General features: G+C 59.6%; 54 protein-coding genes (2 of these 54 running past the window's edge). 26 read left to right on the top strand and 28 right to left on the bottom strand.

The window, feature by feature from the left end; genetic code table 11:
* Positions 1-174, top strand: the 3' portion of a protein-coding gene (gene dnaQ / locus ACR9ZQ_RS25950) for a DNA polymerase III subunit epsilon (RefSeq protein ID WP_310389794.1). Its footprint begins 543 nt before the window's first position; 174 of the gene's 717 nt are visible here — the last part of the coding sequence; its start codon lies beyond the left edge, outside the window; the stop codon is at positions 172-174.
* A gap of 58 nt (positions 175-232) precedes the next feature.
* Here dnaQ and secB read toward each other — a convergent pair whose 3' ends face one another.
* Complete coding sequence (gene secB / locus ACR9ZQ_RS25945; RefSeq protein ID WP_310389796.1) at positions 233-715, bottom strand: protein-export chaperone SecB; 483 nt, start codon at positions 713-715, stop codon at positions 233-235.
* Positions 716-813: 98 nt separating this feature from the next.
* A complete protein-coding gene (locus tag ACR9ZQ_RS25940) occupies positions 814-1332 on the bottom strand; it encodes an FxsA family protein (protein WP_310389798.1) in 519 nt (172 codons plus the stop codon).
* Positions 1333-1458: 126 nt separating this feature from the next.
* Here ACR9ZQ_RS25940 and ACR9ZQ_RS25935 point away from each other — a divergent pair, with 126 nt between their 5' ends.
* The 5 genes from ACR9ZQ_RS25935 (at position 1459) to gyrB (ending at position 6771) form a co-directional block, all read left to right on the top strand.
* A complete protein-coding gene (locus ACR9ZQ_RS25935) occupies positions 1459-2163 on the top strand; it encodes a Tim44/TimA family putative adaptor protein (RefSeq protein WP_310389800.1) in 705 nt (234 codons plus the stop codon).
* Positions 2156-3271, top strand: coding sequence for a murein transglycosylase A (gene mltA / locus ACR9ZQ_RS25930; RefSeq protein WP_481429025.1), 1116 nt, complete (start codon positions 2156-2158; stop codon positions 3269-3271). The genes ACR9ZQ_RS25935 and mltA overlap by 8 nt, the downstream gene beginning before the upstream one ends.
* On the top strand, positions 3271-3828 hold the full coding sequence (locus tag ACR9ZQ_RS25925; protein WP_310389805.1) for a Smr/MutS family protein: 558 nt from the start codon (positions 3271-3273) through the stop codon (positions 3826-3828). Before mltA ends, ACR9ZQ_RS25925 begins: the two co-directional genes overlap by 1 nt.
* The gene (locus tag ACR9ZQ_RS25920) at positions 3825-4202 is read left to right on the top strand and encodes a helix-turn-helix domain-containing protein (RefSeq protein WP_113322164.1); all 378 of its coding nucleotides are present in this window, start codon (positions 3825-3827) and stop codon (positions 4200-4202) included. The genes ACR9ZQ_RS25925 and ACR9ZQ_RS25920 overlap by 4 nt, the downstream gene beginning before the upstream one ends.
* A 133-nt stretch (positions 4203-4335) precedes the next feature.
* Positions 4336-6771 carry a DNA topoisomerase (ATP-hydrolyzing) subunit B gene (gyrB, locus tag ACR9ZQ_RS25915; protein WP_310389808.1) on the top strand — a complete coding sequence of 812 codons (2436 nt, stop codon included), beginning with the start codon at positions 4336-4338 and terminating at the stop codon, positions 6769-6771.
* A gap of 62 nt (positions 6772-6833) precedes the next feature.
* Here the strand turns inward: gyrB and ACR9ZQ_RS25910 are convergent, their stop codons facing one another.
* Positions 6834-7430 carry a nitroreductase family protein gene (locus ACR9ZQ_RS25910; protein WP_481429024.1) on the bottom strand — a complete coding sequence of 199 codons (597 nt, stop codon included), beginning with the start codon at positions 7428-7430 and terminating at the stop codon, positions 6834-6836.
* A gap of 194 nt (positions 7431-7624) precedes the next feature.
* Here ACR9ZQ_RS25910 and ACR9ZQ_RS25905 point away from each other — a divergent pair, with 194 nt between their 5' ends.
* The 10 genes from ACR9ZQ_RS25905 (at position 7625) to ACR9ZQ_RS25860 (ending at position 17558) form a co-directional block, all read left to right on the top strand.
* Positions 7625-8578 carry a glutathione S-transferase family protein gene (locus ACR9ZQ_RS25905; protein ID WP_481429023.1) on the top strand — a complete coding sequence of 318 codons (954 nt, stop codon included), beginning with the start codon at positions 7625-7627 and terminating at the stop codon, positions 8576-8578.
* A gap of 92 nt (positions 8579-8670) precedes the next feature.
* Entirely contained in the window at positions 8671-9513 is an 843-nt protein-coding gene (locus tag ACR9ZQ_RS25900; protein WP_037102235.1) for a fumarylacetoacetate hydrolase family protein, read from the top strand.
* A 207-nt stretch (positions 9514-9720) separates the two neighbouring features.
* Positions 9721-10995 (top strand): polyhydroxyalkanoate depolymerase, encoded by a 1275-nt coding sequence (locus tag ACR9ZQ_RS25895; RefSeq protein WP_310389894.1) that lies wholly within the window; start codon positions 9721-9723, stop codon positions 10993-10995.
* A gap of 144 nt (positions 10996-11139) precedes the next feature.
* Positions 11140-11574: a DUF2852 domain-containing protein gene (locus ACR9ZQ_RS25890; RefSeq protein WP_481429022.1), complete on the top strand. Its 435-nt coding sequence runs from the start codon at positions 11140-11142 to the stop codon at positions 11572-11574.
* A gap of 90 nt (positions 11575-11664) precedes the next feature.
* Complete coding sequence (locus tag ACR9ZQ_RS25885; protein WP_310389818.1) at positions 11665-12423, top strand: M48 family metallopeptidase; 759 nt, start codon at positions 11665-11667, stop codon at positions 12421-12423.
* Positions 12424-12495: 72 nt separating this feature from the next.
* The gene (locus tag ACR9ZQ_RS25880) at positions 12496-13164 is read left to right on the top strand and encodes a phosphoribosylanthranilate isomerase (RefSeq protein WP_310389820.1); all 669 of its coding nucleotides are present in this window, start codon (positions 12496-12498) and stop codon (positions 13162-13164) included.
* A gap of 2 nt (positions 13165-13166) precedes the next feature.
* On the top strand, positions 13167-14387 hold the full coding sequence (gene trpB / locus ACR9ZQ_RS25875; protein ID WP_113322156.1) for a tryptophan synthase subunit beta: 1221 nt from the start codon (positions 13167-13169) through the stop codon (positions 14385-14387).
* Positions 14388-14393: 6 nt separating this feature from the next.
* Complete coding sequence (gene trpA, locus ACR9ZQ_RS25870; protein WP_113322155.1) at positions 14394-15233, top strand: tryptophan synthase subunit alpha; 840 nt, start codon at positions 14394-14396, stop codon at positions 15231-15233.
* Positions 15234-15272: 39 nt separating this feature from the next.
* Positions 15273-16175, top strand: a complete 903-nt coding sequence (gene accD, locus ACR9ZQ_RS25865; RefSeq protein ID WP_310389823.1) for an acetyl-CoA carboxylase, carboxyltransferase subunit beta — start codon at positions 15273-15275, stop codon at positions 16173-16175.
* 30 nt (positions 16176-16205) lie between these two features.
* Positions 16206-17558: a bifunctional folylpolyglutamate synthase/dihydrofolate synthase gene (locus ACR9ZQ_RS25860; RefSeq protein ID WP_310389825.1), complete on the top strand. Its 1353-nt coding sequence runs from the start codon at positions 16206-16208 to the stop codon at positions 17556-17558.
* A gap of 47 nt (positions 17559-17605) precedes the next feature.
* Here ACR9ZQ_RS25860 and trxA read toward each other — a convergent pair whose 3' ends face one another.
* From trxA to ACR9ZQ_RS25800, 12 genes are all read right to left on the bottom strand, one after another.
* The gene (gene trxA, locus ACR9ZQ_RS25855) at positions 17606-17926 is read right to left on the bottom strand and encodes a thioredoxin (protein ID WP_310389827.1); all 321 of its coding nucleotides are present in this window, start codon (positions 17924-17926) and stop codon (positions 17606-17608) included.
* A 75-nt stretch (positions 17927-18001) separates the two neighbouring features.
* On the bottom strand, positions 18002-21547 hold the full coding sequence (addA, locus tag ACR9ZQ_RS25850; protein ID WP_481429021.1) for a double-strand break repair helicase AddA: 3546 nt from the start codon (positions 21545-21547) through the stop codon (positions 18002-18004).
* The gene (gene addB / locus ACR9ZQ_RS25845; protein ID WP_481429020.1) at positions 21540-24728 is read right to left on the bottom strand and encodes a double-strand break repair protein AddB; all 3189 of its coding nucleotides are present in this window, start codon (positions 24726-24728) and stop codon (positions 21540-21542) included. The genes addA and addB overlap by 8 nt, the downstream gene beginning before the upstream one ends.
* 3 nt (positions 24729-24731) lie before the next feature.
* Positions 24732-25463 carry a nucleotidyltransferase family protein gene (locus tag ACR9ZQ_RS25840; protein ID WP_481429019.1) on the bottom strand — a complete coding sequence of 244 codons (732 nt, stop codon included), beginning with the start codon at positions 25461-25463 and terminating at the stop codon, positions 24732-24734.
* Between the two features lie 12 nt (positions 25464-25475).
* Complete coding sequence (gene tsaE / locus ACR9ZQ_RS25835; RefSeq protein ID WP_481429018.1) at positions 25476-26987, bottom strand: tRNA (adenosine(37)-N6)-threonylcarbamoyltransferase complex ATPase subunit type 1 TsaE; 1512 nt, start codon at positions 26985-26987, stop codon at positions 25476-25478.
* Positions 26984-29569 carry a sensor histidine kinase gene (locus ACR9ZQ_RS25830; RefSeq protein WP_481429017.1) on the bottom strand — a complete coding sequence of 862 codons (2586 nt, stop codon included), beginning with the start codon at positions 29567-29569 and terminating at the stop codon, positions 26984-26986. The genes tsaE and ACR9ZQ_RS25830 overlap by 4 nt, the downstream gene beginning before the upstream one ends.
* A 202-nt stretch (positions 29570-29771) precedes the next feature.
* A complete protein-coding gene (gene ahcY / locus ACR9ZQ_RS25825; RefSeq protein WP_113322147.1) occupies positions 29772-31172 on the bottom strand; it encodes an adenosylhomocysteinase in 1401 nt (466 codons plus the stop codon).
* A 168-nt stretch (positions 31173-31340) separates the two neighbouring features.
* Positions 31341-31616 (bottom strand): HPr family phosphocarrier protein, encoded by a 276-nt coding sequence (locus ACR9ZQ_RS25820; protein ID WP_007813748.1) that lies wholly within the window; start codon positions 31614-31616, stop codon positions 31341-31343.
* A 9-nt stretch (positions 31617-31625) separates the two neighbouring features.
* Positions 31626-32027, bottom strand: a complete 402-nt coding sequence (locus ACR9ZQ_RS25815; RefSeq protein ID WP_007813746.1) for a PTS sugar transporter subunit IIA — start codon at positions 32025-32027, stop codon at positions 31626-31628.
* A gap of 153 nt (positions 32028-32180) precedes the next feature.
* A complete protein-coding gene (locus ACR9ZQ_RS25810) occupies positions 32181-32621 on the bottom strand; it encodes an HPr kinase/phosphorylase (RefSeq protein WP_310389846.1) in 441 nt (146 codons plus the stop codon).
* A complete protein-coding gene (locus tag ACR9ZQ_RS25805; RefSeq protein WP_113322145.1) occupies positions 32618-34408 on the bottom strand; it encodes a sensor histidine kinase in 1791 nt (596 codons plus the stop codon). The genes ACR9ZQ_RS25810 and ACR9ZQ_RS25805 overlap by 4 nt, the downstream gene beginning before the upstream one ends.
* 77 nt (positions 34409-34485) lie before the next feature.
* Complete coding sequence (locus ACR9ZQ_RS25800) at positions 34486-35223, bottom strand: response regulator transcription factor (protein ID WP_197067551.1); 738 nt, start codon at positions 35221-35223, stop codon at positions 34486-34488.
* Between the two features lie 337 nt (positions 35224-35560).
* Between ACR9ZQ_RS25800 and ACR9ZQ_RS25795 the strand changes: the two genes are divergently transcribed.
* From ACR9ZQ_RS25795 to ACR9ZQ_RS25785, 3 genes are all read left to right on the top strand, one after another.
* Entirely contained in the window at positions 35561-37171 is a 1611-nt protein-coding gene (locus ACR9ZQ_RS25795) for a phosphoenolpyruvate carboxykinase (protein WP_481429016.1), read from the top strand.
* Positions 37172-37292: 121 nt separating this feature from the next.
* Positions 37293-37730 carry an alternative ribosome rescue aminoacyl-tRNA hydrolase ArfB gene (arfB, locus tag ACR9ZQ_RS25790; protein WP_310389852.1) on the top strand — a complete coding sequence of 146 codons (438 nt, stop codon included), beginning with the start codon at positions 37293-37295 and terminating at the stop codon, positions 37728-37730.
* A 1-nt stretch (position 37731) separates the two neighbouring features.
* The gene (locus tag ACR9ZQ_RS25785; RefSeq protein ID WP_481429015.1) at positions 37732-38343 is read left to right on the top strand and encodes an alpha-ketoglutarate-dependent dioxygenase AlkB; all 612 of its coding nucleotides are present in this window, start codon (positions 37732-37734) and stop codon (positions 38341-38343) included.
* A 12-nt stretch (positions 38344-38355) separates the two neighbouring features.
* Here the strand turns inward: ACR9ZQ_RS25785 and coaA are convergent, their stop codons facing one another.
* From coaA to hisB, 9 genes are all read right to left on the bottom strand, one after another.
* Entirely contained in the window at positions 38356-39351 is a 996-nt protein-coding gene (coaA, locus tag ACR9ZQ_RS25780) for a type I pantothenate kinase (RefSeq protein WP_310389856.1), read from the bottom strand.
* Positions 39348-39671 (bottom strand): phosphoribosyl-ATP diphosphatase, encoded by a 324-nt coding sequence (locus ACR9ZQ_RS25775; protein WP_113322139.1) that lies wholly within the window; start codon positions 39669-39671, stop codon positions 39348-39350. The genes coaA and ACR9ZQ_RS25775 overlap by 4 nt, the downstream gene beginning before the upstream one ends.
* 16 nt (positions 39672-39687) lie before the next feature.
* Entirely contained in the window at positions 39688-40476 is a 789-nt protein-coding gene (hisF, locus tag ACR9ZQ_RS25770) for an imidazole glycerol phosphate synthase subunit HisF (RefSeq protein WP_113183711.1), read from the bottom strand.
* Complete coding sequence (hisA, locus tag ACR9ZQ_RS25765; protein WP_310389861.1) at positions 40476-41222, bottom strand: 1-(5-phosphoribosyl)-5-[(5-phosphoribosylamino)methylideneamino]imidazole-4-carboxamide isomerase; 747 nt, start codon at positions 41220-41222, stop codon at positions 40476-40478. Before hisA ends, hisF begins: the two co-directional genes overlap by 1 nt.
* A 5-nt stretch (positions 41223-41227) precedes the next feature.
* Positions 41228-41782 (bottom strand): hypothetical protein, encoded by a 555-nt coding sequence (locus ACR9ZQ_RS25760; protein ID WP_113322136.1) that lies wholly within the window; start codon positions 41780-41782, stop codon positions 41228-41230.
* Positions 41782-41964 (bottom strand): hypothetical protein, encoded by a 183-nt coding sequence (locus tag ACR9ZQ_RS25755; RefSeq protein ID WP_113322135.1) that lies wholly within the window; start codon positions 41962-41964, stop codon positions 41782-41784. Before ACR9ZQ_RS25755 ends, ACR9ZQ_RS25760 begins: the two co-directional genes overlap by 1 nt.
* Before the next feature lie 68 nt (positions 41965-42032).
* Positions 42033-42683 (bottom strand): imidazole glycerol phosphate synthase subunit HisH, encoded by a 651-nt coding sequence (gene hisH, locus ACR9ZQ_RS25750; RefSeq protein ID WP_310389863.1) that lies wholly within the window; start codon positions 42681-42683, stop codon positions 42033-42035.
* A complete protein-coding gene (locus ACR9ZQ_RS25745; RefSeq protein WP_310389865.1) occupies positions 42683-43153 on the bottom strand; it encodes a DUF2628 domain-containing protein in 471 nt (156 codons plus the stop codon). Before ACR9ZQ_RS25745 ends, hisH begins: the two co-directional genes overlap by 1 nt.
* 20 nt (positions 43154-43173) lie before the next feature.
* Positions 43174-43782, bottom strand: coding sequence for an imidazoleglycerol-phosphate dehydratase HisB (gene hisB / locus ACR9ZQ_RS25740; protein ID WP_310389867.1), 609 nt, complete (start codon positions 43780-43782; stop codon positions 43174-43176).
* 178 nt (positions 43783-43960) lie between these two features.
* On the opposite strand from hisB, the gene hslV reads away from it, so the two are divergent.
* From hslV to ACR9ZQ_RS25710, 6 genes are all read left to right on the top strand, one after another.
* A complete protein-coding gene (hslV, locus tag ACR9ZQ_RS25735) occupies positions 43961-44488 on the top strand; it encodes an ATP-dependent protease subunit HslV (protein WP_113322131.1) in 528 nt (175 codons plus the stop codon).
* Positions 44475-44999, top strand: coding sequence for a GNAT family N-acetyltransferase (locus tag ACR9ZQ_RS25730; protein WP_310389869.1), 525 nt, complete (start codon positions 44475-44477; stop codon positions 44997-44999). The genes hslV and ACR9ZQ_RS25730 overlap by 14 nt, the downstream gene beginning before the upstream one ends.
* Positions 44996-46303, top strand: a complete 1308-nt coding sequence (gene hslU, locus ACR9ZQ_RS25725) for an ATP-dependent protease ATPase subunit HslU (protein ID WP_113183717.1) — start codon at positions 44996-44998, stop codon at positions 46301-46303. The genes ACR9ZQ_RS25730 and hslU overlap by 4 nt, the downstream gene beginning before the upstream one ends.
* Positions 46304-46488: 185 nt before the next feature.
* Positions 46489-47436, top strand: a complete 948-nt coding sequence (locus ACR9ZQ_RS25720; protein ID WP_310389871.1) for a DUF1402 family protein — start codon at positions 46489-46491, stop codon at positions 47434-47436.
* A 48-nt stretch (positions 47437-47484) separates the two neighbouring features.
* The gene (locus ACR9ZQ_RS25715) at positions 47485-48897 is read left to right on the top strand and encodes a cytochrome P450 (protein ID WP_481429014.1); all 1413 of its coding nucleotides are present in this window, start codon (positions 47485-47487) and stop codon (positions 48895-48897) included.
* 89 nt (positions 48898-48986) lie between these two features.
* Positions 48987-51158 (top strand): malate synthase G, encoded by a 2172-nt coding sequence (locus ACR9ZQ_RS25710; RefSeq protein ID WP_481429013.1) that lies wholly within the window; start codon positions 48987-48989, stop codon positions 51156-51158.
* A gap of 79 nt (positions 51159-51237) precedes the next feature.
* Here the strand turns inward: ACR9ZQ_RS25710 and ACR9ZQ_RS25705 are convergent, their stop codons facing one another.
* On the bottom strand, positions 51238-51921 hold the full coding sequence (locus ACR9ZQ_RS25705) for a L,D-transpeptidase (RefSeq protein WP_310389877.1): 684 nt from the start codon (positions 51919-51921) through the stop codon (positions 51238-51240).
* A 182-nt stretch (positions 51922-52103) separates the two neighbouring features.
* Here ACR9ZQ_RS25705 and ACR9ZQ_RS25700 point away from each other — a divergent pair, with 182 nt between their 5' ends.
* Entirely contained in the window at positions 52104-52598 is a 495-nt protein-coding gene (locus ACR9ZQ_RS25700; protein WP_037070647.1) for an MmcB family DNA repair protein, read from the top strand.
* Here ACR9ZQ_RS25700 and ACR9ZQ_RS25695 read toward each other — a convergent pair whose 3' ends face one another.
* The 3 genes from ACR9ZQ_RS25695 to hrpB all read right to left on the bottom strand — a co-directional run.
* Positions 52599-53177: an ActR/PrrA/RegA family redox response regulator transcription factor gene (locus ACR9ZQ_RS25695; RefSeq protein ID WP_025670009.1), complete on the bottom strand. Its 579-nt coding sequence runs from the start codon at positions 53175-53177 to the stop codon at positions 52599-52601.
* Positions 53178-53244: 67 nt separating this feature from the next.
* On the bottom strand, positions 53245-54555 hold the full coding sequence (locus ACR9ZQ_RS25690) for an ActS/PrrB/RegB family redox-sensitive histidine kinase (RefSeq protein ID WP_113322126.1): 1311 nt from the start codon (positions 54553-54555) through the stop codon (positions 53245-53247).
* A 123-nt stretch (positions 54556-54678) separates the two neighbouring features.
* Positions 54679-56212, bottom strand: the 3' portion of a protein-coding gene (gene hrpB / locus ACR9ZQ_RS25685) for an ATP-dependent helicase HrpB (protein WP_481429012.1). 932 nt of this gene lie beyond the right edge of the window; only the last 1534 of its 2466 coding nucleotides appear in the window; its start codon lies off the right edge, out of view — the gene reads right to left on this strand; it ends in the stop codon at positions 54679-54681.

The following is a 56212-nucleotide window of genomic DNA, read 5'->3' as shown; positions in this document are numbered from 1 at the left end:
GCGAGCCAGAACAAGAGCGATGCCGAGGTGGAAGAAGTCGTTGTCGCTGCCATCATGGAGAGGCCGCGGCCGTTGGCGCCGCGATTGAGCGAAGCGGAAGTTGAGGCACATGACGCTCTCATCGCCAAGCTTGGTCAAAAGGCCGTCTGGTCGAAATACGACCAGCTCAACTGAAAATAAAAATGCCCGGGTTTTGCCCGGGCATTTGAGTTTGAGAACCTGTAAAACCGGCTTAGTTCGGAACGGCATGAACCTTGGAGCGGGCCTGTTCTTCGGCAACGCGCTGTGCGAACATCTGTGCGAAATCGATCGGGTCGATCATCAGCGGCGGGAAGCCGCCATTGCGCGTGACGTCGGCAATGATCTGGCGGGCAAACGGGAAGAGCATGCGCGGGCACTCGATGAAGAGAACCGGCAGCATGTGCTCCTGCGGGAAGCCGGCAACGCGGAAGACGCCGCCATAGACGAGCTCGGTGTGGAAGACGGTCTTATCGCCTTCCTTGGCTTCAGCGATCAGCGAAAGCACGACATCAAAATCCGTTTCGGACAGCGGATTGGCATTGACGTTTACATTGATGTTGATCGCCGGTGCCTTGTCGCGGGCCTGAAGCGAGCGCGGTGCGCCCGGGTTTTCGAAGGAAAGATCCTTGACGTACTGGGCAAGGATCGAAAGGGTCGGGCTCGCTGCGCCGTTGCTGCTGTTATCGTCTGCCATGGGATTTTCCTCGAGGGGCATTGAATGGTGCCGCCATCTAACATTTCGGGAATAGGCTTACAACCCTGGGCGTCCGGCGCAGTTAATGCGCCGCCATATCAGTCTCCGAGCCGTTTGCCGGACCAGGGCGACTTGCCGTTCGGTTCACGATGATAGTCCTCTTCATCGAGATCGACCACCTTTGAATCGCCCGGCTTGCCCGGCCGGCCTCGAAATTCCGAACGCGAAGAAGCCGAAAAACCGTCGCCGCTCGCGCCAACGACAACGAAACGCTTTGCGATCGACCGCCAGAGCAGATTGCGAACCTGTGGGATAAGAAGCAGGATCGCCAGTATATCGGACAGAAAGCCCGGGATGATGAAGAGCAGCGAGGCGATGACAGTCATCGCCGGATTGAGCAGTTCCCGCCCGGGCATGGTACCGCTACGCCCTTCGGCGGACATGCGGCGCAGGATGCCAATACCCTGCCGGCGCAAGAGGAAGGAGCCGACGACAAAGCCCAGTACGACAAGCGCCAGCGTCGCGGCAAGTCCGATTGCGCGGCCGACAATTACGAAGCCAGCGATCTCGGCAAGCGGCAGAAGCAGCGCGAAAACCGGCAGCATGGAAAAACGCATCTCTTTACCCCGAGTGGCTCGGGCTCCTCTTGGCACTGGCGAAGATACCAGCCATGATTTGAATCATTCGTATAGCCGGACTATATGGGGGTAGAAATCAGGGATGTTAACAGTGAACGGCGGGATATGAGTTCAAACGACTTCATCACATTATTTTTCTTGGTGGCGGCGGTGCTGATTTTCTTTCAGCTTCGATCCGTTCTCGGACGCCGCACGGGAAATGAGAAGCCGCCGCGTGATCTCTATACGCCACGGGATGCCGTGCAGAACGACAGTGCCGATGCCGGCAAGGTCGTAACCCTGCCGCGGCGCGATGTGAACGGGGAAGAGGAAGACCGCTTTTCCGCCATCGACGCTTTCGCACCGGCCGGCACGCCGCTGAACGAATCGCTGCGCGCGCTCAACAGAGCCGATCCCTCCTTCGACCCGAAGGAATTCTTGAATGGCGCCCGTATGGCCTACGAGATGATCGTGATGGCCTTTGCTGATGGTGACCGCAAATCGCTGAAGAACCTTCTCTCCCGAGAAGTCTATGACGGCTTCGACGCGGCGATCAGCGATCGCGAAAACAAGGGCGAGAAGATGAAGTCCACTTTCGTGGGCATCGACAAGGCTGAGATCACCCATGCCGAGACCAAAGGCAGCGAGGCGCAGATCACCGTTCGCATCATCAGTCAGCTGATCTCTGCCTCCTACGACAAGAACGACACGCTGATCGACGGCGATGCTGAGAATGTCGCGGAGGTCAACGATCTCTGGACGTTCGCTCGCGATACGCGATCGCGCGACCCCAACTGGAAACTCGTCGCGACTGAATCGGAACATGACTGACGCAGCCGGCTTTGCCCTTCAGGCAGTCAGTTTCGACGCAATGGAAGGCTGGAGGGATGACGATCCCTCCAGCCTTTTTGAAGTCATGGCTACCTGTCGCCGGCATATTTCCGAAACGAAACCTTATCGTACCGGTTCGCTGGGGCTGAGTTCAGCTGATCTCCTTCCATTGCTGGAGGAAGCAGAGACATTTCGCCCGTCTTCGCCGGAGGAAGCGCGTGGCTTTTTTGAAAAGCACTGCCAGCCATTCCGGATTGTCCGGGCTGACGGCGTCAGTGGTTTCGTCACCGCCTTCTACGAACCCGAAATTGAAGTTTCCGACAGACAGGATGCGACCTTCCGTTTTCCGATCTACCGGCGCCCGGATGATCTCATCGATCTCGATGATCAAAATCGCCCCGCGCAGTTTGATGGCTCCTACGCATTTGGACGCTTGCGTGATGGGCTGATCGATGCCTATCCGGATCGCCACGACATCGATCAGGGCTATCTTGAGGGCCGTGGTCTTGAGATCGCCTGGGCGAAATCGAAGGTCGATCTTTTCTTCGTCCATGTGCAGGGTGCTGCCCGTATGCGCTATCCGGATGGCAGGATCGGCCGCATCACCTACGCCGCCAAAGCCGGCCACCCATTTTCGGCGATCGGCAAGCTATTGATCGACCGTGGCGAGATCGAGCGGGCGAGAATTTCCATGCAGTCGGTCCGCGCATGGCTTGCCACCCATCTGGACCAAGTCGACGAAGTCCTCTGGCATAACCGATCCTATATTTTCTTCCGGGGAGCACCGGTGGACAACCCGAATGCCGGACCGATCGCAGCCGCGAAGGTGCCGCTGCTTGCGGGGCGTTCGCTCGCCGTCGACCGCCTGATCCATACTTTCGGTTTTCCATTCTTCATCCGCTCCGAAAGCCTGACGCATCTCGATGCCAGTAAGCCGTTTCAGCGGCTGATGCTGGCGCTGGACACTGGTTCGGCAATTGTCGGTCCCGCGCGCGGCGACATTTTCACCGGTTCGGGCCATGCTGCAGGCGAGTTGGCGGGAACGGTACGCAACGATGCCGATTTCGCAATTCTCATCCCCAATGCCGCTGCAGCGAGGTTCCTCTGATGGCGAAGGACCGCAAGCTCAGCTCAGACGAGAGAATCCTCTGGGGAAGGGTCGCCCGCAGTACCCGGCCCATGCCAGGCAAGACGGATGAACTGACTGCGCTCGACGCCTTCCTGGCGGAGGCCGAACAGGAAAAGGCGCAAAAGCAGAAGACGGCCGCCCCGGTTCCGCAGCAATCGGTAGCTCAGACGCCCGTAAAACAGCCCTCGGGCGTCCACCATCCACTGGAGCGGCCGGTCAAGCGCAGGATCGCCAAAGGCAAGCTGGCGCTGGAAGCACGGATCGATCTTCACGGTATGGTCCAGAGCGAAGCGCATTCCTTCCTGCTCGATTTCCTGATCCGCGCGCATGAACGCGGCATGCGGCACGTCCTCGTCATCACAGGCAAGGGCAGATCCATGGGCAGCGAAGGCGCCTTGAAGCGCGCGGTGCCGCTCTGGTTCTCCAAGCCGGAATTCCGTTTTCTGATTTCGTCCTATGAACCAGCGGCCCAACATCATGGCGGCGCGGGCGCCCTCTATATCCGCCTCTCGCGGCGGGCCGGGGAAACATCGTGACGCCGTTTGCAGAAGCAGTTCGCAAGCTGCGCGCCCGCAAGGGCGTGACGCAGAAACAGATGGCGGCGGCGCTCAATGTTTCGCCTGCCTATCTCTCGGCGCTCGAGCATGGAAAGCGCGGCGTGCCGAGCTTCGATCTGCTGCAGCGCATCGCCGGCTACTTCAACATCATCTGGGACGAGGCCGAAGAGCTCTTCCTCGTTGCCGGCTCTTCCGATCCGCGCGTGGTCGTCGATACATCGGGCCTGCCGCCCGAATATACCGAATTTGCCAATCGTCTGGCCAAGCGAATTCGCAGCCTTGACAGCGCCGATATCGCCCGGTTATCGGCGCTTCTTGAAAATGACGGCAAAGGGGACGGAAAAGCGTCATAATCCCCTGATTTATGCCTTGTTTTAGGGCCTTGCCATTGGGAACTCGCTGCAAAAAACCTATATTCGACATTGAAAAAGCCGGTGATTCGCAAGGCGCGCCGTTGCTTGTGACAACAGGGAAAACCTCGACAGAATGACCGATGCACCCGCGACGGAAAACGGCGTAAACACCGAATATGGCGCAGACTCCATCAAGGTCCTGAAGGGCCTCGATGCCGTGCGCAAGCGCCCCGGTATGTATATCGGCGATACCGACGACGGCTCGGGCCTCCACCACATGGTCTATGAAGTCGTCGATAACGCGATCGATGAAGCCTTGGCCGGCCATGCCGACATCGTCACCGTTACGCTCAATCCCGATGGCTCTGTGACCGTGACGGATAACGGCCGCGGCATCCCGACCGATATTCACAGCGGCGAAGGCGTGTCGGCAGCTGAGGTCATCATGACCCAGCTCCATGCCGGCGGTAAGTTCGACCAGAATTCCTATAAGGTTTCGGGTGGTCTGCACGGCGTCGGCGTTTCGGTCGTCAATGCACTGTCCGTCTGGCTGAAGCTGAAGATCCGTCGCCAGGGCAAGGTACATGAGATGAGCTTCACCCACGGCGTTGCGGATGCTCCGTTGAAGGTGACGGGCGAAGCGGGCAACGAGACCGGCACGGAAGTCAGCTTCATGCCGAGCACCGGAACCTTCACCATGACGGAGTTCGACTACGGCACACTTGAGCACCGCCTGCGCGAACTGGCCTTCCTCAACTCCGGCGTCCGCATTCTGCTGACGGACAAGCGCCATTCCGACATCAAGCAGGAAGAGATGATGTATGACGGCGGCCTCGAGGCCTTCGTTTCCTATCTCGACCGCGCCAAGAAGCCGCTCGTCGAAAAGCCCGTTGCGATCCGCGGCGAGAAGGATGGCATTACCGTCGAGGTGGCCATGTGGTGGAACGACAGCTATCACGAGAACGTGCTTTGCTTCACCAACAACATCCCCCAGCGCGATGGCGGCACGCATATGGCCGGCTTCCGCGCCGCACTGACGCGTCAGGTCGTTTCCTATGCCGATAATTCCGGCATTACGAAAAAGGAAAAGGTGACGCTGCAGGGCGAAGATTGTCGCGAAGGTCTGACCGCAGTTCTATCGGTAAAGGTACCGGATCCAAAATTCTCATCGCAGACGAAAGACAAACTAGTTTCGTCGGAAGTTCGCCCTGTCGTCGAAAGCCTCGTCAATGAGGCCTTGAATACCTGGTTCGAGGAACATCCGAGCGAAGCCAAGATTCTCGTCGGCAAGGTCGTTGAAGCCGCCGCCGCCCGTGAAGCCGCCCGCAAGGCGCGCGAACTGACGCGCCGCAAGGGTGCGCTCGATATCGCCTCGCTGCCCGGCAAGCTCGCCGACTGCTCGGAGCGCGATCCGGCCAAGTCTGAAGTCTTCCTCGTCGAGGGTGACTCGGCAGGCGGTTCTGCAAAGCAGGGGCGCTCGCGCGAAAATCAGGCGATCCTGCCGCTGCGCGGTAAGATCCTGAATGTCGAGCGTGCACGCTTTGACAAGATGCTGTCGAGCCAGGAAATCGGCACGCTTATCACTGCGCTCGGCACCGGAATCGGCAAGGACGAGTTCAATGTCGAAAAGCTGCGCTACCATAAGATCATCATCATGACGGATGCCGACGTCGACGGCGCCCACATTCGCACGCTGCTGCTCACCTTCTTCTTCCGCCAGATGCCGGAACTGATCGAGCGCGGCCACCTCTACATCGCCCAGCCGCCGCTCTATAAGGTGTCGCGTGGCAAGTCGGTCCAGTACGTCAAGAACGAAAAAGCGCTGGAAGATTATCTGATCGGCCAGGGTCTGGAAGATGCGGCGCTGAAGCTCGCCAGCGGCGAAGTCCGTGTCGGCCAGGATCTGAATGAGGTCATTCACGATGCCCTGCGCCTGCGCGCGCTACTCGACAACCTGCATTCGCGCTACAATCGTGCGGTCGTCGAACAGGCGGCAATCGCCGGCGCGCTCAATGCCGAAACCGTCAGCAATGCCGAACGTGCCCAGGAACTGGCAATCGAGGTGGCAAAGCGTCTCGACATCATCGCCGAGGAAACCGAGCGTGGTTGGGAAGGCAGCCTCACCAGCGAGGGCGGTATCCGCCTCGAGCGCATGGTTCGCGGCGTCAAGGAGGTCATCGTGCTCGATATGGCGCTGATCGGCTCCCAGGATGCCCGTTTTATCGACCAACTCACGCCGCGGATGAAGGAAATCTATCAGACGCCGCCGGCGCTGAGCCGACGGGATGGCGATGTCGAAATTTCCGGTCCACGCGCCCTTCTCGATGCAGTTTTCGCAAGCGGCCGGAAGGGCCTGACGATGCAGCGCTATAAGGGTCTCGGCGAAATGAACGCCGAACAGCTCTGGGAAACGACGCTCGATCCGAACGTTCGCTCGCTGCTGCAGGTCAAGGTCAACGATGCGACCGATGCCGACGGCCTTTTTGCGCGCCTGATGGGCGATGAAGTCGAGCCGCGGCGCGAATTCATCCAGGACAATGCGCTGAGCGTCGCAAACCTCGATATCTGACCAAAAATCAGTCGCGAAAAAGCCCCGCAGCCATCAGGCTTGCGGGGCTTTTTATTTTGCGATCAATCGTTGCCGATGAAATGGCCGTTGAAGGCGACCTCCGAGAGCGGCTTGCGCTGGCTCGGGAATTCGCGCTCCCGGTTGCGCTCGGAAAGGATGCCCTTGTCGGCGATGCGACCGACGGCAATGCCGGCTTCAACGCGGTAACCATCGGGGACTTCAAGCTTTTCCTTGATCTCGTCATGCTTGATGCCGCCCATGCCATGTGCATGGAAGCCGGAAATGCGGGCCTGCATGGCAAGATGGCCCCACGCCGTGCCAGCATCGAAAGAGTGCGTATAGCTTGACCGTCCCTCGCTGCGGGCGCCGTTGAAGCTGCGCGAGACCACGAAGATCAGCGCTGAAGCGTTCTGTGCCCATTCCTGGTTGGCTTCGTTGAGCAGGCTCACGAATTCTTCCCAGTGCTCGGAGCCTTTTAAGGCGTAGAGGAACCGCCAGGGCTGCATATTTGCCGAAGACGGCGCCCAGTGTGCGGCGTCGAGAAGCGTCAGAAGCTGGGCTTCCTCGATGATCTCGCCGGTAAAGGCGCGGGGCGACCAACGGTCGAGAAACATCGGATCGATTGGATATTCGGATTCGCGGCTATTGGCTTTCGTCATGCTGGCTTCCGGAAGTTGGCGATGGATGGGGGATTCCATTGCGGAGATCACTTAAGTGATATTTCGGCGCTCGCTTGCTTGGCAAGCAAAGTTTGGTCACAGCCAGTGCACAATCTGTTTCCAGAAACTGGCCTTACGCGCGCGAGGAACTCCCGGTAAAGCAGCGTCAAATCCGATCGATCTGGAGATACGGCATGCTGGTGAATGGGAAATGGACCGAAGACTGGCAGCCGGTCCAGGCGAAGGATGAGAAGGGTGGTTTCGTCCGTCAGATATCGAGATTCCGCAACTGGGTGACACCTGACGGCAGCGCAGGTCCGACGGGTGAGGGCGGTTTTGCTGAGGAAGCCGGACGCTATCATCTTTACGTCGCCTATATCTGCCCCTGGGCTTCTCGCACGCTGATCGGCCGCAAGCTCAAGCGGCTCGAAGACGTCATCTCGGTTTCGATCGTCGAGCCGACGCTCAGCAAGCAGGGCTGGCGTTTTGGCGATTATCCCGGCGCGACTTCGGATGAGCTGAACGGCGTCATCTACATGCACGAGATCTACACAAAAGCGGATCCCCATTTTACCGGGCGAGCAACGGTCCCCGTTCTATGGGACAAAAAGCGTGCAACGATCGTCAACAATGAATCCTCCGACATTCTGCGCATGCTGAACAGCGGCTTTGGCGATCTTGCCCGCGGCGGTCTCGATCTTTATCCGGTCGCTCGACGCGGTGAAATCGATGCCTTCAACGAGCGTATCTATTCGTCCTTGAACAATGGCGTTTATCGCACCGGATTCGCAACGACCCAGATTGCCTATGAAGAGGCCTTTGCCGAGGTTTTCGCTTGCCTCGACTGGATCGAACCGCAGCTCGAAGGACGCAGCTTCTTGTTTGCCGACCATCCGACGGAAGCCGATATCCGCCTGTTCGTCACGCTGGTGCGTTTCGATGTCGCCTATCACGGTCTCTTCAAATGCAATCTGCGGCGTCTCTCCGACTATACCAACCTTAGGTCCTTTTGCCGGCGGATGCTGGATTGGCCCGGTATTGCCGAGACCGTGAACCTCGATCACATCAAGCGCGGCTATTATTCGATCGAGAGCCTCAACCCCACGCGTATTGTTCCGGTTGGTCCATCACTGGCGGAAATTTTCTAAGCGGGCGTACCGCTTCCGTGGCAAGTCATAATGACACCGATGAATAATTCGTTCATAGGTGGCGCATCTACTTTCCATTGAGGAGGATATTCATGAAGCTGATGCGCGTTGGAGAAGCGGGCCGCGAAAAGCCGGCCCTGCTCGATGCCGATGGCAAGATCCGTGACCTTTCCGCGCACGTGGCCGATATCGGCGGCGAGGCGATCACGCCGGCAGGTCTTGCGAAAATCGCGGCCCTTGACCCTAAGAGCCTGCCGGAACTGGCGCCCGGCCGCATCGGCGCCTGTGTTGCCGGCACCGGCAAATTCATCTGCATCGGCCTGAACTACTCCGACCATGCGGCCGAGACCGGCGCGACCGTGCCGCCCGAACCCGTTATCTTCATGAAGGCGACTTCAGCGATCGTTGGTCCCAACGACAATGTGCTGATCCCGCGCGGTTCTGAAAAGACCGACTGGGAAGTCGAACTTGGCGTGGTTATCGGCAAAACCGCGAAATACGTGAGCGAGGCCGAAGCGCTGGATTACGTTGCCGGTTACTGCGTTTCCGACGACGTCTCCGAGCGCGCCTTCCAGACCGAGCGTTCGGGCCAGTGGACCAAGGGTAAATCCTGCGACACCTTCGGACCGATCGGCCCATGGCTCGTCACCAAAGACGAAGTTGCCGATCCGCAGAACCTCGGCATGTGGCTCAAGGTCAACGGCCAGACGATGCAGAACGGTTCCACGAAAACCATGGTCTATGGCGTGGCTTTCGTCGTGTCGTATCTCAGCCAGTTCATGTCCCTGCATCCGGGCGACGTTATCTCGACGGGTACGCCTCCAGGTGTCGGCATGGGCATGAAGCCGCCGCGTTACCTGAAGGACGGCGACGTCGTCGAACTCGGTATCGAAGGTCTCGGCACCCAGAAGCAGCTCTTCGTAGCAGACCGTTAACGACTTTTCTTGCTGAAAAGCTTAAACTTTGTGCGCCAAGATAATGCCGGAGATCAATTTTCCGGCATTTTTCTTTCAAACTGTAATGTTATGTTGCTGTGCAACAAAAACCTGTTAGCCTACGTTGATGTGCCAGCGTTAACGGAAAGAGTCCGGTGCCCTTCAATTGGCGTCGTCTTTGCCGGATAGAGAAAGGTGGCGCCCTCCATGTTCTACCAGCTTTATGAATTGAACCATGCAGCGTTGGCTCCTTTCCGCGCTGCAGCAGATATCATGCGTTTTGCCTATTCCAATCCGCTGAACCCCTTCTCACAGACCCCGCTAGGGCGCACCATTTCGGCCAGTCTCGAAATGTTCGAGCGCACGACGCGCCGTTACGGCAAGCCGGAATTCGGGCTCAATGAGACTGTCATCGACGGCAAGAAGGTTTCCGTGCGCGAGGAAGTCGTCTGGGCGCGCTCCTTCTGTAATCTCCTCCATTTCTCCCGCGATGTTCCGGCCGGCCACAGCGGCGACCCGCGCATCCTCATCGTCGCGCCGATGTCCGGCCATTATGCGACGCTGCTGCGTGGCACCGTCGAGGCCCTTCTGCCCAGCGCCGATATCTACATCACGGACTGGATCGATGCGCGCATGGTGCCGATGACCGAAGGCACCTTCGACCTTTCCGATTATATCGACTACGTCATCGAGATGCTGCATTTCCTCGGCCATGACACCCATGTTGTCGCCGTCTGTCAGCCCTCCGTGCCGGTGCTGGCCGCTGCCGCAATCATGGAAGAGGCCAAGGATCCGCTCGCCCCGTCGTCCATGACGCTGATGGGCGGTCCGATCGATACCCGCATTAATCCGACAGCCGTCAACAATCTTGCCAAGGAACGGCCGCTCGAATGGTTTGCCGATAATGTCGTCATGAACGTGCCCTGGCCGCAGCCGGGCTTCATGCGATCTGTCTATCCGGGTTTCCTGCAGCTTTCCGGCTTCATGTCGATGAACCTCGACCGGCATTTGATCGCCCACAAAGAATTCTTCATGCATCTGGTGAAGAACGACGGCGAACCGGAAAAGCACCGCGATTTCTATGACGAATATCTCGCCGTCATGGACCTCACCGCGGAATTTTATCTGCAGACCGTGGAGCAGGTCTTCATGAAGCATGCGCTGCCGAAAGGCGAGTTGATGCATCGCGGCAAGCTTGTTGATCCCTCGGCCATCCGCAACGTGGCCTTGCTCACCGTAGAAGGCGAGAACGACGATATCTCCGGTGTCGGCCAGACGCATGCAGCCCAGACCATCTGCGTAAACGTCCCTGAGCACATGCGCATGCATTACCTGCAGCCGGATGTCGGCCACTATGGCGTCTTCAACGGTTCCCGCTTCCGCCGCGAGATCGCGCCCCGCATCGTCAGCTTCACGCGCCAGCATTCCCGCGCCAAGAAGCCACCGGTCCAGCGCGTCATCAAGGGCGGCAAATCGGCGTGAGTTAGAAAACGCTGATTTAATGCCATCGATTCAAGGTCTTGTTCGATTTAACCTGAAATCGTCTTGAAGGCCGGTTCCGCGGTAACCATCTGTTTTTTCAGCACTCGGCATCCTGTCGGGTGCTGAACGCGAGGATACCGCACGATGAACCAGTCAGCATTGCTTCGCCCGGATTGGACTCCGGCTACCGTTGCCTTGATGATCCTCGGCTTCATGGTTTTCTGGCCTCTGGGGCTGGCCATGCTTGCCTATATCATCTTCGGCGAGCGGCTGCGTGGCTTCAAGCGTGACGTCAACCAGGCAACGGATGGCTTCTTTGCAGGCTGCCGCCGTTCGCACGGCCGTCACCGCCCGCATTTCTCGACGGGCAACGTCGCCTTCGACGATTGGCGCAAGGCCGAGCTCGATCGCATGGAAGAAGAGCGCCGCAAGCTTGATGAAATGCGTGAGGAATTCAATTCCTACCTGCGCGAGCTTCGTCGCGCCAAGGATCAGGAAGAATTCGATCGCTTCATGCGCGAGCGCAAGAACAACCGACGCGACGATAATGGCCCGGTCGCCGAATACCAGACGCCGTAAGGCGTGATCACAAAGAATCTACGGCCGGCATCGGATACGATGCCGGTTTTTCTTTGCCCGGATTTCTCCCGAATCGTATAGAAAACCCCTATGTTTCCGCTTCCGAAGATCCGCCGTACGACGAAAAAGCCGTCGCCGCCCGAAAAGCGGACGCTGGATGTCGCCGGCCGTCTGATGCCCTTGACGATCAAGCAGCATGATCGGGCAACCCGGATCACGCTCCGTATCGAGCCGGGCGGCCGTGCATTGAAGATGACGGTGCCGAAGGGGCTTGCCGCCCGCGAAGTCAACGCCTTCCTTGATCGGCATCAGGGCTGGCTGCTGACCAAGCTTGCGAAATTCTCGACGGATGCGGGCCTGCGCGACGGCGGCGAAATTCTCTTTCGCGGTGTCAGACATCGCATCGAGCACACAGGCAGCCTCCGTGGACTGACTGAGGCTGTCGTGATGGACGGCAAACCGGTACTTCGCGTCAGCGGCATGCCGGAACATATCGGCCGGCGCATCGCGACCTTCCTCAAGAAGGAGGCGCGCAGCGATCTTGAGAGATTGTCGCGGCTGCATGCCGGTTCCATCAAGGCGCCGATCCGCTCAATTTCGATGAAAGATACTCGCAGCCGCTGGGGTTCCTGCTCTTCGGAAGGAAATCTGAGCTTCTCCTGGCGCATCGTCATGGCGCCGCCTTTGGTGATTGATTATCTCGCCGCCCATGAGGTCGCGCATCTGAAGGAAATGAACCACGGTCCACACTTCTGGGCGCTCTGCAAGAAGCTCTGCCCGCACATGGAAGAGGCGAAGTCCTGGCTGAAGCGTCACGGCAGTCAGCTGCACGCCATAGAGTTCGATTAAGCCCCGCCGTTAAATGCGGCCGCCATTGCAAATTGGCTCGACTCTTCGCCCGTTTCGTGTCACTTCGCTGCCATGAGACCGGATATCAAGATCTGCGGTTTGAAGACGCCTGAGACTGTCGAGCGCGCATTGAAGCGCGGAGCGACGTATATCGGCTTCAATTTTTTCCAGAAAAGCCCGCGTTACGTCGAGCCGGACATTGCCGGCAAGCTCGCGGAACCTGCGCGAGGCAAGGCGAAGATCGTCGCTGTCGTGGTCGATCCGAGCAATGATGATCTTGATGAAATCGTTGCACTTTTGCGCCCGGATATGCTGCAGCTCCATGGTAGCGAGAGCCCTGAGCGCGTGCTGACCATCAAGGCGATGTATGGCATCCCCGTGATCAAGGCCTTGTCGGTCCGCAGCACCGACGACCTGAAGAGGGTCGAGGCCTATATTGGCATCGCCGACTGCTTCCTCTTCGATGCCAAGCCGCCAAAAGGATCTGAACTACCGGGTGGCAATGGCGTCTCCTTTGATTGGGGTCTGCTCACCTGGCTTGACGGCAATGTCGACTACATGCTTTCCGGTGGGCTCAACAAGGCCAATGTCGGACAGGCGCTTGCAATGACGAAGGCGCCAGGTGTCGATACTGCCTCTGGTGTCGAGAGTGCGCCGGGCGTGAAGAGCCTGGACATGATCGATGAATTTTTCGATGCGGTTGAACAGGCATGCCTGCCTGAAACGACCTCAGGGAGTTGAAAGTGAACGAGACGCCTAAACCGAATTCCTTCCGCGCCGGTCCGGACGAAGACGGACGCTTCGGCATTTATGGGGGCCGCTTCGTGGCCGAAACCCTGATGCCTTTGATCCTCGATTTGCAGGAGGAGTGGAACAAGGCGAAGGACGATCCGGAATTTCAGGCGGAACTGAAGCATCTCGGCACCCACTATATCGGCCGCCCGAGCCCCCTCTATTACGCCGAGCGCCTGACCCAGCATCTCGGCGGCGCCAAGATCTACTTCAAGCGTGAAGAGCTGAATCATACCGGCTCGCACAAGATCAACAATTGCATCGGCCAGATTCTGCTCGCCAAGCGCATGGGCAAGACGCGCATTATCGCCGAAACTGGTGCCGGCCAACACGGCGTGGCTTCCGCCACCGTCGCTGCCCGCTTCGGCTTTCCCTGTGTCGTCTACATGGGTGCCACCGACGTCGAGCGTCAGGCGCCGAACGTTTTCCGCATGAAGCTGCTGGGTGCCGAAGTAAAGCCTGTCACGGCCGGTAGCGGCACGCTGAAGGATGCGATGAATGAGGCGCTGCGTGACTGGGTCACCAACGTCGATGATACCTATTACCTGATCGGCACGGCCGCCGGCCCGCATCCCTATCCGGAGATGGTGCGGGATTTCCAGGCCGTTATCGGCACGGAAGCCAAGCAGCAGATCCTTGAGGCCGAAGGCCGCCTCCCAGATCTCGTCATAGCTGCGGTCGGCGGCGGTTCGAATGCGATCGGCATCTTCCATCCTTTCCTCGATGACAAGGACGTCAAGATCGTCGGCGTCGAAGCGGGCGGCAAGGGCTTGCAGGGCGATGAGCACTGCGCCTCGATCACAGCCGGCTCACCGGGCGTGCTGCACGGCAACCGCACCTATCTGCTGCAGGACAATGACGGTCAGATCAAGGAAGGCCATTCGATCTCGGCCGGCCTCGACTATCCTGGCATCGGCCCGGAACATTCGTGGCTCAACGATATCGGCCGCGCCGAATACGTGCCGATCATGGATCATGAGGCGCTCGAAGCCTTCCAGATACTGACTCGTCTCGAGGGCATCATTCCCGCGCTCGAGCCTTCGCATGCGCTTGCCGAAGTCATCAAGCGCGCGCCCAAGATGGGCAAGGACGAGATCATTCTGATGAACCTGTCCGGCCGTGGCGACAAGGACATCTTCACCGTCGGCAAGATCCTGGGAATGGGTGAGTAAAGAGACATGACCGCACGTATGGATAAACGCTTCGCCGATCTGAAGGCGGAAGGCCGCCCGGCGCTCGTAACCTATTTCATGGGTGGCGATCCCGATTACGAGACCTCGCTCGGCATCATGAAGGCGCTGCCGGAAGCCGGCTCCGATGTCATCGAACTCGGCATGCCCTTTTCCGATCCGATGGCCGATGGCCCGGCGATCCAGTTGGCCGGCCAGCGCGCCCTGAAGGGTGGTCAAACGCTGAAGAAGACGCTGCAGCTCGCTGCCGACTTCCGCAACACCAACGATGCAACGCCGATCGTCATGATGGGCTACTACAATCCGATCTATATCTACGGCGTCGAGAAGTTTCTCGACGATGCGCTGGCATCCGGCATCGACGGTCTGATCATCGTCGACCTGCCGCCGGAAATGGATGACGAGCTCTGCATCCCCGCGCTGAAGAAGGGCATCAATTTCATTCGTCTGGCAACACCGACGACGGATGAGAAGCGCCTGCCGACCGTGCTGAAGAACACGTCTGGCTTCGTCTATTACGTTTCTATGAACGGCATCACCGGTTCGGCTCTGCCGGATCCGTCGCTGATTTCGGGTGCGGTCAAGCGCATCAAGGACCATACCGATCTGCCCGTTTGCGTCGGCTTCGGCGTCAAGACGGCAGAGCACGCAAAGGTCATCGGTGCTTCGGCCGATGGTGTGGTTGTCGGTACCGCGATCGTCAATCAGGTAGCCAACACCCTGACGGCGGATGGAAAGGCGACGGCCGACACGGTTCAGGCCGTTGCGACACTCGTTCGCGGTCTTTCCACAGGAACGCGTTCGGCGCGCCTTGTTGCTGCCGAATAGTTTCCCCACATTGGCACTAGTCAATCAGGAGTATTCGAGTTGAACTGGATCACTAACTACGTTCGCCCGCGGATCAATTCCATGCTGGGCCGTCGCGAAGTGCCGGAGAACCTCTGGATCAAGTGCCCGGAAACGGGCGAGATGGTTTTTCACAAGGACCTGGAAAGCAACAAGTGGGTCATTCCCGCTTCCGGCTACCACATGAAGATGCCCGCAAAGGCGCGCCTTGCCGACCTGTTCGACAACGGCGAATACGAAGCTTTGCCGCAGCCGAAGGTCGCCCAGGATCCGCTAAAGTTCCGCGATTCCAAGAAGTATAGCGACCGTCTGCGCGACAGCCGCCTCAAGACCGAGCAGGAAGATACGATCCTCGCCGGTCTCGGCAGCGTGAAGGGCCTGAAGCTCGTCGCGGTCGTTCATGAATTCAATTTCATCGGTGGTTCGCTTGGCATGGCTGCCGGCGAAGCGATCGTCAAAGCCTTCGAACGCGCGATTGCGGAGAAGTGCCCGCTCGTCATGTTCCCGGCTTCGGGCGGCGCGCGTATGCAGGAAGGCATTCTATCCTTGATGCAGCTGCCGCGCACGACGGTGGCCGTCGACATGCTCAAGGAAGCAGGCCAGCCCTACATCGTGGTTCTGACAAACCCGACCACCGGCGGCGTAACGGCCTCTTACGCCATGCTTGGCGATATTCATCTGGCGGAACCGGGTGCCGAAATAGGCTTTGCCGGCAAGCGCGTCATCGAACAGACGCTGCGTGAAAAGCTCCCCGAGGGCTTCCAGACCTCGGAATATCTGCTGGAACACGGCGTGGTCGACATGGTCGTCAAGCGTCATGATATTCCAGAGACGCTGGCGCGTCTGTTGAAAATCCTGACCAAGAAGCCGGCTGCGGCGGCAAATGATGCCAATGGAGTGATTGCTCTGGCGGCGAGCGCCTGAGCAGCAGATCTCACAGAATAGGGCGGGCCGATGACAGACAGAGGCCAGATCGCGGTGAGTGAGGCGGCGCAGGAAATCGAAAAGCTCATGGGATTGCATCCCAAGGGCTACGATTTGTCATTAGCCCGCATCAAGCGCCTTCTGGAGGCGCTTGGCAATCCGGAGCGGAACCTTCCCCCCGTCATCCATATCGCCGGCACCAACGGCAAGGGCTCGACATCGGCTTTCTGCCGCGCGCTTCTGGAAGCGGGCGGCTACAGCGCCCATGTCCATACCTCTCCGCATCTCGTTAACTGGCATGAACGTTACCGTCTGGGTGTTCCAGGCGGGCGTGGTCAACTGGTTGATGATGCCGTTTTCGCAGAAGCTTTGCGACGCGTGGCGAAGGCCAATGGCGGGGAGAAGATCACCGTCTTTGAAGTACTCACGGCCGTCACTTTCATTCTTTTCTCTGAACATCCGGCCGATGCCGCAATCATCGAGGTCGGTCTCGGCGGTCGTTTCGACGCGACGAACGTCATCGAGGATCCTGCCGTTTCGGTCATCATGCCGATCTCACTCGATCATCAGCCCTATCTCGGAGACCGGGTGGAGCTGATCGCTGCGGAAAAGGCAGGCATCATGAAGCGCGGCCATTCCGTCGTCATTGGCCATCAGGAGTATGACGCAGCCCTTGACGTGCTAATGTCGACGGCCGAGCGGTTGCACTGCCCGAGCGCCGTTTTCGGCCAGGATTTCATCGCGCATGAGGAATATGGCCGGCTGATCTATCAGGATGATTTCGGCCTCGCGGATCTGCCTTTGCCGCGCCTTCCCGGTCGCCATCAATATGCCAATGCAGCCGCCGCCATCAGGGCTGTCAAGGCTGCAGGCTTTACCGTCACCGAACCGATGATGGAAAAGGCAATGGAAACGGTGGAGTGGCCCGGCCGCCTGCAGAAATTGACGGAAGGCAGGCTTCTGAGCCACGCGCCGGCACGGTCGGAAATCTGGGTTGATGGCGGCCATAATCCGGGTGCTGGTGAAGTTATTGCCGAAGCCATGGCAAATTTCGAAGAGCGCCAGTCCCGTCCGCTGTTCCTGATATCGGGTATGATCAACACCAAGGACCCGGTCGGCTATTTCAAGGCCTTTGCAGATCTGGCGGAGAAGATCTATTGCGTGCCGATCCGCGGCAGCGAGGCGATGATCGATCCGGTGATTCTGGCCCACGCCGCCTATGATGCCGGGCTTGTGGCCGAACCGATGTCATCAGTCACCGACGCCCTGGACGCCATCGCTTCGAGCGTCGACCCGGAGGCGGCGCCGCCACGTATCCTCATCGGCGGCTCTCTTTATCTCGTCGGCGACGTGCTGGCGGAAAACGGCACACCCCCTAAATGAAAAAGCCCGGCATTTGCCGGGCTTTTTGCATCGAACTATCGATATCATCAGGCTGCGCTGGAAATCCAATTGGAAAGCGCCGTCTTCGGCTTTGCACCGATGGAGATATCGGCAACTTCGCCGCCCTTGAAGATTGCAAGCGTCGGGATCGAGCGAACACCGAACTGGGCAGCCAGTTCCGGGTTTTCATCGATGTTGAGCTTGGCAACCTTGACCTTGCCGGCCATTTCCGTGGCGATTTCTTCGAGGCTCGGAGCAATCATTTTGCACGGACCGCACCATTCAGCCCAGAAATCGACGACGACTGGTTCTGCGGACTCCAGAACTTCCGACTGGAAGTTGTTGATATCGACCTTAACGGTAGCCATAGGCTGCTCCTTTACCGGAATTTGCTGTTGCGTAACATGTGAGGGTGCGGTGCCGGAATTTCAATGTCCGATATTTCACTTTGTGTTGAGTCCCGCAAGTGCCGAAGCCAAAGCCTGTTCGCCAAGAGTATGGATGGTCGCATTTTCCGTATAGACCAGCATGCAATCGATCCGTTTGGCAGGATAGAGCGGCTTCAATATTTCCCGATAGATCGCAAGCTGCGCCTTGTGCGCAAAAGGGATTTTGTCTTCGTTTGTCGGTGGAACGCGATTTGTCTTGTAGTCCAGAATGACGACGCTGTCTGGCAGGACAGCAAGCCGGTCAATCCGGCCGGAGACGGCATATTCCCGGCCTTCCAGCGTCAAGGTTCCCATGATCGAAATTTCCGCCTGGGCATGAACGTTGAAGATGGCTTGAAGTCTTTCATCTTGCAAAAGTTTCACAACCGAATCGACTAGAGCCTGACGCTCGATGGCCGGCCAGAATCGCGCTGCGCGTTCAGCATAACGCGTTGCTGCATCGGCCCGCTCCTCCGCTGGAATATCGGGAAGAGCCTGGAGCATCCGATGGATAAGACGGCCCTTTTCCAGGGAACGATCGCTGCCCTCTTGATCGCCGAAGAGCGGCGAGGTCACCAAGAGATCATCGGCCTCCTCATCGATGATCGTTCCGGCACCGGAAGGGCTAAGCGGCCGCGGCAGTTGTTTTTGCGGCGGCAAAGGGCGGAAAAGGTCCGGGGGGACCGTTTCGACAGTTGCCTGTTCAGGCGCACGGTCCATTCGCTCGAAGCTGCGCTCGACCTGCGGCACACGCCAGCGCATGCCGTCCCACTCGCCATCCGGGCCCGCGAAAGTCGCCTTTTCGACATGCGGATGCTCCGCGTCGAGCGCGGTGGAAATCATCATATGCCAGGTGTCGGTGTTCAGCCGCACGCCGCGATAGCCGCAGACGATCAGCCGGTCGGCGGCGCGTGTCATCGCCACGTAGAGCAGGCGCCGGTATTCCTCTTCGGCAAGAAGCTGGATGCGCGCTGCATCGGTCAACGTCAGCGAATTGCCGAGATCACTGACGGGAATCCACACCGGTATCGGCGGCTCGTCCGGCCCGGCATCAAGCAACCGGAGCTTTGGCAGGTGGGTGTGGGTAAAAGCCTTGGAGCCGCCATCGACCAGAAAGACGATTGGCGCTTCGAGACCTTTGGAGGCATGCACCGTCATGATGCGCACCTCGTTGCGGCCCTTGTCCTGTTCGCGCTTCACTTCCGGCGCTTCAAGCTCAAGCGTCGAGATGAAGGATTGCAGGCCGGGGAGACCCGATGTCTCGTGGTCGAGCGCAAAGGTCAGGAATTCGTCGAGGATATCGCTGACTTCGGTACCGAGCCGCGCCAGAAACTGCCGCCGGCCGCCATGACTGCCGAGGACACGGGCATAGAAATCATGGACCGAAAGGCTTCGGGACTGGGCAAGAAAGAGCTCCAGCCTTGCGACGGCCGCGCCGAGGCGCTCATTGCCGTCGGCGGCATATTTGCGAAGATGGTGCCAGACGCTTTCATGGTCGTCGCGCAGCGCCGCAACCGCAAAAATATCCTCTTCCGAAAGATTGAAGAGAGGGCTTTTCAGGAGAGCGGCGAGCGAAAGATCGTCTTCCGGCAGGAGCAGAAAACGGCCGAGCGCCAGCAGATCCTGTACGGCGATATGACTGGTCAGCACCAGCCGGTCCGCGCCGGCGACGGGGATGTCGCCACGCCGCTTCAGTTCACGCGTCAGCGCATTGACGAAGGCGTCGCGTTTGCGGACGAGAACGAGGATATCGCCGGCTTCTATGAAGCGTTCCTTGCCCTTTTCGACGATCGTTTCGCGTCCGACGAGATTACCGATCGTATGAGCGATGCGCCGTGCAAGAATGGCGGCCGGCGCGCTCTCGGGCGTCGCATCGAAGGGAGCGGTCCAGTCCTCCTCCTTTACCACGACATCGGGCACGACCATCTCCCAGAGATCGACGGCCCCAGGATGGCCGATACGGCTGGAGCGATGAACGACCGGCTCGGTGCCGAGGCCGCGTGCATTCTCCGGTGGGGTGAAGATGTGATCGACAGCGAGCAGAACGTCGGAGGTAGAGCGGAAGGACAGCGGCAGGCGAACGGTCGAGAAGGCGAGGCCGCTGTTCTGCACGCGACGCTGCGTTCGTTCCTTCTCCTCGGAAAACCGTTCCGGCCGCGCGCCCTGGAAGGAATAGATCGACTGTTTCTCGTCACCGACGGCAAACAGTGTCCGGACGAGAGGCCGCGAACTTTCTCCTGAGAAGAAATCCTCCGCCAGCGACTGGATGACGCTCCATTGAACAGGGCTGGTATCCTGCGCCTCGTCGACGAGGATATGGTCGATACCCTGATCGAGCTTGTAATGGATCCACGGACCGACGCCACTCTTGGTGAGCAGGTCCGCAGTGCGGGTGATCAGGTCCTCGAAGTCGAGATGGCTGCGCTGTTTTTTCAGCTCCTCATAATCCCGGTTCAGACGGTCCGCGAGCACGAGAGCGGCATGGGTTGCTGTGTGCATCCGCATCAATTTCAGCCGGTCGCGGCAATTGACGACATGCGCACGCGCAGAGGCGATAGCATCGCCAAGCTGCGGCGCTTCGGCAAGCATCACCTTGACAAAGAATTGCCCGTCCGTCTTCGGCTCACCTTTCGATGTCAGGAAAACTTTCTCCAGAATCTGCGCGCGCGCGGTAACATCCCGTTCGCGGGCGGCGCGACGCAAGCCCTCGGCGACGTCTTGAGCCTTCGCGCCACCCTTTGTAGCGGCGAGCGAAAGATAAAGTTCCAGCACCGCATCCGAGAGACCCGGCAAGGGCCAGTATCGCTCGGCCAGCCCCTCTTCCGTATCATCAGGTGAAAGCCCGAGTTTCTTTCGCAGCAACTTGTCGGCGCCGCCATGCTGTTCGGCAGTGGTTATGAAGCGGCGTATGGCGTTGCGGTTGGCAACGATCTCGCCGAGCAGATTTTCAAGCCCGGATTCATCACCGAGATTAAGCACATAGGTGAAGGCACCAGCGAGGTTCCGGTCGTTCTCCGGTGCCGTTGCCGTCAAAAGTGAACGCCGCGCATCGGCAAGCAGCGTCTCTGCCGCCCGGTCGTCGAGAACCGAGAAGTGCCCGGCGACGTTTGCTTCCAGCGGAAACTGGTGCAGCAGTGCTTCGCAGAAGGCGTGGATCGTCTGGATCTTCAGACCACCCGGTGTCTCCAGTGCCTTGGCAAACAGTCGTCTTGCTTCCGCAAGCTTCAGGGAATCCGGCTCACGACCTTCGATCTGGGTGATGCGCTTGGCAAGTTCCTCATCCGGAAAAATCGCCCATTCTGCCAGCCGCTCGAAAACGCGGTTCGACATTTCGGAGGCGGCAGCCTTCGTATAGGTGAGGCAGAGAATGGCGGAAGGCCGTGCCCCGGCAAGCAGCAGCCGGATCACCCGCTGGGTCAGAACATGCGTTTTGCCGGAGCCGGCATTGGCCGACACCCAGGCAGAACGGGCCGGATCAGAAGCGATCGCCTGCTGGATCGTCGTCCAGCCGATCCAGGTACCGGGATCGTCACCCTCCGGAAGCGCGGTCGGATCATTCATCGCCTCCTCCTTCCGGGTCAGCAGTTGCCCATTCCGCAACGCGGGCAAGATGATCGTAATCGCCGCCGAAATCGAATTGTTGGGCAGGGATCAGCCGCGAGGTAAAACCCTTCTCGCCGGACTGCAGCAGGGTGACGAATTTTACCAGCTGGTCGATCGATTCTTCGGCAAGCTGCATTGCCGATTTTGCCTTGTCGCTGTTGGCCTCCTCGTTATTGACCTTGTCCACCAGGAAGCGGCTGCCCGGCCGCAAGCGGACATAGAGGAGGTCGTTCGGTACAAGGCTGCCGGCATCACGGAAGGCGCCGGCCTGAAGGGCAGCGGCCTCAAGCGCGAGCTGCGGGTCGAGCAAGGCGCGGGCCTGTGTCGGAGAGGGGTTGTAGCCAGTCTTGTAGTCTATGATGTCGGCGCTGTTTGGCCCCTTGATATCGATACGGTCGGCAACGCCGGTGAGCCGGATATCGATCCCATCGAGTTCGACACCGCCCCTCACTTCCGTCAGCCTCTTTTGCACATCGGGCTGCCGCCCGGCCTCCCATTTCAGGAAAGCGCGCGCGACTTCGCGGAAGCGCGGCCGCCAGACGGCGTCGATATGCGGCGGCAACTGCTCCATGTCGAAGAGTTCGGTCAGGATGATTTCCATCGCCGCTGCCGCCTCCGGCGTTCCTGCTGTATGGTCTTCGCGAACAAAGCGATCGATAATCTTGTGGTAGAGAGTACCGCGTTCCGCTGCGCCCGGATCGCGATTGAATGGGTCGACGGGATCGAGCCGCAGCACGCGCCGCGCATAAATCGCATAGGGGTCGCGGCGCAGCCGACCGACTTCGCTGAAGGAATAGGATTTGGGCTGCAGTTCCCGTGGCGGCTTGGGAGAGGGCCTCTGCGCTGGCGCCTGATTGTCGCCGAGGTCTATCTGGTTTGCCCAGTGAACGAAGCGCGCGCCCCGCTTGCGCAATTGCTCTTCGAAATCTTCGCCGCCGAGCGCCAGCAGCCGTTGCAGCCACCGGGAGGCGACCGTTGGCGTCGAACCCTGGCGCAAGGCGCGTGAATAGATCAGATGGCGCGTCCCGTTCGCCATCTCGAAATCATGCGCCAGCTGGCCGATGCGCCGTTCCGGCGGCTCCAGCCCGATTTCTGTCTTCATCATACGGGAGACGAAGGGATTGTTGGCGGTCTGTCCTGGCCATGATCCTTCATTGAGGCTGCCGAGTATCAGCGTATCGACATTCTGCAGGCGCGCTTCCAGCGTCCCGAAAATAAAGAGGCGAGGGTGGCTGAGGGCACCGGGCTTGACGGCATGGCCGGCGGAGAGCGCCACCATGATATCGATCCATTGCGGCCCATCCGCTTCCATCTGGCCATCGGTATCGATGACTTCGCCAAGCAGGCTCGCCAGGGCATCGCCCGCTTCACCGGACCAGAGGCCTGCCAGATTGCCATGTTCGTCGGCAGCGATACCTTCCAGGGCGCGGCCCGTCCGTTCGGCCCATTGCGAGAGCGAGATGCCGGTCGTCAGGCCATCATCATCCCCACGATGCCGCACGAGCGCCGATACCAGTGGTTCCACGGCACGTTCAACTTTCTGGGCTAACCTGCGGGCCATCTCCGCTGCTTCAGATGGCAGCGATTTGCGCCACACCGGCACGTGCCTGTCGAGCGCTTGCTCCGAAAGCTGATGGTCGAGCAGCTGTTCGAGCGATCCGATATCAACCTCCGTCACGCCGCCGCGCAGCGCCAGCAACTCCAATGCCTCGACAGCCCCGGTCAGAAAGCCGCGCTCCAGCCCGAAGCGGGCAAGCGGATGTTTGAGCAGCGAAACGATGGCGACCGGATCGCCGGGACGCAGAGTTGATTCCAGGAGCAATTGCAGCAGCGTGCCCTGCGGCGTTGCCGAAAGTGGCGTACCGGCTGAATCGTCGGCGAGAATGCCGAAGCGGGAAAGCTCCGCCATAACACGGCGCGCCAGATTGCGGTCTGGCGTAATAAGCGCAGCTCTGCTTTCGCCATCGCTGCCCGGCTGTTCCAGTGCAAGCCGCAGAGCAACGGCAATCGCCGTCGCCTCCTCGCGCTCGTTGGCGGCTTCGATCATCGATACGTCCGCGAATGCCGCGGCAACGGTCCCTTCCGGCAGGTCTTTTTTCCAATCGCCCCAGCCGCTCGTCGCCTCTGATGGAGTAAGCGCCCGCGAGAGGACTTCCGCCCGAGAGCGCAGATCGGCTTCCGCTTCCTCGATCGGCTGAACGTCCTCGCGGCTGAGTTTCAGCCGTTTCAGCAGAACGGAAAGACCATACTGCGGATGCGTGCGGCTTGCCGGGTTGGCCCGTTGACCCGGCAGGAGATCAGGAGCGACCAGAGACCAGTGCTCCTCCGGCATGGAAAGGTCGAGGCCGGGCAACACGATCACGCCTTCCGGAAGGTTCGCCACGGCGCCGATGAGATCGGCCGTGGCAGGAAGCGAACCCGTCGAGCCGGCGATGATGATCGGACCGGCAGGCTTCATCATCGAGAGACGGCCGGCCTCGGCGCGCAGGATGGCATTGCGATGGCGGGCCGGCGACGATCGGCCAAGTTCGATCAGGCGTTCCGGCCAGAAGGCACTGGCGATCTGCAGGAACTCCGCCGTCAATTGCCACCAGGCCGCATAATCACCCGTATCAAGCTTGCCGAGTTCAGACCATGCAAGATCCTCGGTTTCGATCGAATCGATCAATTCCGCCAGATTGCGGGCAAGCCAGATGGCATCCGCCGGGCTTGCCGGCGCGACGAGAGGCGATTCCGAATGGATATGCCGGACGATCTCCGGCAGCTTGTTGCGCCAGGCAAGGATCAGCCGGGCCAGTTCCAGAAGGCGCGCGGTATTGGAAAGCGGCTGGGCAAGATCGATCGTCGCGGGCAGCGCCTCGTCAAAATAGCCGCTGTCGTCGTCCGTCTCTCCCAGTGGCCGGATGACCGGCAGGATCGCCGAGCGGCCGCCGAGCAGATCGACGAATTCCGAACGCAGGACACGTACGGCGCGCCGGGTCGGCAGATAGATCGTCACCTTGGCAAGCGAAAGCGGATCAGCGGGATCATGCCGGAAAAGAGGTGTCAGGCGTCCGTCACAAAGCGAACTTGCCAGCGTCTTCAGGAAGGGGAGGCCGGATGGGATCGTCAGAATGCGTGGCCGGTGCCGCTCTACCATGCGTCACGCAAACGTCCGGAACCGCCGGATCGTCTCCTCCGCATCGTCAATAGCGTCAGGCGTGCCGACCGTCAGCCAATGGCCTTCCATCATCATGCCGAAAAGCCGGCCGCGGGCGATCGCCTTGTCGAAATAGATATTGAGGTTGAAGGCTTCCTCGGGTGCATCGTCCAGCAGTGCGGGGCGCATGACGATCGCACCGGCATAGACAACTGGATTGGAGGGATCGTCACGATAGCGCGTCAATCGACCGTCAGGTCCCAGGCTGAAATCATTCTTGCCGTTATGCCCCGTCGTGTCCTTGATGCGCACGCATAGCAGGGCCATATCCATGCGTTCGGCATCGAAGAATCCGGCTAATCGTCGCAGATTGCTTGGTTGACCCGCCGGCTCGCCGATCCAGAAAAGATCGGCATTCATGACGAAGACCAGTTCGCGGCCGAGCAGCTTCAGCCCCTTTGCCAGTCCGCCGCCGGAATCCATCAGCGCCTCGCGCTCGTCGGAAACGAGGATATCAAGCCCGGGATAGCTCTTAAGGTGAGCTTCCATCTGGTCGGCGAAATGATGGACATTGACGGCCGCTCGCTCCACACCGGCTTCGACAAGCGAATCCAGCGCATAGTTGATCATCGGCTTTTCGCCGATCTTCACCAGAGGCTTCGGAATCGTGTTGGTAATCGGGCGCATGCGGGTTCCGAGCCCCGCGGCCAGTACCATGGCTTGTCTGATGGTCATACTGATCCGGTCTTATGATTCGACTGGGACTATTCCAGCCCTTGCGCACCATTCGCGCAAGGGGGCAAGCGCCTCGTGTTCCAGCGCCACCTCCAGATAAGACAGCGTACGCGGCATATGTTGCAGATAGCCGGGTTTGCCGTCCCGCTGCAAGAGCCGCACCCATAGGCCGGCAAGTTTGCAGTTGCGTTGCGCCGACATGATAGCCCATGCCTTCATAAACCCAGCTTCGTCAAAACCGCCCTGGGCCTGTCGGAGCGAAAGGTAGTCGTCCATTAACTGACGGAAGAGATCCGGTTCGATCGTGACGCGGGCGTCTTGAACGATGGAAGCAAGATCATATGCGGTCGGTCCGATCATCGCATCCTGGAAGTCGATGATGCCGATCTTGCGGATGCCGCTTTCATGTTCCCGCCAGATGATGTTGGGCGAATGGAAGTCGCGTAGCAGCAGGTTCTTTTCGGCCGATTGCAGCTCGTCGATCAAATGGTCCCAGATCGCGAGATACTCTTCGCGCTCGGCATCCGTCGGCGCCGTGCCACGTTTCCAGGCAATATGCCAGTCGAGTATCAGCCGCACTTCCATCTTCATCGCCACGCGATCGAAGTCTGGAATGTGATGCGTATGCGCGGTAGAAACCGGGATGCCCTGCGGGATCTGCATCGAATGAAGATGGGCAAGGCAGCCAACGCTTTGCCGATAACGCTCGGCGATCGGCCGTCCGTCCTCATCCAGCACGCCTTCGGTACCGAGATCCTCAATCAGCAATATGCCCTGTTCGTAATCGACCTTGTAGATCTCCGGCGTCGCAAAGCCCCGCTCGCGCAATGCATCGGCGATCGCGACGAAAGGATAGGCATCCTGTGCCAGATGCGCGACCTTGGGGTAGGGCTTGCCTTCATAGACCGGCGGTCCTTCGGGATGCGGCCGCCAGTCCATGAGTATCTTTCGCGAAGCGTCGCTCGGATAGACGTATTCGTAGGCCCGAAGCGAGGCATCCCCGGTCAGGAATCGGCGTTTGGCTTCTCCGTAACCGGCATCGGCAAGGAAGCCGCGGATCGCGAGCACGCGGTGGATACGGTCTGCAGTTTTCTCCGGCGCCGTGATCGCGGCACGGCGGCCGGTACCTTCATGTTCGAGGCGCAGGGAGATGCGCGATACGGGCAACTCACCTTCCGCCATCTCGGGCCATTCGACGATGCAGATGCCGTTTTCCAGCGCTTCGTCGAAGCCGAGCTCCGTCAGTTCCGAGGGGTCGCCGAGCCGGTAGAGATCGAAATGCGAGACGGGAATGCGCAGATCGTAGGATTGCACCAGCGTGAAAGTCGGGCTTGGAACTTCCAGCCCTTCATCATCAGCCATGGTGCGCAGGAAAGCCCGCGCCAGTGAGGATTTTCCGGCGCCGAGATCGCCCGACAGCGCCAAGCAATCACCGGCTTTCAGCGCCAGCGCCAGATCATTGCCGAGGCGGAGGGTTGCCGCCTCGTCTTCCAGGAAAAGCGAGATGACGTCGACTTGCGTCATTCGGCAGCGACGGAATGCGGCAGGTTGATGGAGGGGATGCGGCAGGTCACCGTTGTTCCCCTGCCGGGCTCGCTGTCGATGCTGACTTCGCCATTATGCAGGCTGACGAAGCTGTCGACGATCGAGAGGCCAAGCCCGGCGCCGCCACGCTTTCCACTCTTGGCCCCGGTTGCGAAACGGTCGAAAACGGTCGCGATCATATCGGGCGAAATACCGGGGCCGCGATCCCGCACCGAGAAGACGAAGTCCGTACCTTCTCGGCGGCATTCCAGCGCAATCGATGCGCCCTCGGGCGAGAAATTGGCGGCATTGGCCAGAAGCTTCAGCAGGATCTGCTTCAGCCGCTGCGGATCGGCAACGATCGAGCCCAGATAGGCGGGCGCGGTGATCTCCAGCGAAACGCCGCTCTCCTGCAGCCTGTCGGCGATCTGCATGGAAACGTCGTCGAGAAGATCGGCGAGATCGATTTCCGCATAGTTCAGCCGCATGATGCCGGCATCGACGGTCGCAAGATCAAGGATGTCGTTGACGAGCGTCAAGAGCACCGAGGACGAGGTGGCGATATGGTCGATATATTCGGCTTGCCGCTCGTTCAGCGGGCCTACGCCCGGCGTGCGCAGCAGATCGGTGAAGCCGATGATGTTCGTCAGCGGCGAGCGCAGCTCATAGGAGACGTGCTGCACGAAGTCATTCTTCAGCTCGTCCGCCTTGCGCAGCGCCTCGTTCTTTTCCGTCAGCGCCCGTTCGGCTCGTACGCTGTCGGTCATGTTGACGAAGGTCAGCATGGTCTGAGCGTTGGGCAGCGGGATGACAGCAAAGTCGAGCACGAGGCCGGACAGCAGTTCGAGCGTTCCCTGGCTGGAACGACGCTCGTCGTCGAAGCTGGTGATCAACTCTGCAAAGGTCTTCCAGCCGTCGGGCTGGTCATAGGACGGGGCGCAAGCCTCGCCGATGCCACGGATATGCGTGCCGGGCTTGGCTTCAGTCTCCGTGATGCCCCAGAGCGCCCGGAAGGCGGGGTTGGAGAGGCGGATACGGCCGTCAGGCCCGAAGACGGCAACGCCTTCCGAAAGGTGATCAATCGTCTCGCCTTGTACCTTCACCAGCGTATTGTAGCGCGTTTCGAGATCGACCTGCTCGGTCAGGTTCTCGAAGACCCATGTCGCGCCACCCTGCGGATGCGCGGTCGCAAAGACGCGCAGCGTCTGTCCGTTCGGCAGGTGCCAGAGGTCGGATTGCGTATCGAGCGAACGATAGACGGAAAGCGCCGTTTCCTTCCACGATTTCCAGTTCAGTTGGTCCGGCAGTTTCTTGGCTGCACGAAGGCGTTCCAGAAGTTCGCTATTGTCAGGCTTGCTTTCGAGGAACGCGATATCGAGCTCCCAGAGCGACACGAAGGCCTGATTGTAGAATTGCAGCCGGCGGTCGCCGCCGAAAATGGCGACGGGTGTCGCCAGATGATCGAGTGTTTCAGCATGGCTCTTAAGCGTCCGCTCCAGTTCAGCGCGAACCGCTTCGATATCGGAAACATCGACGGCAAGGCCGGCCGAGCCGCTGGGGACCTTTACGTCGACCACATCAAAGAACGTGCGGTTGCCGCGCACGACTGTCGAAATCGTGTCGTGGAAAGGCGATTCCGGCGTTGCCGTGGCGTGGATGCGCTCGCGCGCGATCGTCGTCAGGATTTCACGGCCTTCATTGACGGCCTGCTGCGGCGATTGCGCTTCCACGGCATCGCCATAGGCATGGTTCACCCAGGTCAGACGCCCGACGGTATCACGCTGCCAGGCCGGCATATCGATGGCGTCGAGCATGGTTTGAAAGGCGGAGATCGACGTCATCAGCCGATCGCGCTCGATCTTCAGTTCAGCCAGCTCGGCGCGCAGATTGTTGAGCGCCACGAAGCGCACGAAGGCGCGACCGCCGGAAACCCGGCCTTGTGCTTCGATTACCTCGTCTCTGATAGTCTCGATCACCATGTCGAAACTTTCGGCCTGTTCACGGAGACGGCCGACCGCCCGCTCCAGCTCGGAAGCCGATCGCGCCTTCAGCCAGAGACCGAAGGCAAGGAATTCATTGTCCTGTGGAGCGCCGGTTTCCGGCGGAAGCTGACCGAGGAGTTCCGGTCGGGCGACGCCATCCCAGATGACGATGCGCCGGTTCTTGTCGGCAATGAGCGCCTCATATTGGGAGATGCGCTGCTGCGCGTCCGAAAGCGCCGAGCGGATCTCGCGGCTTTCATTTTCGAGATTGCCGCGCTGGCGCACCAGCCAGAGCGTCGAAAGCAGGGCGGCTGAAATGACGCCAATGACGACGGAAAGGCCGACGACTTGCGAGGAGGTGAAAAGATGTGCTGACGCACCAATATCTGGCTGCGCCTGCGCCAGAGCCGGCCAAGCCGGTGCGACGACTGCAGTGCTCGCAGCGCACAGCTTTGCAATACGTGCCAAAGACCAATGCTTTTGCCTTGCAGTCACAAGGACCGCGGCAAACCTATATTTTTGGCCTGCCTGAAGCGGACGGTCCGCGGCATATGCGCGACCCTCCACCTGGCTGGGCAGGCTGTGTTTCATTTCCGACATCCTCGGTATGTCTCCGTCCTTTAATGTGCCGCATCACGACAAGACATCCCATTTTCGTGGAAAACGGAGAGCTCCGAAGCCACGAATCAAGTCTCAAAACAATACTTCGGAAGGGAATCGTCGGAAAGAGAGCGCCCAAAAAATAAGCCCCAGCATTTGTCAATGCTGGAGCTACCACATCTTGTGGATATCGAAGAGGAAATCAGTATCTGTAGTGGTCGGACTTGAACGGACCCTGCGGCTTCACGCCGATATAGGCAGCCTGCTCTTCGCTGAGCTGGGTAAGCTTTACGCCGAGCTTGTCGAGATGCAGGCGCGCGACCTTCTCGTCGAGGTGCTTCGGCAGGATGTAGACCTTGTTCTCGTACTGGCCGGGCTTGGTGAAGAGCTCGATCTGCGCCAGCGTCTGGTTGGTGAACGAGGCCGACATGACGAAGGACGGATGGCCCGTTGCGTTGCCGAGGTTCAAGAGGCGGCCTTCGGAGAGAAGGATAATGCGGTTGCCCTTCGGGAACTCGATCAGGTCGACCTGCGGCTTGACGTTTGTCCACTTGAGGTTACGCAGCGCGGCAACTTCGATTTCGTTGTCGAAGTGGCCGATATTGCCGACGATCGCCATGTCCTTCATCTGACGCATATGGTCGATGCGGATGACGTCCTTGTTGCCGGTCGTGGTGATGAAGATATCGGCGGAGGAAACGACGTCCTCGAGCAGAACGACTTCATAACCGTCCATGGCGGCCTGCAGGGCGCAGATCGGATCGGCTTCCGTGACCTTGACGCGGGCGCCAGCGCCGGAAAGCGAAGCCGCAGAACCCTTGCCAACATCGCCGTAACCGCAGACGACGGCAACCTTGCCGGCCATCATCACGTCGGTGCCGCGGCGGATGCCGTCAACCAGCGATTCCTTGCAGCCGTACTTGTTGTCGAACTTCGACTTGGTGACGGAATCGTTGACGTTGATCGCGGGGAAAGGCAGGAGGCCCTTCTGGCTGAGCTGGTAAAGACGGTTGACGCCTGTCGTGGTTTCTTCAGTGACACCCTTGATTGCTTCACGCTGCTTGGTGAACCAGCCGGGCGAAGCGGTAAGGCGCTTCTTGATCTGCGCGAAGAGGATTTCCTCTTCTTCGGAATGCGGGTTGGAGAGAACGTCCTCACCGGCTTCGGCGCGAGCGCCGAGAAGGATGTACATGGTGGCATCGCCGCCGTCATCGAGGATCATGTTGGAGAAGCCGCCATCGGCCCACTGGAAAATCTTGTCGGTGTAAACCCAATAATCCTCAAGAGACTCGCCCTTGATTGCGAAGACCGGAACGCCGGAAGCGGCGATCGCTGCAGCGGCATGGTCCTGCGTTGAGAAGATGTTGCACGAAGCCCAGCGGACTTCGGCGCCGAGCGCGACCAGCGTCTCGATGAGGACAGCCGTCTGGATCGTCATGTGCAGCGAGCCGGTAATGCGCGCGCCCTTCAGCGGCTTGGATTCACCGAATTCGGCGCGGCAGGACATGAGGCCGGGCATTTCGGTTTCGGCGATGGTGATTTCCTTGCGGCCGAAATCTGCAAGACCGATATCGGCGACAACATAATCTTTTTCAGTGCTCATAGGGCTCTCCAGGCTGAAAACGTCTCAAAAACATCGCAAGGACGCGACGATGACCGCAACGGATCGAACACGTGCGGAATGCACGTCATGCTCGCCGTTTAGCAGGCTTCAGCCGGGAAGGCAACGGGGATATAAAGAAGTCTTTATATCTTTATATGGCGCTGAAGATCAGATTTCTTCGCCGAACTTGTTCTGGATGAGCTGATCGAGGGCATTCAGTGCTTCGGCAGCCTGGTTGCCGGTCGCCGAGACGATGACGCTGGAGCCGGGGCTTGCTGCAAGCATCATAAGGCCCATGATGGAGGTTCCCCCAACCGTCATGCCGTCTTTGGAAACGGTGATCGTTGCATCGAAGGCATCGACCGTCTGGACGAATTTTGCCGAAGCGCGCGCATGCAGGCCGCGCTTGTTGATAATAAGGAGTTCCCGGGAGAGCGGTGTCATGGAGGCTTCTTACTTTCCGCTCAGGACCCGGCTCGCAACGTTGATGTACTTGCGGCCTGCCTCCGAAGCCTCGGCAAGCGCCTTTTCCATGTTGTTCTCGCCGCGTACGCCGGCGAGCTTGATCAGCATCGGCAGGTTGACGCCGGCGATGACTTCGGTGTGGCCGCTGCTCATCACCGAGATTGCGAGATTGGAAGGGGTACCGCCGAACATGTCGGTGAGAATGACGACGCCATGGCCGTCGTCTGCGCCGGAAACGGCTTCGAGAATGTCCTGTCGTCTTTGGTCCATATCGTCTTCCGGTCCGATACAGACCGTTTCGATGAATTTCTGAGGACCGACGACGTGCTCTACGGCATGACGAAACTCTTCAGCCAGCTTGCCATGAGTGACAAGCACAAGTCCGATCATGATATTACTGCTCCCATGGCATACGCAAACCGTGGCCCCAATATCGCAACGCAGCAATTACGTCCACCGGTGGGGGCACATCTTGGCGATCAAAAGCCGAAGTGCAAGATAAAAATATAAATGTATAGGCCGTATCGGGCCGTTCGGAAGGCCTCAACTTCCTATTTCGGGCGCTTTTGCCATCAACACGGCAAGAGGCAGCGGAAGATTGGGCAGCAATCGCAGTACAGGCAGCTCGAAACGCCCGGCAAGAACGATGGTTTCTCCTTCCGCGGGGAGCCGGTTTTCTCCCGTGGCGCTGGCCGGCAGGACTGCAAAATGCATCGCTGCCTGGGCGATATGATCGTGCTTTACGATCCCGGTGCCGCGCAATTCGATGAGCCCAGCAATGGCGGGCGGACAGGCGGCGGTGATTGCTCCATCCTGTTTCGAAAGAAGTACCTGATCATCAGCCACGAGAACAGAAAAAACACCCTGCCGCCGCGCCTCTACCATGCAGGTAAAAGCGGTCATCGACTTGCCCCAGCCTGAGGGGCCGGTGAACAGCAGGCCGGTCTTTCCGATGACGATTGCGGTGGCGTGGATGTTGATCATGCCGCGGCATCGGCCGGAAGGGCAAGGATAAAGCGAGCGCCGAGCAGCTTGCCACTCTCGTCGTCGACAATGTTTTCGGCCCGCAATGAACCGCCATGCGCCTCGGCGATCTGCCGGCTGATCGAAAGCCCGAGGCCGGAATTCTGGCCGAAGCCTTCGGATTCCGGCCGGTCGGTATAAAAGCGTTCGAAAATGCGGTCGATATTCTCTGCCTGGATGCCCGGACCGTTGTCTTCGATATAGACGACGCAACGGGAACGGGTACGGACCAGACGCACAGTGATCTTGCCGTTCTCCTCCGGCACGAAGGAGCGGGCATTTTCAATCAGGTTGGTGATGATCTGGCCGATACGCAGGTCATGTCCCTTGACGACAAAGCGCGTCTTGACGTTCGGCTTGCGATCGACGGTATAGTCGATCTCGACCTTCTTCTTGGTGCTGCGGATCTGGCGCGATACGTCGATGAGGTCGCGCAGAAATACTTCCAGATCGACAGATCCGGCATCGACGCGCGCAAGCTCGGCATCGAGGCGGGATGCATCGGAGATATCGCTGATCAGACGGTCGAGACGGCGGACATCGTGCTGGATGACATCCATCAGCCGCTTCTTGGAATCGTCGGATTTGGCGAGCGGCAGTGTTTCGACGGCGCTGCGCAGCGAGGTCAGCGGGTTCTTCAGCTCATGGCTGACATCGGCCGCAAAGCTCTCGATCGCATCGATCCGATCGTAGAGAGCCGTCGTCATTTCGCGCAGTGCTATGGAAAGGTTGCCGATTTCGTCCTGGCGCGCCGAAAAGTCTGGAATTTCCTCTCGTTCCTTGGCGCCGCGGCGCACCCGGATGGCCGCCGCCGAAAGCCGGCGCAGCGGATTGGCGATGGTCGAGGAAAGCACGAGCGCCATCAGCACGTTGACGAGCGTCGCAACGCCGAAGACGCGCATGATGGCGAGACGCTCGGCATGCACGATATTGTCGATATCGCCGGCCTGCGTCGATAGCAGCAGCACGCCAAGCACGGCCCGGAAGCGCTGGATCGGAACGGCAACCGAAACGATGAGCTCGCCCTTTTCCGTCGTACGCACGACTGCGCCGCGTACACCCGTCAGCGCGTTCATCACCTCGGGATAGATCGAGCCGTCGCCACCAGGCGCTTCCTTGTAGACCGGAAGGTTGCCCGGCTGCAGTGCTTTGTTGAAGAGCGCTGTGAACCATTCGCTCCAGGTCTGTTTTTCTTCTTCCACCGGCGGCAGGTCGAAACGCAGAACCTGGCCACGCGAATAGAGATGCCGGGAATCGAGCAGCAGATTGGCATCGGCATCGAAGATGCGGGCGCGGGTGCGGGTAGGCGAGATCAGCCGCCGAAGAACCGGTGCCACCTTTTCCGGATCGATCGGGAATTCGAGATCCTCGTCATTCGGAACAGGCGTAATGCTCTGGCCGGCCTGCAGTTCGAGCAGCTTCTGCGGATCGATGGTGATCGAGTTCGTGTCGACGGAGGCTGAGGCCGAAACCGCGCCGGCGATGATTTCACCCTGTGTCAGTAGGCTCTCGACGCGCGCGTCGATCAGGCCTTCGCGGAACTGGTTGAGGTAGAGAATGCCACCGACGAGGACGAGCAGGGCCGCAAGGTTGAAGAAGACGATACGGCGCGTCAGGCTCGAAAAGACGGCATTGCCGAAGATGCGGCGGATCAGGGTGAAGGGATGCGACCAACGCCGGCCTCTGACGCGTCGAGTGCTCACGCCCTCCGCATCATCCAGATCCCTTTCCTGCACCAACTGTGCCAATGACAGGCCCTTTCGGAGGGCGGGGCCAGCTTGACCGGCCCGCCGCCCTCAATCGTCTCTTGCCGCGCCTCGAGGCGTCAGGCTGCTTCGCGGAAGCGGTAACCCACACCGTAAAGCGTTTCAATCATATCAAAGTCTGTATCGACCATTTTGAACTTCTTGCGCAGCCGCTTGATGTGGCTGTCGATGGTGCGGTCATCAACATACACCTGTTCGTCATAGGCGGCATCCATCAGGGCGTCGCGACTTTTCACCACACCTGGGCGCTGTGCCAGCGAATGCAGGATCAGGAATTCGGTGACCGTGAGGGTGACTGCCTCACCCTTCCAGGTGCAGGTGTGACGTTCCTGGTCCATGACCAGCTGGCCGCGCTCGAGTGAACGGGCCTGCTGAACTGCACCCGCCTTGGGCGCGCCGGCTGTGGCAACGCCGCCGGCGGCAGCTGCCTCGCGGCTCGAGGCGCGGCGCAGCACAGCGCGCACGCGCTCAACCAGCAGACGCTGGGAGAAAGGCTTGGTGATGAAATCGTCGGCGCCCATCTTCAAGCCGAAGAGCTCGTCGATCTCCTCATCCTTGGAAGTTAGGAAGATGACCGGAATGTCCGACTTCTGGCGAAGCCGGCGAAGCAGCTCCATGCCATCCATGCGCGGCATCTTGATATCGAAGATCGCCAGCTGTGGCGGACGCGCGAGCAGTCCATCCAGCGCGGAAGCGCCGTCCGTGTAGGTCTCGACCTTATATCCTTCTGCTTCCAGTGCAATCGACACGGAAGTGAGGATGTTGCGGTCGTCGTCAACGAGCGCGATTGTCGGCATGGTGTTGGTCTCCGTCATCAGTGCGCAATCTCCCGGATTGGTCGTCCCCAGGCGGTCTTCGTGACCGGTTGCGCTTATGGAGGATAAAGGTGGAACAAATTGTGGCAAAGATAAAGGGGTAGATTGCCTACCCGTATAAGCGGCAATCGGAAGTGGTGCGACAAGTTGTTTCAACAGGCGGTCTTCAAACGATTTAAAATGGATTTCTAGAATTTAAATCGATTAAATATTTGATATCATTGTCTTTTCTAGGATTAAGGCTATTGCCATTTAAAATTTCTCCTCTTATTTTCGCACTGATTTTAACGGCCAAGGCGCCTCAGCGAAGGGAAAAGCTATGGAGATGTTCGGAGTTCATAACCAGGCAATCGAGCTGGCGACGATCGGTTTCAGCGACGTACGGAGCGTACGTTACAACCTCTCCGCCGCTCTTCTCTATGAGGAATTGATTCGCCGGGGAGAGGCCGAACTGACAGCCCAAGGCGCCCTTCGCGCGACCACCGGCCAGCACACGGGCCGCTCGCCGCGCGACAAGTTCGTCGTCCGCGATGAAAACACCGATGGCCAGATCTGGTGGGACAATAACAAGCCGATGTCGCCGGAGCATTTCGCCCTGCTGCACAAGGACATGCTCGCTCACGCCGCCGGCAAGGACCTCTTCGTGCAGGATCTTATCGGCGGTGCCGATGCAGAGCAGGCGCTGCCGACCCGCGTTGTAACCGAATTCGCCTGGCACTCGCTCTTCATCCGCAACCTGCTGATCCGCCCGAAGACCGATGCGCTCGCAGGCTTCGCACCGAAGCTGACGATCATCGACCTGCCGAGCTTCAAGGCCGATCCGGAGCGTTATGGCTGCCGTACCGAAACGGTGATCGCCTGCGATCTGACGAATGGCATCGTGCTGATCGCGGGCACCTCCTATGCCGGCGAGATGAAGAAATCGGTCTTCACCGTGCTGAACTACCTGCTGCCCGCCAAGGGCGTCATGCCGATGCACTGCTCGGCCAATGTCGGCCCCGCCGGTGATGCCGCTGTCTTCTTCGGCCTTTCGGGCACCGGCAAGACGACGCTTTCGGCCGATCCGGCCCGCACATTGATCGGCGATGACGAGCACGGCTGGGGCGAAAGCGGCATCTTCAATTTCGAAGGTGGCTGCTACGCCAAAACCATTCGCCTCTCGGCAGAGGCCGAGCCGGAAATCTATGCCACCACCCAGCGCTTCGGCACAGTGCTTGAAAACGTCGTTCTCAACGAAAGCCGCGAGCCGGATTTCGATGATGCGTCGCTGACCGAAAACACGCGCTGCGCCTATCCGATGGATTTCATTCCGAATGCATCGGAAACCGGTCTTGCGGGTCATCCGAAAACCATCATCATGCTGACGGCTGATGCCTTCGGCGTCATGCCGCCGATCGCCAAGCTGACGCCGGATCAGGCTATGTACCACTTCCTCTCCGGCTATACCGCCAAGGTGGCCGGCACGGAAAAGGGCGTGGTGGAACCGGAGGCGACCTTCTCGACCTGCTTCGGCGCACCGTTCATGCCGCGTCATCCGGCCGAATACGGCAATCTGCTAAAGGAACTCATCGGCCGCCACGGCGTGGAATGCTGGCTCGTCAACACCGGCTGGACCGGCGGCGCTTACGGCATCGGCAAACGCATGCCGATCAAGGCAACCCGTGCACTGTTGACGGCGGCCCTTTCGGGCGAACTCGCCAAGGCCGAACTCCGCGCCGATCCGAATTTCGGCTTTGCGGTCCCGGTTGCAGTCGAAGGCGTCGACACCGGCATCCTTGATCCGCGTTCGACCTGGGCCGACAAGCCGGCCTATGACGCGCAGGCCGAAAAGCTGGTCTCCATGTTCATCGCCAACTTCGCCAAGTTCGAAGATCATGTCGACGGCAGCGTGCGCGATGCAGCACCCGGCATCAAGGTCGCTGCGGAATAATTCACCAATAAACTCTTGGCGATTCACGTGAAACCCGGCGTTCCCAGCGCCGGGTTTTCGTCGCCCTTGCGCTGGATTTCACCCGCTTTCAATTCGCAGCCATTATGCGCTAGAAGGCGGTATGGCCAGCGACGCGCTCTATATCAACGACAGGATTACCATCGCCGGATGGGAGCTGACGGAACAGTTCGTTCTGGCGGGCGGTCCGGGCGGTCAGAACGTCAACAAGGTGTCGACCGCCGTCCAACTCTTCTTCAACATCCCGAACTCGCCCTCGCTCAACGAGCGGGTCAAGGCCAATGCGATCAAGCTTGCCGGCAGGCGCATGTCGAAGGACGGCGTATTGATGATCGAGGCAAGCCGGTTCCGCAGCCAGGACCGCAACCGCGAGGATGCGCGCGAGCGGCTGAAGGAGCTGGTCCTGGAGGCCGCCAAGCCGCCACCGCCGCCGCGTAAGAAGACAAAGCCGACCAAGGGCTCGATTGAACGGCGGCTGAAGGAAAAATCCGGCCGTTCAGAAGTCAAGAAGATGCGCGGCCGGCCGGGCGGCGGAGAATGATATGCCGGAACTCCTAAGCGGCGTCCGCCATCTTCCCGAATATCTGGATCGCGCCCGTCAGGAAGCGCTAGTGGGCATTATCAGGGCTATCGTCGCTGAAGCGCCACTCTACGTGCCGGTCATGCCCGGCACCGGCAAAACTATGTCGGTCCGGATGACCAATTGCGGCTCGCTCGGCTGGGTGACCGACAAGGAACGCGGCTACCGCTACCAGCCGATGCATCCGGCGACCGGCAGGCCATGGCCGTCAATCCCTTCGGAATTGCTGGAAATCTGGAATGATCTTTCGGGCTATGACAAGCCGCCCGAAGCTTGCCTCGTCAATTTCTACTCTGATGAAGCGCGCATGGGCCTGCATCAGGATAAGGACGAGAACGACTTGAAAGCGCCAGTCGTCTCGATTTCGCTCGGCAATGCCTGCTTGTTTCGCGTGGGTGGAGTGAACCGTAACGACAAGACCATGTCGTTCAAGTTGTCGAGCGGCGATCTCGTCATTCTCGGCGGGGAGGGCCGGCTCTGCTTCCACGGCGTGGACCGCATCTACCCGGCCACCTCCACGCTTCTGAAGAACGGCGGCCGCATCAACCTAACGCTCCGCCGCGTTAATCCCTAACCCACCAAAATCCTAGAGCTTGCGCAGTGCTACCTGCTCGATCAGATGATCCTTGCCCTTGCGCAGGATGAGATCGGCGCGCGGCCGTGTCGGCAGGATGTTCTGGCGCAGGTTCTTGAGGTTAATGTTCGCCCAGAGGTCCTCTGCGATCGCGATCGCTTCCTCATCGCTGATCGATGCGTAACGGTGGAAGTAGGAATTCGGATCCCGGAAGGCCGTTTCCCTGAGCCGCATGAAGCGCGTCACATACCAGTTGTGGATCTGGGTTTCCTCGGCGTCGATATAGATCGAGAAGTCGAAGAAGTCGGACACCATCGGGACGATCTTGCCGTCAGCTGGCAGATCGCGCGATTGCAGAACATTGATGCCCTCGAAGATCAGGATGTCAGGCCGGTCGACGATCTTATATTCGTCCGGCAGCACGTCATAGACGAGGTGCGAATAGGAGGGCGCCTTCACATCCGGCAGGCCAGCCTTGATCGCTGACAGGAAACGCAGGATCGCGCCCGTGTCGTAGCTTTCCGGAAAACCCTTGCGCTGCATCAGGTTCTCGCGCTTCAGCACGGCATTGGGATAAAGGAAACCGTCCGTGGTGACGAGATCGACCTTGGGGCTCGAAGGCCACCGGCCGAGCAACTCTTTCAGGATACGCGCCGTCGTGGATTTTCCGACAGCCACCGAACCGGCAATGCCGATCACGAATGGCGTCTTTGTCACGTCCGACAGGCTGAGGAAACGGTTGCGCTGCTCGAACAGCAGCTGCGAGGATTCCACATGCGCCGAAAGCAGGCGTGAGAGCGAAAGGTAGATGCGCCTGACTTCGTCGAGGTCGATCGGGTCGCCCATGGAGCGGAGCCGTTTGACCTCATCGGCCGTCAGCGTCATCGGCGTGTCGGCACGAAACTTCGCCCACTGTTTCGATGTGAAGAAGTGATAGGGGGAAAAGGATGCACTCTGGAAGTGATCCAGCTTTTCCGCCACTCCGATAATCTGTGTCGCGATGCTCATGAATTCTGCCGGCTGGCCTTTTCCTTGAGGCCGGATTGCGCAGTCCTTCGCGCAAGTTCGGTCATGACATTCTCTAGCGGTATTTCAGCAATCTTCAATACGACCATTAGGTGATAGAGAACGTCGGCTGCTTCATAGGTGAGGTTATCGCGGTCGTTGGTGACGGCCGCCATGACAGCTTCGATCGCTTCCTCGCCGAGTTTCTTGGCTGCTTTCTGCTGCCCGCTGGCCACCAGCTTGGCGGTCCAGGATTCGTCCGGAGAGGCCTTCGCCCGTTCTTCGACGATCCGCTCAAGGTCGGAAAGGGAAAATCCGCTCATGATACTGCTTTCAAACTCAGTCGAGGCGCATCGCGATGCCGCGCTCAGACATATAGTGTTTTGCTTCGCCGACGGAATAGGTGCCGAAATGGAAGATTGACGCGGCAAGCACCGCATTGGCATGGCCTTCCTTCACACCGGCCACTAGGTCATCGAGATCGCCCACACCGCCCGACGCAATGACGGGCACACGGACGGAATCGGCAATCGCCCGCGTCAGTTCCAGATCGTAGCCGATCTTCGTGCCGTCGCGGTCCATGGAGGTGACGAGCAGTTCGCCAGCACCGCGGGCGACCATCTTCTGGGCGAATTCCACCGCATCGATGCCGGTCGCGTTGCGGCCGCCATGTGTATAGATTTCCCAGGCGCTGAGATTGTCGCCGCCGACTTTTTGCGTCAGCCGGCGCTTGGCATCGATCGACACGACGATGCACTGGTCGCCGAATTTGTCAGCCGCTTCGGCGACAAAATCCGGATTGTTGACCGCAGCCGAATTGATCGAGACCTTGTCGGCACCGCAAAGCAGCAGCTTGCGGATATCGGCAATGGTCCGCACGCCGCCGCCGACGGTGAGCGGCATGAAGCACTGCTCGGCCGTGCGTGCGACGACATCGAAGATCGTCTCGCGATTGTCCGAGGAGGCGGTGATGTCGAGGAAGCACAACTCGTCGGCACCGGCCGCATCATAGGCTTTCGCCGCCTCGACGGGATCGCCGGCATCGACCAGATTGAGGAAATTGACGCCCTTGACGACACGGCCGTCCTTGACGTCGAGGCAGGGGATCACGCGGGCTTTCAGGGTCATTATGCGGTCTCCTTTGCCCGTGCGGCCTTGATGAGATCGAGCGCCTCCTTGGGGTCGATCCGTCCATCATAAAGGGCTCGGCCGGAGATGGCGCCTTCAAGCTTGCGGGCGTCCGGCTGCAGCATGCGCTTGATGTCTTCGATCGAGGCGAGTCCACCAGATGCGATGACCGGGATGGAAACAGCGTCCGCCAGCTCCAGTGTCGATGCCCAGTTGATGCCGGTCAGGATGCCATCGCGATCGATATCAGTATAAATGATCGCGGCAACGCCGGCGCCTTCGAATTTCTTCGCAAGCTCGATAATGCCGAGTTCGGATGCTTCCGCCCAGCCTTCGACAGCCACCTTGCCACCCTTGGCGTCGATGCCGACGGCGACACGGCCCGGAAATGCCTTGCAGGCTTCGATGACGAGCGCCGGGTCACGTACCGCAATTGTACCGAGGATCACGCGACGCAGCCCGCGCGACAGCCAATTCTCGATATGCTCGAGCGTGCGGATGCCGCCGCCAAGCTGAACCGGATTTTTCGTGGCCTTGAGGATTGCCTCAACGGCGTCACCATTAGCCGAATGTCCTGCAAAGGCGCCGTCGAGATCGACCACGTGCAGCCATTCAAAACCCTGCTCTTCGAAGGATTTCGCTTGAGCGGCCGGATCGGTGTTGTAGACCGTTGCCTGTTGCATGTCGCCGAGCTTCAGGCGAACGCATTGTCCACCCTTCAGGTCGATCGCGGGAAAAAGGATCATTCGTCTCAAGTCCGTAGCGTCGTGGGCACCATCAGTGCATTCCACGCATCTACGATATCCGAACGAAAAAAGACAGCGGCAATGGCGACCGCGGCAAAAAGCACGATCAGCAGCAGGGTCACGGTGAAGGCCACCCGGACCTGGCGCCAGAAGCCGGTGCGCTTCTTCACCGACTTTTCAATATCCCGCGCCTGCCGCAGCGCCTCGCTGTTGGTGGCCATGAGCTGGATCTGCGGCTCCATGGCTTCGACATAGGTATCGGCATAGCTCGAAAGGATCTGCGAAGCGCGGTCGCGCAGCGTGCTGCGCAGATCGGCGGAGAGGTAGTTGCTTGTCACCGCCGCGATTTCCACCTCATTGGGTGAGCGGCCGGCATTGCGCTTGCGATGGCTGACAATGAAATCGCGCTTCTGGCGCTCGTAAAGTGCATAGGCAAGCAGGCCGATCAGATCATCCTCGCTTTCGATGTAGAATTCCAGCACCGCTTCGGCGAGATCGCCGGCGCTTATCTCGCCTGATCGCAACCGTGAATTCTCGTTTCCTGGAAAGGTCTCCTGCATCAGCCGCCGAGCCTCTCTTTGAGCGCTTTGGCCGCGTTCGCGAGTGCTTTGTGATGCAGAGCCTCATCCACCTGGCGGATGATCGCCCCACCGGGCAGCCTGATATCGACAAAAGGCGGTTGCCCCTCTCTGGAGGGCCGCAACCTGTAGAATATCTTGCCTGATTTCCGCGAAGCCGGCATCGAGCGCGCTCCTGTAACTGCCCTTTCAATTACAGGAGAAATAAGGCGCGCGTATTAAAAGCCAGCCCTTACGGCGCCCAGCGCAGGAAATTCGCGATAAGCGCCAGCCCAAGCTTCTGGCTTTTTTCTGGGTGGAACTGGGAACCGGCCATATTGTCCCGGCCGACAAAGGCCGTCATCGGCCCGCCATAGTCGGTGGTGGCAATGACGTCGCCGGCATTTTCGGCGGCGAGATGGTAGGAGTGCACGAAATAGGCGTGCAGGCCATCTGGCCCGGTCGGGATGCCGTCGAAAAGCGGATGTTCTTGCTTCAGGTCGAGCGTGTTCCAGCCGATCTGCGGGATCTTCAGCTCCGGATCAGCAGGCGTCATCTCCACGACATCGCCTGGAATCCAGCCGAAGCCTCGGGTCGTCGTCTTCTCAAGACCGCGTGAGGACATGAGTTGCATGCCGACGCAAATGCCGAGGAAGGGACGCGCCTTCCGCTCGACGCCTTCGAGCAGAGCTTCCGTCATGCCGGGCACGGCATCGAGCCCGCGACGGCAATCGGCATAGGCGCCGACGCCCGGCAGCACGATACGGTCGGCAGCGGCAACGATCTCCGCCTTGTCCGTCAGATTGATCTCCGCCTCGATGCCGGCTTCACGGGCTGCGCGCTCGAAAGCCTTGGTGGCCGAGCGCAGATTGCCAGAGCCGTAATCGATAATTGCGACGCGCATTATTTGCGTCCTCCATCAAAACCGAAGAGACCGAGGGAAGTGGAATGGCTCTGCCGCGCCTGCGGGCCGGAAGCCTGGTTCCATTCGGGCGCTTTCAGAGCGGCGCCGGTCTCGATATTGGAAAAATAGATCTCTTCCGCAAGGTCGATTGAGGAAGCGCCAATCGCGGCCTCCTCGCGCCAGCCTCGGGAGGCGAGATTGCGAATGCGGAAATTCTGTCCTTCGAAGCCGACGAACAGGTTGACCGCGAAGGCGAGGGCCATGCCCGCCGGTCCAAAGCCCGATTGCTCTGCCAACACGCTGCCGATCGCCTGTAGTGCGAAGGCGACGATCGCATGAAGCCAGAGGCGATGCGCAAGCAGCCAGATCCAGGGAAAGAGGAAGGCAAGCCACGAGAAACCATCGCGGACCGTGCGTGTGTCCTCGCGCTGACCATCGGGCGGAACAAGAAAAACGTAGCTGGATGCCATCTGACGCTCCCTGCTGGGGCTCAGACGAGCGTGCCCTTCGTCGAGGGAACACGGCCCGCCTGTCTCGGATCGATCTCTGTCGCCGTACGCAAGACGCGGGCAACGGCCTTGAAGCATGTCTCTGCAATATGGTGGTTGTTGGCACCATAGTGGTTGAGAATATGCAGGGTGATCCCGGCATTTTGCGCAAGCGCATGGAAGAACTCGCGCACGAGTTCGGTATCGAAAGTACCGATTTTCGGCGCGCCGAACGAGACGTTCCAGACGAGGAAGGGACGGCCGGAGAGATCGACTGCCGCCTTCGTCATCGTCTCGTCCATGGCGAGATCGATCGAGGCGTAACGCGTGATGCCGCGGCGGTCGCCGAGCGCCTTCGAAATCGCCTGGCCGATTGCGATGCCGGTATCCTCGACCGTGTGATGGTCGTCGATATGCAGATCACCCTTGGCCTCGATTTCCATGTCGATCAGCGAATGTCGCGAAAGCTGTTCCAGCATATGGTCGAAGAAGCCGACGCCCGTCGAAATCGTCGATTTGCCGGTGCCGTCGAGATTGACGGAAACGGAAATGGAGGTCTCGTTGGTCTTGCGGGAAACGCTACCCGTGCGGCTTGCTGCGGTCTCGGCCATATGGCTTTCTCCTTGAAATCAAGGTGGTTCCTTATCAGGCGCATTGCGAAATATCCAGAAGCGCGAGGGCAGAAAAGGCAGGCCATTTGCAATCGCGGCGGACCCTCTTACATAGGGTTGGACAGGGCCGATGTTCGGCCCGCTGTAACCGCCCGCGAGTTGGGGCAACAGGTGTTTGATGACGACAATTATTACAGTTCGAAAAGGCGGCAAGGTCGTGGTGGCCGGCGATGGCCAGGTCAGCCTCGGCCAGACCGTCATGAAGGGCAATGCCCGCAAGGTCCGCCGCATCGGCAAGGGCGAAGTGATCGCCGGTTTCGCTGGTGCGACGGCCGACGCCTTCACGCTTCTGGAAAGGCTCGAGAAGAAACTGGAGCAATATCCGGGTCAGCTGATGCGCGCCGCCGTCGAGCTCGCCAAGGACTGGCGTACTGACCGTTACTTGCGCAATCTCGAAGCCATGATGCTTGTCGCCGACAAGTCGGTGACGCTTGCCATTACCGGTAATGGCGATGTGCTGGAACCTGAGCATGGCGTTATGGCCATCGGTTCGGGTGGTAATTTCGCGCTTGCCGCGGCTCTCGCGCTGGCCGACACAGACAAGTCCGCCGAAGAGATTGCCCGCCGCTCGCTCGATATTGCTGCCGACATCTGCGTGTATACGAACCACAACGTCATCGTGGAAACGCTGGATGTCGAAGGCTGACAGCGTACCCCGATATACATTCCGCGATGTCACCGACGGAGATTTCCCGCTTCTGGTGCGCTGGCTCGGTGAGCCGCATATTGCGGAATGGTGGCGCGCTGTCGACAAGGAGCTTGCTTCGATCAGGGAGTCTATGACGAGCGTGGAAACACGGCCGATGATCGTGGAGCTGGATGGAGCGCCGATTGCGTATCTCCAGAGTTACGATCCGCATCTTGAAGAGGGCCATCCTTATCAGGATCAGCCGAAAGGCACGCTTGGACTGGATATTTCGATCGGCGATGCGGATTTGCTGGGCAAGGGTCATGGCAGCACGATTGTCAGGCAGATGGCTGCCGAACTTTTCGCTGCCGGCGCGACGCGGATCGTGATCGATCCCGACCCGGCGAATGCAAGAGCGATCCGTGCTTACGAAAAGGCAGGCTTCCGGCATTTCGACACGAGAACATCCATATATGGTCCAGCCCATTTCATGGTTATGGACCCACCCGAAGAAACGGATCTGATATGACTACTTTTTCTCCCCGCGAGATCGTTTCCGAGCTCGACCGCTATATTATCGGCCAACATGAGGCCAAGCGCGCCGTGGCGATCGCGCTCCGTAACCGCTGGCGCCGTCATCAGCTCGATCCGAGCCTGCGCGATGAAGTCATGCCGAAGAATATCCTGATGATCGGCCCGACCGGCGTCGGCAAGACGGAAATCTCCCGTCGCCTCGCCAAGCTCGCCGGAGCGCCTTTCATCAAGGTCGAAGCCACGAAGTTCACCGAGGTCGGTTATGTCGGCCGCGATGTCGAGCAGATCATTCGCGATCTCGTCGAAGTCGGCATCGGCCTGGTGCGTGAAAAGAAGCGCGCCGAGGTTCAGGCCAAGGCCCATATGAGCGCCGAGGAGCGCGTTCTCGATGCGCTGGTCGGTGCGACGGCCTCGCCCGCGACCCGTGAAAGCTTCCGCAAGAAGCTGCGCAATGGCGAACTCGACGATAAGGAAATCGATATCGAAGTGGCCGATACCGGCTCCGGCATGGGCGGCTTCGATATCCCCGGCATGCCGGGCGCCAATATCGGTGTGCTGAACCTGTCGGAAATGTTCGGCAAGGCGATGGGCGGCCGCACCAAGAAGGTGCGCACCACGGTGAAGGCCTCCTACACAGACCTGGTCCGCGACGAGTCCGATAAACTTATCGATAACGAAGTCATCCAGCGCGAAGCTGTGCGCTCGGTTGAAAATGACGGCATTGTCTTCCTCGACGAAATCGACAAGATCGCGGCCCGCGATGGCGGTGTTGGCGCCGGCGTTTCCCGCGAAGGCGTCCAGCGCGACCTGCTGCCGCTCGTCGAAGGCACGACGGTTTCCACCAAATACGGCCCGGTGAAGACGGATCACATCCTCTTCATCGCCTCCGGCGCCTTCCATGTTTCCAAGCCGTCGGATCTGCTGCCGGAATTGCAGGGCCGCTTGCCGATCCGCGTCGAGCTTCGTCCGCTGAACAAGGAAGACTTCCGCCGCATCTTGACGGAAACCGAGGCAAGCCTCATTCGCCAGTACAAGGCGCTGATGGAAACCGAAAGCCTGACGCTCGATTTCACCGATGACGCGATCGATGCCCTCGCCGATGTCGCCGTCCATCTGAACTCCTCCGTCGAAAATATCGGCGCGCGCCGCCTGCAGACGGTCATGGAGCGGGTGCTGGACGACATCTCCTATAACGCACCGGACCGCGCCGGCACGGATGTGAAGATCGATGCCGCTTACGTACGCGAGCATGTCGGCGATCTCGCGCAGAATACCGACCTGTCGCGCTTCATCCTGTGATCGGGAAACGTCGTTTCCTGTCTTTGCGCAGGTAATGCAAAAACTTTGACGATCTGAACTCTCGACAGCAGGCCTTTTACTTTTTAGTGAAAGGCCTGCTTTGTTTTTTGTACGGCTTTATTCGGACAAGATTCTGGTCCAGTCAGCCGCCACGAAGACGACAGGGAAAGACGGGAAAGCAGATCGTGCGACGCCTTTTGACAAGCCTTGTGATTGCCATGACCATTGCGGGCTCGGTTCCTGCGCTCGCGGCGCAGGCTGTTCCGCCGGGCAACCGTCATGCCGAGCAGCCGGATATTCCAGGCGCTTCGGTCCGCCGCACCAAGGGCACCAAGACGACCTTCGATATCAAATATGAGAAGGTGTACGACCTCCTGTCGACCGATCACGAGCTCCTGGGCAAGATCAAGAAGGTCTCAAACGCTTACGGCATCAATCCCATTCATGTGATAGGCGCGATCGTCGGCGAACATACTTATAATGTCGATGCCTATGACCGCCTGCAGGCCTACTATGTGAAGGCCGCTTCCTATGCCGGTGAGAGCTTCCGCTTTGCCTATGATGGCGAGAGCGTCGACGATTTCGTCGACCGGCCGCAATTTGCCGCCTGCAACAGCAAAAGCGATTCTTACACACTCTGGACCTGCCGCGAGGATGTCTGGGAAAGCGATTTCCGTGGAAAGACCGTTGGTGGCAAGAGCTTCCCGAACAACCGCTTCAGCGCCGTCTTCTTTCAGCCCTTCTATGCAGGCCAGACCTTCGGCCTTGGCCAGGTCAACCCGCTGACGGCGTTGATGCTGTCTGATCTCGTATCCCGCGTTTCCGGTTATCCGAGGCTGAACGAGAAGAATGCCGGTTCGGTCTACAAGGCAATCATGGACCCAGACATCTCACTCGCCTTCGTCGCCGCCTCGATCCGCAGATCGATCGATGACTACAAGGAGATCGCCGGTATGGATATCTCCGGCAATCCGGGAGTGACAGCCACACTTTATAATGTCGGCAATTCCCGCCAGCGCGCCGCAGCGCTTGCCGCCAAGAATCGCTCCTCCGGCGCGACGGTCTGGCCGGAAGAGAATTATTATGGCTGGCTGATCAACGACAAACTGGACGAGCTCAAGGGCCTGCTCTAACCTTCAGGCCTGCCGGGAAGACGATTTTTCCCGTGAAAGGCTTTGCTCATGGACATGCGTCCGGACCCCTTCGTTCCGCCGGCACCGCTGCCGCGCACCGTGCCGCCGTCTCGGCTGGAGATCATCAGGACGATTTTCCGCAATCCGCTCGAGCTCTGGGGCGAGCCGTCCTATACGCTGCCCTGGATCCGCACCAATTTCTTCGGCCAGAGGACGTTGATCGTCAACGATCCCGGCCTCATCAAACATGTGCTGGTCGACAATGCCAACAATTACCGCATGTCCGATGTCCGGCAGCTTGTGCTGCGTCCGATCCTTCGCGACGGACTTCTGACTGCGGAAGGCCCTGTCTGGAAACGCTCGCGCAAGGCTATCGCCCCTGTCTTCACCCCGCGGCATGCACGCGGCTTTGCCAGCCAGATGCTGCGCCAGTCGGAAGACTACGCCCGCAAATATGCCGATGTCGGCGAGGCCGGCGCAATTTTTGATATCAGCACCGAAATGACGGAACTGACCTTCGCCGTTCTTGCAGATACGTTGTTTTCCGGTGAGATCGTCACATCGAGCGGCCACTTCGCCGACGATGTCAACGAGCTGCTGCATCGCATGGGCCGCGTCGATCCGATGGATCTGCTGCGTGCGCCATCCTGGGTTCCACGTGTGACACGCATCGGCGGCCAGAAGGTCCTTGAGAAATTCCGTGCCATCGTCCGCAACACCATGGATATGCGGCTCGCCAAGATGAAGGCCGACCGCAGCACGGCGCCGAACGATTTCCTGACCCTGCTGCTGGAGCAGGCCGGTCCCGATGGCCTGACGAAGGAGGAGATCGAGGACAATATCCTGACCTTCATCGGTGCGGGCCACGAGACAACCGCCCGCGCGCTCGCCTGGACGCTCTATTGCGTATCGAACAGCCCGCATATCCGCGAGGCAATGGAAGAGGAGATCGACAGGGTCCTCGCGTCAGGCGCAGAACCGGTCGAATGGCCGGATCTGATGCCGCGGACCCGCGCCGCCTTCGAGGAGGCACTCCGCCTTTATCCGCCAGCTCCTTCGATCAATCGCGCTGCCATTGCAGATGATTCCTGGACCAGCCCCAAGGGCGAGCGTGTCGAGATCGAGGCCGGCGTCACCGTGCTCGTTATGCCCTGGACGCTGCATCGCCACGAGCTCCATTGGGATCGGCCGCGCGCCTACATGCCGGAACGATTCCTACCGGAAAACCGTGCTTCCATCGGCCGTTTCCAGTTCCTGCCGTTCGGCGCCGGTCCGCGCGTCTGCATCGGCGCCACCTTTGCGCTTCAGGAAGCGGTTATCGCGCTGGCCGTGCTGATGCAGCACCACCGTTTCGATTCGACCGATCAGACGAATCCCTGGCCGGTGCAGAAGCTGACGACGCAGCCGCAAAACGGCCTTCCGATGCGCGTGACTCGCCGGACTGTTTCCAAGCCTGCATAAATCTTTCGAATTGTTGCTGAATTGACTGTGAATGAAAGCCGGGCAAAGTGGCAGCATGAAAAAAGCTGCCACTGCAAGGGAGACACCGCATGAGCCGCATTGAAAAGAATGGTCTCTTCATCGAAGCCGTCCTTCATGATTTCCTCGTGAAGGAGGCGTTGCCGGGCCTCGCAATCGATGCGGACAAGTTCTTCGCCGACTTCTCGGCGATCGTGCATGATCTGGCGCCGAAGAACCGCGCGCTGCTTTTGAAGCGCGACCAGCTGCAGGCAAAGATCGACGACTGGTATCGCCGGAACGGCGCACCGACGGATATGGACGCCTATCAGTCCTTCCTGAAAGAGATCGGCTATCTCCTGCCGGAGGGGCCGGATTTTCAGGTTTCGACTGCCAATGTCGATGCCGAGATCGCCTCTCTTGCCGGCCCGCAGCTCGTCGTTCCCGTCATGAACGCCCGCTACGCGTTGAATGCCGCCAATGCTCGCTGGGGTTCGCTCTATGACGCGCTCTATGGCACCGATGCCATCCCGGAAACGGACGGTGCCGAAAAGGGCAGGGGCTACAACCCCAAGCGCGGCGAAAGGGTCATCGCCTGGGTGCGCAATTTCCTCGATTCCGCCGTTCCCCTTAATGGCAGCTCCTGGAAGAATGTCGGCTCCTTCGCGGTCAAGAATGGTGCTCTGGCGATTACTGCCGTCGATGGCAAAGCACTGGCGTTGAAAGATGCCGGACACTTTGCCGGCTATCGCGGCGATGCGAACGCGCCGACCCATATTCTCCTGAAGAACAACGGCATCCATATCGAAATCGTGCTTGATGCCTCGACCGCGATCGGCAAGACCGATCCGGCCCATATTTCCGACGTCTGGCTGGAATCGGCCATCACCACGATCATGGACTGCGAGGATTCCATTGCTGCCGTCGATGCCGAGGACAAGGTCGTCGTCTATCGCAATTGGCTCGGCCTGATGAAGGGCGACCTGCAGGAGGAAGTGGCCAAGGCCGGTTCGACATTCGTTCGCAAGCTCAATCCGGATATCGCCTACTCGAGGCCCGGCGGGCAGAGCCTCGAACTGCATCGCCGCTCTCTGATGCTGGTGCGCAATGTAGGCCACCTCATGACCAATCCGGCGATCGTCGATCGCGATGGCAACGAGGTTCCGGAAGGCATAATGGATGCCGTGATCACCGGCCTGATTGCGCTTTACGATGTCGGCCCGTCCGGACGCCGCAAGAATTCGCGTGCCGGCTCCATATATGTCGTCAAGCCGAAGATGCATGGCCCCGAAGAGGTCGCCTTCGCAGTCGAGATCTTCTCACGCGTTGAAGACGCCCTCGGCATGGCGCGCAACACCATGAAGATGGGTATCATGGACGAGGAGCGCCGCACGACGGTCAATCTCAAGGAATGTATCCGGGCTGCCCGCGAACGGGTCGTCTTCATCAACACGGGCTTCCTCGATCGCACAGGCGATGAAATCCACACTTCTATGGAAGCCGGCCCGATGATCCGCAAAGGCGACATGAAGCAGGCCGCCTGGATTGGAGCCTACGAAAACTGGAATGTCGATATCGGCCTCGAATGCGGCCTCTCCGGCCACGCGCAGATCGGCAAGGGCATGTGGGCGATGCCCGATCTGATGGCCGCAATGCTGGAGCAGAAGATCGCCCATCCGAAGGCTGGGGCTAACACCGCCTGGGTGCCGTCGCCGACGGCCGCTACTCTGCATGCCACGCATTATCACCAGGTCAATGTCGCAAAGGTGCAGGAAGGCCTGAAGGATCGCACCCGTGCCAAGCTCTCCGATATTCTCTCGGTGCCTGTCGTTGTACGGCCGAACTGGACGCCGGAAGAAATCCAGCGCGAACTCGACAACAATGCACAGGGCATTCTGGGTTACGTCGTGCGCTGGGTCGACCAGGGCATCGGCTGCTCCAAGGTGCCTGACATCAACAATGTCGGCCTCATGGAAGACCGTGCGACACTGCGGATTTCCGCCCAGCACATGGCGAACTGGCTGCACCACAAGATCGTTACGAAGGAGCAGATCGTCGAAACGATGAAGCGTATGGCCGCCGTCGTCGATCAGCAGAATGCCGGTGACTCAGCCTACATCCAGATGGCCGGAAATTTCGACGATTCGATCGCCTTCCAGGCAGCACTCGATCTGGTCCTGAAGGGCAGGGAGCAACCGAACGGCTACACCGAGCCGGTCCTGCATCGCCGCCGCATCGAGCTCAAGGCAAAGCAGACCGCCTAAGCCTGAGCATGCCAGATACAAAAAGGCCGCTGGACTCAAAAGTCCGGCGGCCTTTTTTATACCGAATTCAGCTTTTAGCTTACTGGATAACGATGACCTTGGAGGTGGTCTTGCCCGGACGGACGCGGCTGTAGAGATCGATGACGTCCTGGTTCATCAGGCGGATGCAGCCAGAAGAAGCGGCGGTGCCGATCGATGCCCATTCGGGGGTGCCATGCAGGCGGAAGAGCGTGTCCTGGCCCTTCTCGTTGAAGAGGTACATGGCGCGTGCGCCGAGCGGGTTGGTGAGGCCTGGACCCATGCCGTCTTCGACGTACTTGGCGATTTCAGGACGACGGACGGCCATTTCCTTCGGTGGGTGCCAGTTTGGCCATTCCTGCTTCCAGGCGACATAGGCCGTGCCGGACCATGCGAAGCCCTGCTTGCCGACGCCGATCCCGTAGCGGACGGCCTTGCCGTTGGGCAGGATATAATAGAGGTGACGCTCGCGCGTGTTGACGATGATCGTGCCCGGACGCTCGTCGCTCTGGTAGCTGACGATCTGCCGGCGGAATTCCGGCTTGACGCGGTCGATCGGAATTGCCGGCAGGGAGTATCCGGCATCCGACGTTACACCATAGGCGTCATTGAAGATTTGTGCCGTCTGAACGGTCGGACCTGCGCCCTTGTCATCGACGGACGCGGATTCGGACGTCGTGGAGCAGCCGGCCAGTACCAGGGTCGCCAGCAGGCCAAATACAGGGAATGCATTGCGGATGCGCATGGATAACTCGTGAAGGTTTTGGGGCAAGAGAGGATAGTCTTTCGACCATCGTTGCTTATGGTTTATTTTCGATTAACTTTGCCTTTGCAAGGCTGCTGCGGTGCGACAAAATCCATCTGCGCCGCAAATTAGAAGCGCATGGCTTTTTTGCAACAATGACCAAGGCCCCCTGACACTTATCCATGACGATTTTGAGCGTTTACAATAACAATCCGTTAATCGATGGCCGGCAATCGGACAGGGCCATGATGGTGCGCCGTGGCATGCAGATTTTGCTTCACGATATGCGCCACGCAGTGCTGCCGGAACTGCCTCTGGCGAGCGGCCGCCGGGCCGATTTGATTACCATCTCTGAAAAGGGAGAGGTCTGGATCATCGAGATCAAGACGTCGATCGAGGACTTCAAGGTCGATCGCAAATGGCCGGATTACCGTCTGCATTGCGACCGGCTATTCTTTGCAACACACAAGGATGTGCCCGTCGATATATTTCCGGAGGAGTGCGGCCTTTTTCTTTCAGATGGTTACGGGGCGCACATGCTGCGCGAGGCACCTGAACACCGCCTGCCGCCGGCGACCCGTAAGGCCGTAACGCTCAACTTTTCACGCGCAGCCGCGCAGCGGCTGATGATGGCCGAATGGGCAAACGGCAAGCCGTTCAACGTTGATGATGTCTGACTATTTCGGTGCGCGTTTGGCGAGGATGCGTTGTAGCGTGCGGCGGTGCATGTTGAGCCGGCGTGCCGTCTCGGACACGTTGCGCTCACACATTTCGTAGACACGCTGGATATGCTCCCAGCGCACGCGATCCGCCGACATGGGGTTTTCCGGCAGTTCCGCCTTTTCCCCGGGCCGTTGCGTCAGCGCCGCAAACACGTCATCGGCATCAGCAGGTTTCGCCAGGTAATCCACAGCCCCGAGCTTCACGGCGGTCACCGCAGTGGCAATATTGCCGTAGCCCGTCAGCACGATGATTCGCGTGTCGTCGCGACGCTGGCGAATCGCCTCGATGACATCGAGACCGTTGCCGTCGCCGAGCCGCAAGTCGACCACCGCATATTTCGGCGGCCGGCCCTTGGACTTTGCCACACCTTCCGCCACCGATTCGGCCGTTTCCACATGAAAGCCGCGTGCCTCCATGGCCCGTGCCAAGCGACGCAGAAAGGGGCCGTCGTCATCGACGATCAGCAGGCTCGGGTCAGGCCCGATATGCTCCTCGTTGGAGCCGGCGGAAATCTCATGGTTCTGATCTGTCATCGCTACGGTCCCGGCGGTTGAATGTCCGAATGCGTCAACCGCTTATATTCTGTTTATGCCCACAAAGTCATTTTGTCGAATTTGCGTCTATCAATACGCGCGGCCATTCGATTCGAATGCGAGCGCCGGCATTTTCCGGATCACGGTTTTCGAAAATCAAAGATGCGCCGGAGCGCTCCAGCAGCGTTTTGGCGATGAAAAGCCCCAGTCCCAGGCCTCCAGCCGTATCTTCCCTCTGCCGTTTGGTGACATAGGGCTCGCCGATCCGCGTCAGAATATCGGGCGCGTAGCCGTTGCCGTCGTCCTCGATGACGATGAGCACCTTTTCGTGATCGTGCTCGACCGTGACCGTCACCTTCTCCCGCGCATAGTCGACAGCGTTCTCGACGAGGTTGCCGAGCCCGTACATGATGCCGGCATTGCGGTCGGTAACAGGCTCGCCCCTGCGCGGGCTCTTCTCTATCAATTCCAGCTTGATGCCGAATTCGCGATGTGGCGCCACGATTTCCTCCATCATCGAGGAAAGGGGTAGCCGCCGCAGATGCGCCTCGCCCTCGGCAGAGAGCGTCGTCAGCCGGCGAAGGATGTCGCGGCAACGCTCGCTCTGGCTGCGCAGAAGCTGCACATCCTCGCGGAACCGGTCATCATTCTTGAGCTCGCGCTCCATCTCCTTGGCAACGACGCTGATCGTGGCAAGCGGTGTGCCGAGCTCATGCGCAGCAGCGGCTGCAAGCCCGTCGAGCTGGGAAAGATGCTTTTCCCGCTGCAGCACCAGCTCTGTCGCTGCCAGCGCGTCGGCAAGCTGGCTTGCTTCCATCGACACCCGATAGGCATAGAAGGCGGCAAAGGCCATGGTCGAAGCAATTGAACACCAGACGCCGAACTGCATGACATTGTGGACGTTGATTTCCATCCCGTCGAACCATGGGAGCGGAAAGGGCGAGAAGGCAAGCACGGTAATGCAGACCATCGCAAAGCCGATCAATGCTGTGCTGTAGCGGATCGGCTGTGAGGCGAAGGAAATGATGACGGGAACGCAGACCAGTGCCGCAAAGGGATTGGCAAGGCCGCCAGTAATGAAGAGCAGCGCGCAGAGCTGCAGAAGGTCGAAACCCAAAAGCGCGAAAGCGGCACGCGGCTCAAGCCGGTGAGTCGGCGGATAGCGTATCGTCAGATAGAAATTCACCCCGGCGAGTGCCGCAATCAGCGAGCAGCTGGCAACCAGCGGCAGCGGGAATTTCAACAGGAACGCAACGATGAAGACTGTTACTGCCTGGCCGGTGACGGCCAGCCATCGCAATCGCACCAAAGTCTGCAGGCGTAGCCGGCGACTGCTTAGCCTGTCTTCCCGTGTCTGGATTTCGGTCTTCTCAATCACGCCACACTCCTACAGCATCGTCCGAAAATCGGAATCGATTTCGGAAAGCTTGATGCGTAGATTCAAAGAGTTAGAGCGTCCGTTGCGCGTCCGAATGAACGCACGGCACTCCAACGCCGCGGATTATGTACCACGGGGCTTTGCCCTTGTCGTCGGCACCGCTTCATCAGGCTTTTCCGGCCAGGGATGTCTTGGATAGCGCCCTCGCATATCCGCGCGCACATCCTTCCACGAGCCGGCCCAGAAACCCGGCAGGTCGCGGGTCGTTTGAATCGGCCTGTGGGCCGGCGAAGTGAGCTCCAGCAGCAGAGGCAATCGTCCGCCGGCGACCGCCGGATGCTGCTTGAGACCGAAGAGCTCTTGTACCCGGATCGTCAGCGTCGGTTCTTCGCCGTCGTATTGGATCGGATGGCGTTGCCCTGTCGGTGCCTCGAAATGCGTTGGTGCAAGCCGTGCGAGATCGCGCTGCAGGTCGTGTGGCACAAGTGCCATCAGTCCGTTGGAGAGCCCGGAGGCGGAAATATCCGAAAGCCCTCGCGCGTCCATCTGGAAAGGGATGAACCAGTCTTCCATGCGGTCAAGCAGTGCTTCGTCGCTCATATCGGGCCATGGTTCACCGATCGTCCGGTGCAGGAAGCCGATCCGCTCCCGAAGCTGCAGAGCTTCCTTGGAAAAGGGAAGCTGATCGAGCCCCAGCTCCTGCAATCCTTGCGCAAACGCCCGTACCACCGCCTCGCCCGAGGGGCGTGGAAGCGGCGCTTCCTCGAAAACGATCGCGCCGAGTCTTGTGGCCCGGCGTGCCCGCACCTGCCGGCTCTGCCTATCGAAAAAGGTCTGATCGTCCGTCCGGATTTCGCCCGGCAGCTCGGCTTCGATGTCGGCGCGGGAGACGTCCGCTGCCGCCAGAATTCTCCCCTGCGCGGCCCGACCCGTCAGATCGGCGATTACGAGCATCTGGCTGCCGGCCAGCCGCTCGGTCTCCGCAAGCTCGGCGCCTCGGCCGTTCGCCATGACATACCGCCCGCGCGCGCCGCGCTGAAGCGCGATTCGATCCGGGAATGCATGCAGCAGAAGCCTTCCTGCAAGCACAGGTTCAGCGCTCGAAACCCTGTTGAAACCTCCTGAGAGCCTTCCTGCGAGCCGTCTCGCAGCCTCAGCCCTTTCGCCTTTTTCACCTTTGAACCGTCGCAGACGCTCTTCCAGATCGACGCTAGTGCCGCCGAGCCCCTGCTCGGTCAGCAGCACGGATATCAGCGCCGCATCCTTGGCATGACCCGATTCGCCAGCCGAAACCACCATGGCAGCCAGCCGCGGCGGCAGGGCGAGGTCGCGCATCACCTTCCCTCGCGCCGTCAACGCGCCGTCTTTGTCCAGCGCCCCAAGCTGCGCCAATAGCGCGCGTGCTTCCTTGATTGTCGTCTCCGGCGGTTGATCGACAAAAGCGAGCGATTTCGTATCCTGAACGCCCCAATGGGCGAGATCGAGCACGAGACCGGAAAGATCGCTCGAAAGAATCTGTGGTGGTGTGAAGGCCGGAAGTGCCGCCGTCTGGCCCTGATGCCACAGGCGGATCGCGATGCCAGGTTCTGTCCTTCCCGCGCGGCCGGCACGCTGATCGGCCGAAGCGCGCGACACCCGCACGGTTTCCAACCGCGTG

Source organism: Rhizobium sp. KNZ14-9A (assembly GCF_056755015.1).
This window is presented reverse-complemented; position numbering and strand designations above follow the sequence as displayed.

Excerpts from the sequence above, each read along its gene's own strand:
- ACR9ZQ_RS25810 (WP_310389846.1), bottom strand. The coding sequence starts at position 32,621 with ATGATCAACATCCACGCCACCGCAATCGTCATCGGAAAGACCGGCCTG.
- ACR9ZQ_RS25900 (WP_037102235.1), top strand. The coding sequence starts at position 8,671 with ATGAAGCTGATGCGCGTTGGAGAAGCGGGCCGCGAAAAGCCGGCCCTG.
- ACR9ZQ_RS25885 (WP_310389818.1), top strand. The coding sequence starts at position 11,665 with ATGTTTCCGCTTCCGAAGATCCGCCGTACGACGAAAAAGCCGTCGCCG.
- ACR9ZQ_RS25815 (WP_007813746.1), bottom strand. The coding sequence starts at position 32,027 with ATGATCGGACTTGTGCTTGTCACTCATGGCAAGCTGGCTGAAGAGTTT.
- ACR9ZQ_RS25710 (WP_481429013.1), top strand. The coding sequence starts at position 48,987 with ATGAGCCGCATTGAAAAGAATGGTCTCTTCATCGAAGCCGTCCTTCAT.
- trxA (WP_310389827.1), bottom strand. The coding sequence starts at position 17,926 with ATGGCTACCGTTAAGGTCGATATCAACAACTTCCAGTCGGAAGTTCTG.
- trpA (WP_113322155.1), top strand. The coding sequence starts at position 14,394 with ATGACCGCACGTATGGATAAACGCTTCGCCGATCTGAAGGCGGAAGGC.
- hslV (WP_113322131.1), top strand. The coding sequence starts at position 43,961 with ATGACGACAATTATTACAGTTCGAAAAGGCGGCAAGGTCGTGGTGGCC.
- gyrB (WP_310389808.1), top strand. The coding sequence starts at position 4,336 with ATGACCGATGCACCCGCGACGGAAAACGGCGTAAACACCGAATATGGC.
- hslU (WP_113183717.1), top strand. The coding sequence starts at position 44,996 with ATGACTACTTTTTCTCCCCGCGAGATCGTTTCCGAGCTCGACCGCTAT.
- ACR9ZQ_RS25745 (WP_310389865.1), bottom strand. The coding sequence starts at position 43,153 with ATGGCATCCAGCTACGTTTTTCTTGTTCCGCCCGATGGTCAGCGCGAG.
- hisH (WP_310389863.1), bottom strand. The coding sequence starts at position 42,683 with ATGCGCGTCGCAATTATCGATTACGGCTCTGGCAATCTGCGCTCGGCC.
- ACR9ZQ_RS25795 (WP_481429016.1), top strand. The coding sequence starts at position 35,561 with ATGGAGATGTTCGGAGTTCATAACCAGGCAATCGAGCTGGCGACGATC.
- ACR9ZQ_RS25760 (WP_113322136.1), bottom strand. The coding sequence starts at position 41,782 with ATGCAGGAGACCTTTCCAGGAAACGAGAATTCACGGTTGCGATCAGGC.
- secB (WP_310389796.1), bottom strand. The coding sequence starts at position 715 with ATGGCAGACGATAACAGCAGCAACGGCGCAGCGAGCCCGACCCTTTCG.
- ACR9ZQ_RS25890 (WP_481429022.1), top strand. The coding sequence starts at position 11,140 with ATGAACCAGTCAGCATTGCTTCGCCCGGATTGGACTCCGGCTACCGTT.
- arfB (WP_310389852.1), top strand. The coding sequence starts at position 37,293 with ATGGCCAGCGACGCGCTCTATATCAACGACAGGATTACCATCGCCGGA.
- hisB (WP_310389867.1), bottom strand. The coding sequence starts at position 43,782 with ATGGCCGAGACCGCAGCAAGCCGCACGGGTAGCGTTTCCCGCAAGACC.
- ACR9ZQ_RS25830 (WP_481429017.1), bottom strand. The coding sequence starts at position 29,569 with ATGTCGGAAATGAAACACAGCCTGCCCAGCCAGGTGGAGGGTCGCGCA.
- hisA (WP_310389861.1), bottom strand. The coding sequence starts at position 41,222 with ATGATCCTTTTTCCCGCGATCGACCTGAAGGGTGGACAATGCGTTCGC.
- ACR9ZQ_RS25925 (WP_310389805.1), top strand. The coding sequence starts at position 3,271 with ATGGCGAAGGACCGCAAGCTCAGCTCAGACGAGAGAATCCTCTGGGGA.
- ACR9ZQ_RS25700 (WP_037070647.1), top strand. The coding sequence starts at position 52,104 with ATGACGATTTTGAGCGTTTACAATAACAATCCGTTAATCGATGGCCGG.
- mltA (WP_481429025.1), top strand. The coding sequence starts at position 2,156 with ATGACTGACGCAGCCGGCTTTGCCCTTCAGGCAGTCAGTTTCGACGCA.
- ACR9ZQ_RS25755 (WP_113322135.1), bottom strand. The coding sequence starts at position 41,964 with ATGCCGGCTTCGCGGAAATCAGGCAAGATATTCTACAGGTTGCGGCCC.
- ACR9ZQ_RS25705 (WP_310389877.1), bottom strand. The coding sequence starts at position 51,921 with ATGCGCATCCGCAATGCATTCCCTGTATTTGGCCTGCTGGCGACCCTG.
- ACR9ZQ_RS25785 (WP_481429015.1), top strand. The coding sequence starts at position 37,732 with ATGCCGGAACTCCTAAGCGGCGTCCGCCATCTTCCCGAATATCTGGAT.
- ACR9ZQ_RS25905 (WP_481429023.1), top strand. The coding sequence starts at position 7,625 with ATGCTGGTGAATGGGAAATGGACCGAAGACTGGCAGCCGGTCCAGGCG.
- ACR9ZQ_RS25895 (WP_310389894.1), top strand. The coding sequence starts at position 9,721 with ATGTTCTACCAGCTTTATGAATTGAACCATGCAGCGTTGGCTCCTTTC.
- ACR9ZQ_RS25695 (WP_025670009.1), bottom strand. The coding sequence starts at position 53,177 with ATGACAGATCAGAACCATGAGATTTCCGCCGGCTCCAACGAGGAGCAT.
- ACR9ZQ_RS25775 (WP_113322139.1), bottom strand. The coding sequence starts at position 39,671 with ATGAGCGGATTTTCCCTTTCCGACCTTGAGCGGATCGTCGAAGAACGG.
- ACR9ZQ_RS25880 (WP_310389820.1), top strand. The coding sequence starts at position 12,496 with ATGAGACCGGATATCAAGATCTGCGGTTTGAAGACGCCTGAGACTGTC.
- ahcY (WP_113322147.1), bottom strand. The coding sequence starts at position 31,172 with ATGAGCACTGAAAAAGATTATGTTGTCGCCGATATCGGTCTTGCAGAT.
- ACR9ZQ_RS25940 (WP_310389798.1), bottom strand. The coding sequence starts at position 1,332 with ATGCGTTTTTCCATGCTGCCGGTTTTCGCGCTGCTTCTGCCGCTTGCC.
- ACR9ZQ_RS25840 (WP_481429019.1), bottom strand. The coding sequence starts at position 25,463 with ATGACCATCAGACAAGCCATGGTACTGGCCGCGGGGCTCGGAACCCGC.
- addB (WP_481429020.1), bottom strand. The coding sequence starts at position 24,728 with ATGGTAGAGCGGCACCGGCCACGCATTCTGACGATCCCATCCGGCCTC.
- ACR9ZQ_RS25730 (WP_310389869.1), top strand. The coding sequence starts at position 44,475 with ATGTCGAAGGCTGACAGCGTACCCCGATATACATTCCGCGATGTCACC.
- coaA (WP_310389856.1), bottom strand. The coding sequence starts at position 39,351 with ATGAGCATCGCGACACAGATTATCGGAGTGGCGGAAAAGCTGGATCAC.
- hisF (WP_113183711.1), bottom strand. The coding sequence starts at position 40,476 with ATGACCCTGAAAGCCCGCGTGATCCCCTGCCTCGACGTCAAGGACGGC.
- tsaE (WP_481429018.1), bottom strand. The coding sequence starts at position 26,987 with ATGACGCAAGTCGACGTCATCTCGCTTTTCCTGGAAGACGAGGCGGCA.
- addA (WP_481429021.1), bottom strand. The coding sequence starts at position 21,547 with ATGAATGATCCGACCGCGCTTCCGGAGGGTGACGATCCCGGTACCTGG.
- ACR9ZQ_RS25820 (WP_007813748.1), bottom strand. The coding sequence starts at position 31,616 with ATGACACCGCTCTCCCGGGAACTCCTTATTATCAACAAGCGCGGCCTG.
- ACR9ZQ_RS25800 (WP_197067551.1), bottom strand. The coding sequence starts at position 35,223 with ATGCCGACAATCGCGCTCGTTGACGACGACCGCAACATCCTCACTTCC.
- ACR9ZQ_RS25935 (WP_310389800.1), top strand. The coding sequence starts at position 1,459 with ATGAGTTCAAACGACTTCATCACATTATTTTTCTTGGTGGCGGCGGTG.
- ACR9ZQ_RS25910 (WP_481429024.1), bottom strand. The coding sequence starts at position 7,430 with ATGACGAAAGCCAATAGCCGCGAATCCGAATATCCAATCGATCCGATG.
- ACR9ZQ_RS25860 (WP_310389825.1), top strand. The coding sequence starts at position 16,206 with ATGACAGACAGAGGCCAGATCGCGGTGAGTGAGGCGGCGCAGGAAATC.
- ACR9ZQ_RS25715 (WP_481429014.1), top strand. The coding sequence starts at position 47,485 with ATGGACATGCGTCCGGACCCCTTCGTTCCGCCGGCACCGCTGCCGCGC.